The 55781-nt window shown below is 59.9% G+C and carries 56 protein-coding genes and 1 pseudogene (2 of these 57 cut by a window edge); 21 read left to right on the top strand and 36 right to left on the bottom strand.

Annotation, left to right across the window (positions count from 1 at the left end):
* A protein-coding gene (gene pta, locus QMK54_RS04360) for a phosphate acetyltransferase (RefSeq protein WP_090453103.1) crosses the window boundary here: on the top strand, nucleotides 1–1332 show its 3' portion. 768 nt of this gene lie to the left of the window's left edge; the window shows 1332 of its 2100 coding nt (coding positions 769–2100); its start codon lies beyond the left edge, outside the window; it ends in the stop codon at nucleotides 1330–1332.
* Nucleotides 1333–2235, top strand: coding sequence for an acyltransferase (locus QMK54_RS04355; RefSeq protein ID WP_320402123.1), 903 nt, complete (start codon nucleotides 1333–1335; stop codon nucleotides 2233–2235). It abuts the gene before it with no gap.
* A 408-nt stretch (nucleotides 2236–2643) separates the two neighbouring features.
* On the opposite strand, the gene QMK54_RS04350 is transcribed toward QMK54_RS04355, so the two are convergent.
* Genes QMK54_RS04350 through QMK54_RS04340 form a run of 3 tightly spaced genes read right to left on the bottom strand, consistent with a single transcriptional unit; the run spans nucleotide 2644 to nucleotide 4558 of the window.
* The gene (locus QMK54_RS04350) at nucleotides 2644–3435 is read right to left on the bottom strand and encodes a hypothetical protein (RefSeq protein ID WP_320402122.1); all 792 of its coding nucleotides are present in this window, start codon (nucleotides 3433–3435) and stop codon (nucleotides 2644–2646) included.
* Between the two features lie 3 nt (nucleotides 3436–3438).
* Nucleotides 3439–4023 (bottom strand): 2OG-Fe(II) oxygenase, encoded by a 585-nt coding sequence (locus tag QMK54_RS04345; protein ID WP_320402121.1) that lies wholly within the window; start codon nucleotides 4021–4023, stop codon nucleotides 3439–3441.
* Nucleotides 4010–4558 carry a hypothetical protein gene (locus QMK54_RS04340; protein ID WP_320402120.1) on the bottom strand — a complete coding sequence of 183 codons (549 nt, stop codon included), beginning with the start codon at nucleotides 4556–4558 and terminating at the stop codon, nucleotides 4010–4012. The genes QMK54_RS04345 and QMK54_RS04340 overlap by 14 nt, the downstream gene beginning before the upstream one ends.
* A 221-nt stretch (nucleotides 4559–4779) precedes the next feature.
* On the opposite strand from QMK54_RS04340, the pseudogene QMK54_RS04335 reads away from it, so the two are divergent.
* Nucleotides 4780–4980, top strand: a pseudogene (locus tag QMK54_RS04335) (acyltransferase); the annotation flags it as partial.
* A 179-nt stretch (nucleotides 4981–5159) separates the two neighbouring features.
* Here QMK54_RS04335 and cysN read toward each other — a convergent pair.
* The 3 genes from cysN to QMK54_RS04315 form a co-directional block, all read right to left on the bottom strand.
* The gene (gene cysN / locus QMK54_RS04330; RefSeq protein WP_110660538.1) at nucleotides 5160–7058 is read right to left on the bottom strand and encodes a sulfate adenylyltransferase subunit CysN; all 1899 of its coding nucleotides are present in this window, start codon (nucleotides 7056–7058) and stop codon (nucleotides 5160–5162) included.
* 9 nt (nucleotides 7059–7067) lie between these two features.
* Entirely contained in the window at nucleotides 7068–7985 is a 918-nt protein-coding gene (gene cysD / locus QMK54_RS04325; protein WP_007970286.1) for a sulfate adenylyltransferase subunit CysD, read from the bottom strand.
* A 258-nt stretch (nucleotides 7986–8243) separates the two neighbouring features.
* A complete protein-coding gene (locus QMK54_RS04315) occupies nucleotides 8244–9002 on the bottom strand; it encodes a Nif3-like dinuclear metal center hexameric protein (RefSeq protein ID WP_150718670.1) in 759 nt (252 codons plus the stop codon).
* 103 nt (nucleotides 9003–9105) lie between these two features.
* Between QMK54_RS04315 and algW the strand changes: the two genes are divergently transcribed.
* Nucleotides 9106–10266, top strand: a complete 1161-nt coding sequence (gene algW / locus QMK54_RS04310) for a Do family serine endopeptidase AlgW (protein ID WP_110660541.1) — start codon at nucleotides 9106–9108, stop codon at nucleotides 10264–10266.
* A 123-nt stretch (nucleotides 10267–10389) separates the two neighbouring features.
* Here algW and hisC read toward each other — a convergent pair whose 3' ends face one another.
* The 10 genes from hisC to QMK54_RS04260 form a co-directional block, all read right to left on the bottom strand.
* Nucleotides 10390–11442, bottom strand: a complete 1053-nt coding sequence (gene hisC / locus QMK54_RS04305; RefSeq protein WP_320402119.1) for a histidinol-phosphate transaminase — start codon at nucleotides 11440–11442, stop codon at nucleotides 10390–10392.
* A gap of 2 nt (nucleotides 11443–11444) precedes the next feature.
* Nucleotides 11445–12770, bottom strand: a complete 1326-nt coding sequence (gene hisD, locus QMK54_RS04300; protein ID WP_223589166.1) for a histidinol dehydrogenase — start codon at nucleotides 12768–12770, stop codon at nucleotides 11445–11447.
* A gap of 125 nt (nucleotides 12771–12895) precedes the next feature.
* Nucleotides 12896–13531: an ATP phosphoribosyltransferase gene (gene hisG / locus QMK54_RS04295; RefSeq protein WP_007970278.1), complete on the bottom strand. Its 636-nt coding sequence runs from the start codon at nucleotides 13529–13531 to the stop codon at nucleotides 12896–12898.
* A 127-nt stretch (nucleotides 13532–13658) separates the two neighbouring features.
* Nucleotides 13659–14924, bottom strand: coding sequence for a UDP-N-acetylglucosamine 1-carboxyvinyltransferase (gene murA, locus QMK54_RS04290; protein WP_110659054.1), 1266 nt, complete (start codon nucleotides 14922–14924; stop codon nucleotides 13659–13661).
* A gap of 22 nt (nucleotides 14925–14946) precedes the next feature.
* Nucleotides 14947–15186: a BolA family protein gene (locus QMK54_RS04285; protein WP_007912386.1), complete on the bottom strand. Its 240-nt coding sequence runs from the start codon at nucleotides 15184–15186 to the stop codon at nucleotides 14947–14949.
* 114 nt (nucleotides 15187–15300) lie between these two features.
* On the bottom strand, nucleotides 15301–15606 hold the full coding sequence (locus tag QMK54_RS04280; RefSeq protein ID WP_110659052.1) for a lipid asymmetry maintenance protein MlaB: 306 nt from the start codon (nucleotides 15604–15606) through the stop codon (nucleotides 15301–15303).
* On the bottom strand, nucleotides 15603–16256 hold the full coding sequence (locus tag QMK54_RS04275) for a phospholipid-binding protein MlaC (RefSeq protein WP_110659050.1): 654 nt from the start codon (nucleotides 16254–16256) through the stop codon (nucleotides 15603–15605). Before QMK54_RS04275 ends, QMK54_RS04280 begins: the two co-directional genes overlap by 4 nt.
* 11 nt (nucleotides 16257–16267) lie before the next feature.
* Nucleotides 16268–16735: an outer membrane lipid asymmetry maintenance protein MlaD gene (gene mlaD / locus QMK54_RS04270; RefSeq protein WP_110659048.1), complete on the bottom strand. Its 468-nt coding sequence runs from the start codon at nucleotides 16733–16735 to the stop codon at nucleotides 16268–16270.
* A complete protein-coding gene (gene mlaE, locus QMK54_RS04265) occupies nucleotides 16735–17532 on the bottom strand; it encodes a lipid asymmetry maintenance ABC transporter permease subunit MlaE (protein WP_110659046.1) in 798 nt (265 codons plus the stop codon). The genes mlaD and mlaE overlap by 1 nt, the downstream gene beginning before the upstream one ends.
* Nucleotides 17532–18341, bottom strand: coding sequence for an ATP-binding cassette domain-containing protein (locus QMK54_RS04260; RefSeq protein ID WP_110659044.1), 810 nt, complete (start codon nucleotides 18339–18341; stop codon nucleotides 17532–17534). Before QMK54_RS04260 ends, mlaE begins: the two co-directional genes overlap by 1 nt.
* A gap of 276 nt (nucleotides 18342–18617) precedes the next feature.
* On the opposite strand from QMK54_RS04260, the gene QMK54_RS04255 reads away from it, so the two are divergent.
* The 10 genes from QMK54_RS04255 to QMK54_RS04210 all read left to right on the top strand — a co-directional run bounded on the left by QMK54_RS04255 (nucleotide 18618) and on the right by QMK54_RS04210 (nucleotide 25703).
* Entirely contained in the window at nucleotides 18618–19592 is a 975-nt protein-coding gene (locus QMK54_RS04255) for a KpsF/GutQ family sugar-phosphate isomerase (RefSeq protein WP_110659042.1), read from the top strand.
* On the top strand, nucleotides 19592–20116 hold the full coding sequence (locus tag QMK54_RS04250; protein WP_008018712.1) for a KdsC family phosphatase: 525 nt from the start codon (nucleotides 19592–19594) through the stop codon (nucleotides 20114–20116). The genes QMK54_RS04255 and QMK54_RS04250 overlap by 1 nt, the downstream gene beginning before the upstream one ends.
* A gap of 7 nt (nucleotides 20117–20123) precedes the next feature.
* Nucleotides 20124–20696: an LPS export ABC transporter periplasmic protein LptC gene (gene lptC / locus QMK54_RS04245; protein ID WP_320402118.1), complete on the top strand. Its 573-nt coding sequence runs from the start codon at nucleotides 20124–20126 to the stop codon at nucleotides 20694–20696.
* On the top strand, nucleotides 20683–21231 hold the full coding sequence (gene lptA, locus QMK54_RS04240) for a lipopolysaccharide transport periplasmic protein LptA (protein ID WP_110659036.1): 549 nt from the start codon (nucleotides 20683–20685) through the stop codon (nucleotides 21229–21231). Before lptC ends, lptA begins: the two co-directional genes overlap by 14 nt.
* The gene (gene lptB / locus QMK54_RS04235) at nucleotides 21231–21956 is read left to right on the top strand and encodes an LPS export ABC transporter ATP-binding protein (RefSeq protein WP_103394162.1); all 726 of its coding nucleotides are present in this window, start codon (nucleotides 21231–21233) and stop codon (nucleotides 21954–21956) included. Before lptA ends, lptB begins: the two co-directional genes overlap by 1 nt.
* Before the next feature lie 245 nt (nucleotides 21957–22201).
* Complete coding sequence (locus QMK54_RS04230; RefSeq protein ID WP_110659034.1) at nucleotides 22202–23695, top strand: RNA polymerase factor sigma-54; 1494 nt, start codon at nucleotides 22202–22204, stop codon at nucleotides 23693–23695.
* 74 nt (nucleotides 23696–23769) lie between these two features.
* Nucleotides 23770–24078 carry a ribosome hibernation-promoting factor, HPF/YfiA family gene (gene hpf, locus QMK54_RS04225; RefSeq protein ID WP_007941242.1) on the top strand — a complete coding sequence of 103 codons (309 nt, stop codon included), beginning with the start codon at nucleotides 23770–23772 and terminating at the stop codon, nucleotides 24076–24078.
* Between the two features lie 12 nt (nucleotides 24079–24090).
* Entirely contained in the window at nucleotides 24091–24555 is a 465-nt protein-coding gene (gene ptsN, locus QMK54_RS04220; RefSeq protein WP_110659033.1) for a PTS IIA-like nitrogen regulatory protein PtsN, read from the top strand.
* A gap of 2 nt (nucleotides 24556–24557) precedes the next feature.
* Nucleotides 24558–25415, top strand: coding sequence for an RNase adapter RapZ (rapZ, locus tag QMK54_RS04215; protein WP_110659031.1), 858 nt, complete (start codon nucleotides 24558–24560; stop codon nucleotides 25413–25415).
* 15 nt (nucleotides 25416–25430) lie between these two features.
* Nucleotides 25431–25703 carry an HPr family phosphocarrier protein gene (locus QMK54_RS04210; protein WP_046040042.1) on the top strand — a complete coding sequence of 91 codons (273 nt, stop codon included), beginning with the start codon at nucleotides 25431–25433 and terminating at the stop codon, nucleotides 25701–25703.
* 198 nt (nucleotides 25704–25901) lie between these two features.
* Here the strand turns inward: QMK54_RS04210 and QMK54_RS04205 are convergent, their stop codons facing one another.
* The 6 genes from QMK54_RS04205 to pmbA all read right to left on the bottom strand — a co-directional run bounded on the left by QMK54_RS04205 (nucleotide 25902) and on the right by pmbA (nucleotide 31255).
* Nucleotides 25902–26795, bottom strand: coding sequence for a ZIP family metal transporter (locus QMK54_RS04205; protein WP_110659029.1), 894 nt, complete (start codon nucleotides 26793–26795; stop codon nucleotides 25902–25904).
* A 31-nt stretch (nucleotides 26796–26826) separates the two neighbouring features.
* The gene (locus tag QMK54_RS04200; RefSeq protein WP_110659027.1) at nucleotides 26827–27438 is read right to left on the bottom strand and encodes a superoxide dismutase; all 612 of its coding nucleotides are present in this window, start codon (nucleotides 27436–27438) and stop codon (nucleotides 26827–26829) included.
* Between the two features lie 2 nt (nucleotides 27439–27440).
* Nucleotides 27441–27869 carry a hypothetical protein gene (locus QMK54_RS04195; RefSeq protein WP_110659025.1) on the bottom strand — a complete coding sequence of 143 codons (429 nt, stop codon included), beginning with the start codon at nucleotides 27867–27869 and terminating at the stop codon, nucleotides 27441–27443.
* Nucleotides 27870–27896: 27 nt separating this feature from the next.
* Nucleotides 27897–29273, bottom strand: coding sequence for a class II fumarate hydratase (locus QMK54_RS04190; protein WP_223589153.1), 1377 nt, complete (start codon nucleotides 29271–29273; stop codon nucleotides 27897–27899).
* The gene (locus tag QMK54_RS04185; protein WP_110659022.1) at nucleotides 29266–29661 is read right to left on the bottom strand and encodes a FagA protein; all 396 of its coding nucleotides are present in this window, start codon (nucleotides 29659–29661) and stop codon (nucleotides 29266–29268) included. The genes QMK54_RS04190 and QMK54_RS04185 overlap by 8 nt, the downstream gene beginning before the upstream one ends.
* 247 nt (nucleotides 29662–29908) lie before the next feature.
* Nucleotides 29909–31255, bottom strand: coding sequence for a metalloprotease PmbA (gene pmbA, locus QMK54_RS04180; RefSeq protein WP_223589151.1), 1347 nt, complete (start codon nucleotides 31253–31255; stop codon nucleotides 29909–29911).
* A gap of 108 nt (nucleotides 31256–31363) precedes the next feature.
* Between pmbA and yjgA the strand changes: the two genes are divergently transcribed.
* Nucleotides 31364–31888, top strand: a complete 525-nt coding sequence (gene yjgA, locus QMK54_RS04175; RefSeq protein ID WP_008046139.1) for a ribosome biogenesis factor YjgA — start codon at nucleotides 31364–31366, stop codon at nucleotides 31886–31888.
* 48 nt (nucleotides 31889–31936) lie between these two features.
* On the opposite strand, the gene tldD is transcribed toward yjgA, so the two are convergent.
* From tldD to mreB, 8 genes are all read right to left on the bottom strand, one after another.
* Nucleotides 31937–33379 carry a metalloprotease TldD gene (gene tldD / locus QMK54_RS04170; RefSeq protein WP_046040036.1) on the bottom strand — a complete coding sequence of 481 codons (1443 nt, stop codon included), beginning with the start codon at nucleotides 33377–33379 and terminating at the stop codon, nucleotides 31937–31939.
* Between the two features lie 12 nt (nucleotides 33380–33391).
* Nucleotides 33392–34246, bottom strand: coding sequence for a carbon-nitrogen hydrolase family protein (locus tag QMK54_RS04165; protein ID WP_110659497.1), 855 nt, complete (start codon nucleotides 34244–34246; stop codon nucleotides 33392–33394).
* Between the two features lie 69 nt (nucleotides 34247–34315).
* Nucleotides 34316–38119, bottom strand: a complete 3804-nt coding sequence (locus QMK54_RS04160; protein WP_320402117.1) for a YhdP family protein — start codon at nucleotides 38117–38119, stop codon at nucleotides 34316–34318.
* Between the two features lie 75 nt (nucleotides 38120–38194).
* A complete protein-coding gene (rng, locus tag QMK54_RS04155) occupies nucleotides 38195–39652 on the bottom strand; it encodes a ribonuclease G (protein WP_110659499.1) in 1458 nt (485 codons plus the stop codon).
* Between the two features lie 57 nt (nucleotides 39653–39709).
* Entirely contained in the window at nucleotides 39710–40306 is a 597-nt protein-coding gene (locus tag QMK54_RS04150; protein WP_320402116.1) for a Maf family protein, read from the bottom strand.
* 32 nt (nucleotides 40307–40338) lie between these two features.
* Entirely contained in the window at nucleotides 40339–40830 is a 492-nt protein-coding gene (mreD, locus tag QMK54_RS04145; protein ID WP_103394147.1) for a rod shape-determining protein MreD, read from the bottom strand.
* Nucleotides 40830–41903 carry a rod shape-determining protein MreC gene (gene mreC, locus QMK54_RS04140; RefSeq protein ID WP_411740832.1) on the bottom strand — a complete coding sequence of 358 codons (1074 nt, stop codon included), beginning with the start codon at nucleotides 41901–41903 and terminating at the stop codon, nucleotides 40830–40832. Before mreC ends, mreD begins: the two co-directional genes overlap by 1 nt.
* A gap of 191 nt (nucleotides 41904–42094) precedes the next feature.
* The gene (mreB, locus tag QMK54_RS04135) at nucleotides 42095–43132 is read right to left on the bottom strand and encodes a rod shape-determining protein MreB (RefSeq protein ID WP_002555108.1); all 1038 of its coding nucleotides are present in this window, start codon (nucleotides 43130–43132) and stop codon (nucleotides 42095–42097) included.
* 211 nt (nucleotides 43133–43343) lie between these two features.
* Here mreB and gatC point away from each other — a divergent pair, with 211 nt between their 5' ends.
* From gatC to QMK54_RS04105, 6 genes are all read left to right on the top strand, one after another.
* Nucleotides 43344–43631, top strand: coding sequence for an Asp-tRNA(Asn)/Glu-tRNA(Gln) amidotransferase subunit GatC (gatC, locus tag QMK54_RS04130; protein ID WP_007901429.1), 288 nt, complete (start codon nucleotides 43344–43346; stop codon nucleotides 43629–43631).
* A gap of 17 nt (nucleotides 43632–43648) precedes the next feature.
* Nucleotides 43649–45100 (top strand): Asp-tRNA(Asn)/Glu-tRNA(Gln) amidotransferase subunit GatA, encoded by a 1452-nt coding sequence (gene gatA, locus QMK54_RS04125; RefSeq protein ID WP_320402115.1) that lies wholly within the window; start codon nucleotides 43649–43651, stop codon nucleotides 45098–45100.
* A gap of 10 nt (nucleotides 45101–45110) precedes the next feature.
* Entirely contained in the window at nucleotides 45111–46556 is a 1446-nt protein-coding gene (gene gatB / locus QMK54_RS04120; RefSeq protein ID WP_110662669.1) for an Asp-tRNA(Asn)/Glu-tRNA(Gln) amidotransferase subunit GatB, read from the top strand.
* A 224-nt stretch (nucleotides 46557–46780) separates the two neighbouring features.
* Entirely contained in the window at nucleotides 46781–47155 is a 375-nt protein-coding gene (locus QMK54_RS04115; RefSeq protein WP_110663336.1) for a septal ring lytic transglycosylase RlpA family protein, read from the top strand.
* 50 nt (nucleotides 47156–47205) lie between these two features.
* Nucleotides 47206–48267: a calcium/sodium antiporter gene (locus QMK54_RS04110; RefSeq protein WP_320402887.1), complete on the top strand. Its 1062-nt coding sequence runs from the start codon at nucleotides 47206–47208 to the stop codon at nucleotides 48265–48267.
* Nucleotides 48264–48644 (top strand): carboxymuconolactone decarboxylase family protein, encoded by a 381-nt coding sequence (locus QMK54_RS04105; protein ID WP_007976475.1) that lies wholly within the window; start codon nucleotides 48264–48266, stop codon nucleotides 48642–48644. The genes QMK54_RS04110 and QMK54_RS04105 overlap by 4 nt, the downstream gene beginning before the upstream one ends.
* Before the next feature lie 109 nt (nucleotides 48645–48753).
* Here the strand turns inward: QMK54_RS04105 and QMK54_RS04100 are convergent, their stop codons facing one another.
* From QMK54_RS04100 to QMK54_RS04075, 6 genes are all read right to left on the bottom strand, one after another.
* Entirely contained in the window at nucleotides 48754–49695 is a 942-nt protein-coding gene (locus QMK54_RS04100) for an AEC family transporter (protein WP_008000933.1), read from the bottom strand.
* A 185-nt stretch (nucleotides 49696–49880) separates the two neighbouring features.
* Nucleotides 49881–51434: a galactarate dehydratase gene (garD, locus tag QMK54_RS04095; protein ID WP_320402114.1), complete on the bottom strand. Its 1554-nt coding sequence runs from the start codon at nucleotides 51432–51434 to the stop codon at nucleotides 49881–49883.
* Between the two features lie 11 nt (nucleotides 51435–51445).
* Nucleotides 51446–52813, bottom strand: a complete 1368-nt coding sequence (locus tag QMK54_RS04090) for an MFS transporter (RefSeq protein WP_057398865.1) — start codon at nucleotides 52811–52813, stop codon at nucleotides 51446–51448.
* Nucleotides 52814–52973: 160 nt separating this feature from the next.
* Complete coding sequence (locus tag QMK54_RS04085) at nucleotides 52974–54419, bottom strand: aldehyde dehydrogenase family protein (RefSeq protein WP_110661189.1); 1446 nt, start codon at nucleotides 54417–54419, stop codon at nucleotides 52974–52976.
* 60 nt (nucleotides 54420–54479) lie between these two features.
* Nucleotides 54480–55391: a 5-dehydro-4-deoxyglucarate dehydratase gene (kdgD, locus tag QMK54_RS04080; protein ID WP_007915340.1), complete on the bottom strand. Its 912-nt coding sequence runs from the start codon at nucleotides 55389–55391 to the stop codon at nucleotides 54480–54482.
* A 385-nt stretch (nucleotides 55392–55776) separates the two neighbouring features.
* Nucleotides 55777–55781: the end of a FadR/GntR family transcriptional regulator gene (locus tag QMK54_RS04075; RefSeq protein WP_178081855.1), read on the bottom strand. Its footprint extends 745 nt past the window's final position; only the last 5 of its 750 coding nucleotides appear in the window; the start codon falls outside the window, past its right edge; it ends in the stop codon at nucleotides 55777–55779.

The following is a 55781-nucleotide window of genomic DNA, read 5'->3' as shown; positions in this document are numbered from 1 at the left end:
GGCGTGCTGGTGGTGACCCCCGGCGACCGCGACGACATCATCCTCGCCGTCAGCCTCGCGGCCCTGAACGGCGTGCCGCTGGCCGGCCTGCTGCTGACCAGCGACACCCTGCCCGACCCGCGCATCATGGACCTGTGCCGCGGCGCCCTGCAGGCCGGGTTGCCGGTGCTGTCGGTGAGTACCGGCTCCTACGACACCGCCAACCTGCTCAATGGCCTGAACAAGGAAATCCCCATCGATGACCGCGAGCGCGCCGAGATCATCACCGATTTCATCGCCGGCCACCTCGATGCCAACTGGCTGCATCAGCGCTGCGGTACACCGCGCGAGATGCGTTTGTCGCCAGCGGTGTTCCGCTATCAATTGATCCAGCGCGCCCAGGCGGCCAACAAGCGCATCGTGTTGCCCGAAGGCAGCGAACCGCTGACCGTGCAGGCCGCCGCGATCTGCCAGGCCCGCGGCATCGCTCGCTGTGTGTTGCTGGCCAAGCCCGAGGACGTGCAGGCCGTCGCCCGCGCACAGGGCATCGAGCTGCCGCCAGGCCTGGAAATCATCGATCCGGACTCGATCCGCGAGCGCTATGTCGAGCCCATGGTCGCGCTGCGCAAAAGCAAAAGCCTCAACGCGCCGATGGCCGAGCAACAACTGGAAGACACCGTGGTGATCGGTACCATGATGCTGGCCCTGGATGAAGTCGACGGCCTCGTCTCGGGCGTGATCAACACCACCGCCAACACCATCCGCCCCGCCCTGCAACTGATCAAGACCGCGCCTGGCTGCACCCTGGTGTCGTCGGTGTTCTTCATGCTGTTTCCGGAAGAGGTGCTGGTCTACGGCGATTGCGTGATGAACCCGCACCCAAGCGCCAGCGAACTGGCCGAGATCGCCCTGCAAAGCGCCGACTCGGCGGCGGCATTCGGCATCACCCCACGGGTGGCGATGATCAGCTACTCCAGCGGCGAATCGGCCAGCGGTGAAGAGGTCGAGAAAGTCCGCGAAGCCACCCTGCTCGCCCACGAACAACAGCACTCGCTGCTGATCGACGGCCCGTTGCAGTACGACGCCGCCGCCAACGAAAGCGTGGCCCGGCAATTGGCGCCGAACAGCCAGGTGGCCGGTCGTGCCACGGTGTACGTGTTCCCCGACCTCAACACCGGCAACACCACCCACAAGGCTGTGCAGCGCAGCGCCGACTGCGTCAGCCTCGGGCCGATGCTGCAAGGCCTGCGCAAACCGGTGAACGATTTGCCGCGCGGCGCGCAAGTCGATGACATCGTCTACACCATCGCCCTGACCGCGATTCAAGCCGCCAACCGACCTATGGATGTGTAAATGCTGGATTTTCTACCCGCCCCGTTGCGCGGCGTGATCGCCGCGCTGCTGTTGGCACTCAACACGATTTTGCTCTGCTCGTTCCTGTTCTGCGTGGCGCTCGTCAAGGTCTTGCCGTTCGCCCTCACCCAACGCCTCGCCGGCTGGCTGATGAGCCATACCCATGAAGCCTGGATCAGCCTCAACAAAGGCTGGATGAACCTGGTCCGTCGCACCCGCTGGCACATCAGCGGCCTGCAAGGCCTGGACTATCAGCACTCGTACCTGATCACCAGCAACCACCAGAGCTGGGTCGACATCCTGGTGCTGCAATACGTACTCAACCGGCGCATCCAACCGTTGAAGTTCTTTCTCAAGCAGGAGCTGATCTGGGTTCCGGTGATCGGCCTGGCCTGGTGGGCACTGGGCTTCCCGTTCATGAAGCGCTACTCCAAGGCATACCTGGAGAAGCACCCGGAAAAGAAAGGCAAGGACCTGGAAACCACCCGCAAGACCTGTGCGAAATTTCGCGACAATCCGGTGGGCATTTTCAACTTCGTCGAAGGCACGCGCTTCACCGAGGGCAAGCATGCCCAGCAGCAGTCACCGTTCAAGTATTTGCTCAAGGCAAAGGCCGGTGGCATTGCCTTCGTGCTGGATGCCATGGGCGAACAACTGGAGTCGATCGTCAACGTGACCATCCACTATCCGGCAGGTCGTCCTGGCTTCTGGGATTTACTGTGCGGCAACGTCGCGGACGTGGTGGTGCACTTTGAAGAGCTGAAGATTCCGCCGCAGTTCATTGGCAAGAACTACGACCAGGACGGCGAGTACCGATTGCAGTTTCAGGGCTGGATCAATCAGTTGTGGCAGGACAAGGATGCGTTGCTGGAACAGATGCATCGCGAGTATCCAGCGAAGTAATCAGGTGTCTGTTATGGCCTCATCGCTGGCAAGCCAGCTCCCACAGGGACCGTGCTGTTCACAAATTTTGCGAACACCCTCAAAACTGTGGGAGCGGGCTTGCCAGCGAAGACGTTTTCAACAACACAAAAAACCCGCCGATGATCGCTCATTGGCGGGTTTTTCATTTCCGGCTAAGACTTAGATCGCCCCACGCTCACGCAGCAGACTCAGCACTTGCTTGACGCCTTCTTCCAGCGACACGGAGCTCAGTTCCAAGCGATGAAGCTGACGATTACCCACACACCAACGCACTCTTAAGTTCAGCCTGACTCGGGCTTGTCGCTTAAGACTGTCGAATATCCAGTTGGTTTTTACTGAAAATCTGAAGACAAAAATCAGGAACAGACAACTTATATATGGATTTCGCTACACATAACCATCACTTCCACCAGTACAGCATCCATACTCATCACCGCTGTCATCAGAGCCATCATTAATCTCAAGCGGCCCGATAGTTACAACTGGGATAACATCAGGAGGAGCCGGTAAAACAGGAGATATTGGTATATATAGTCCTCCACCGCCTATATTTTCATCGAAAACAGGTACCGCTGAGGGCTGTAGCTCTCCGGTTTCAGATATCCAATTACAGGAAAGCATCTGATTGCCGTAGACATCCCTCAAAGTGTTTTTGTGGACAATTTGCATATCCGGCGCACATACATAGTCAAGGTAGTTTTCCAACCCTTTATCGTTGAAGAAATTTTTGGCATTTGTCGCAATAGCACCAAGCACTTCTGAATTATAAATCGAATATATACCGGTGCCGATAGCTACAACACTTAAGGTAGCAACAACCGAAAATGGCGCCGCTAGCAAAACTGCCATGGTTGCAATCACCCCTGCAACATTACCAACCAGACTGACAACGTCACCCGTCTTGATTTCGCGCCCATCTCTGAAGTCGACCCCTATTTTCAGAAAAGTTATCGTACCGGCGACTATATTGGCCGGCATATTTACAATCGGTACATAAGGACCTGCTAATTTTGTCACCGAGGTAACACTCGCTATCACAGCACCGGTCTGCACCGACTGACTCAGCAATACCATTCCAGTTCCGTTGGCTAAAAACTGATCTGATACTGCAGTCGCCCCCGAGCCAATAGTCACACCATCATTGACGACAGCTACAAATATTTCGGCTTTCCCGGCCATATACTACTCCTTAATCACAGTTTTGAACGCAAGCGTCATCCTTACCTGATCACACTTTACTGAAGGCGATCTCGCCGCATGTGGAACTCGCCCGTCAAAAATCACCACACGCCGCGATTTTGGAAGTACTGATTTAATAATATTTTCTTTTTTGTCATCGTAGAATACGAGCTCACCTCCCCAGGATGTTGGCCAGTGCTCATTACAAAACACGATCACTGTCATCCCTGGGTGCGTCTTGTTATCCCGATGTATAATCGTGTCTTGCCCAAATGTTTGCCCATTTGCATAAACACCTAATAACGTGATTTTGAAATCATGTAATATTGATAACCTTTCCCAGAAGCCGACAAGAAAACGCCAAGATTCACTTCTGTCTAATTCGTCTAAACATGACTTCCGATCCGGCCGACCTTTACCCGCAATAAAAACATGCCAACAAGGCCTAACAAATGGAAGCTCCTCATAATTTGGCCAGCTGTATCTCCAAACGGCGCCCTTGAGTTGAACATTTATGCACTCCTCTTCCCCTTGAGTTAAAAAATCGTCAATTACAAATATCTCATCATCAATCTTATTTATTTTCACAAGCCATCCTTTTCGCTGCACACCTATTCCAAACACCAGTCAAAAAAACAATATAAAGGAAATACAACGATGAAATAAATAACAAAGAAAGCACAAAGTAATTATCGATATTAACTGAGCTAGCCCAGCGCAATATATCTTGACGACTTATCAACAACCCATAATCTTCATCATATACTCCCCAAACAAATTTTTTACTTTCGTCAGTATCTACTGCCACCCACAACCTTCTTGGCTTATCAAAGTCCGTGTACATAACATCACGATTCGAAGCCTCAATGATATATTTGTAAGCAGCGTCATCAACTCCAACCCTCAGATACAAAAAAGATGTTGTCTTTGAAGCTTGTGAATGCCCCCTATATACAAAAGCATCTTTCATAACTAACTTATCAGGAACCGGAGGAACTTCTATCAACCTACTATAAATACAAAGAGAAAAAACAAGATACAACAACAGAACAATTACACAGAAAATGATCTCAAAAGCACTAGAAACATAACCAACCGGAACGGGAAAAATTTTATTTCGCACACCTTGATCCTCAAGCGCAAGCTTACTTTTTAAGCAATCACCGACTTCCTTGCAATTGCTCGACTTGATACAATCTGCGCAAAAACACATCTACCCTGTTGCAAACACTATTCTCACTTACAAAACAATAAAACTTCATAACTTCCGACTTTCTTGTAGTCCATTTCCGGTCAAGGATTCTGACTATTCCTTCTGACTTTAGATTTTCAGAGGCTTCCTGGTTCTGGGATCTGCTATGTGGATACGTGAAAGACGTGGTGGTGCATTTTCAGCAACTGAACATTCCGCTGCAGTTCATCGGCAAGAATTACGATCAGGACGGCGAGTACCGATTGCAGTTCCAGGGTTGGATCAATCAGTTGTGGCAGGACAAGGATGCGTTGCTGGAACAGATGCATCGCGAGTATCCAGCGAAGTATTGAGGTGCCTGTACCGGCCCTATCGCTGGCAAGCCAGCTCCCACAGTGAGCTGCAGTGAATACAAATACTGTGTACGACCGAGAAACCTGTGGGAGCTGGCTTGCCAGCGATAGCAATCTAGAGGCAACAAAAAACCCGCAGACAATCACTTGTCTGCGGGTTTTTCATTTCCGGCTAGCGCTTAGATCGCACCACGCTTGCGCAGCAGCTCTAGCACCTGCTTCACGCCTTCTTCCAGCGACACGGACTGGGTGTCGATGACCAGATCGGCATCCAGCGGCACGTCGTACGGGAAGGACTCGCCCGGGATGTTATCCCCAGCCGCCGCGTACAGGCCTTGCGGATCACGCTCGGCGCAGACCGTTGGCGAAGCCTGGACGTAGACCGTCAGCAGACGCTCCTTGCCGATCAGTTCACGAGCCTGTTCACGACCCTCGGCACTCGGCGCAACGAACGCCGCCAGGGTCAGCAGACCCGCTTCGTTGAACTGACGTGCAACGTGCGCGGCACGACGCCAGTTCTCGGTACGTCCGGCGCGATCCTGTGGCAGACCTTTGTTGAGGTCGTGACGCAGGTTCTGGCCATCGAGTACGAACACCGCACGACCCAGGTCGAACAACTTGCGTTCAACCGCATACGCCAGGGTGCTTTTGCCCGCGCCCGACAAGCCGCTGAACAACACGGTGGCCGGTTGCTGGCCGAAGCGCTGTGCGCGTTCTTCGGTGGCGACGTGGGCCAGTTTGCCGTGGTGCGTGCTGGTGCCATGGGCCAAAGGCTGGGCGACGATCATGCCGGCGCCAACGGTGCCATTGGTCAGGCGGTCGATGATGATGAAGGCGCCGGTGGTGCGGTTGCTGTCGTAACCGTCGAGGGCAATCGGCGCATCGAGCGCGATCTTGACCTTGCCGATTTCGTTCAGCTGCAACGAGCTGGCCGGGCCTTCTTCGAGGGTGTTGACGTCGACCTTGTTGACGATGCTGGCAATGGAGCCAGGCACGTAACTGGTGGCGCGCTTGATGTCGTATTTCTTGCCCGGCAGCATCGGCTCTTCAGCCATCCACACCAGCATGGCCTCGAAGCTGTCGGTCACCGGCGGCACGTTGTCGGCGTGAACCAACAGGTCGCCACGGGAGATGTCGATTTCGTCTTCCATGGTCAGCGTCACAGCCTGACCAGGACCTGCGTGCTCCAACTCACCTTCGAAGGTGACGATGGATTTCACGCGGCTGCTCTTGCCCGACGGCAACACCACGACTTCGTCGCCTTTCTTGACGATGCCGCTGGCCAGCGTACCGGCGAAGCCACGGAAGTTCAGGTTCGGACGGTTGACATACTGCACCGGGAAACGCAGGTCGGTGAAGTTGCGATCGCCCGCCACTTCCACGGTCTCGAGGATTTCCATCAGCGACTGGCCGGTGTACCACGGCGAACGCTCGGACTTGTTCACCACGTTGTCGCCCTTCAGAGCGGACATCGGCACAAAGTGCATGCTGGTGGGCTTCAACTTCAAGCCTTCGGCGAACTGCAGGTAGTCGGCCTTGATCGACTCGAACACGCCCTGGTCGAAGTCCTTGAGGTCCATCTTGTTGATGGCGACGACTATGTGCTTGATGCCCAGCAGGGATGCGATGAAGCTGTGGCGACGGGTCTGGGTCTGCACGCCGTAGCGGGCGTCGACCAGGATGATCGCCAGGTCACAGGTGGAAGCACCGGTGGCCATGTTACGGGTGTACTGCTCATGGCCGGGGGTGTCGGCAATAATGAATTTGCGCTTGGCGGTGGAGAAGTAGCGGTACGCGACATCAATGGTGATGCCCTGCTCGCGCTCCGCCTGCAAGCCGTCGACCAGCAACGCCAGGTCGATGTCTTCACCGGTGGTGCCGACTTTTTTCGAGTCGCGGGTGATCGCTTCCAGGTGATCTTCGTAGATCATCTTGGAGTCGTGCAGCAGGCGCCCGATCAGGGTGCTCTTGCCGTCGTCGACGTTACCGCAGGTCAGAAAGCGCAGCAGCTCTTTACGTTCGTGCTGGCCCAGGTAGGCGAGGATGTCCTCGCTGATCAAATCAGATACGTGCGACATGACAACCCCTTAGAAATAACCCTGACGTTTTTTGTCTTCCATCGAGCCTGCGCCATCGTGGTCGATGACACGGCCCTGGCGCTCGGAAGTTCGCGTCAGGAGCATTTCCTGAATGATGTCCGTGAGGCTTTCGGCCTCGGACTCCACCGCGCCCGTCAACGGGTAGCAACCAAGGGTACGGAAACGCACTTTCTTTTTGACGATGCGCGCTTTGTCTTCATCGCTCAGGTGCTCGAGGATGCGCTCGTCGTCGATCATGATCAGCGTGCCGTTCTTCTCGATGACTTCACGCTCGGCGGCGAAGTACAACGGGACGATCGGGATGCCTTCCAGGTAGATGTACTGCCAGATGTCCAGCTCGGTCCAGTTCGACAACGGGAATACACGAATGGATTCGCCCTTGTTGACCTTGCCGTTGTAGACGTTCCACAGCTCTGGACGCTGGTTCTTCGGGTCCCAGCGGTGCTTGCTGTCGCGGAACGAGTACACGCGCTCTTTGGCACGGGACTTCTCTTCATCGCGACGGGCGCCGCCGAAAGCTGCGTCGAAACCATGCTTGTCGAGTGCCTGCTTGAGGCCCTCGGTCTTCATGATGTCGGTGTGCTTGGCGCTGCCGTGGGTGAACGGGTTGATGTTCTGCGCCACGCCGTCCGGGTTGACGTGGGTGATCAGGTCCAGGCCCAGCTCGGCGACCATCTTGTCACGGAAGGCGTACATCTCCTGGAATTTCCAGCGAGTGTCGACATGCATCACCGGAAACGGCAGCTTGCCCGGGAAGAACGCCTTGCGTGCCAGATGCAGCATCACGGCGGAGTCTTTACCGATGGAGTACAGCATCACCGGGTTGTCGAACTCGGCGGCCACCTCGCGGATGATGTGGATGCTTTCCGCCTCCAGCTGTTTCAGATGCGTCAGTTTGTCGACCATGGCTACTCACGAAAGCTTTCTTATGAACGGCCAGCGGGCCGTGTTCGAGCGGGGATCCTAGCACAGCGACCTCTTCTAATCAGGACGCCAACTAGATCGAAAGAGCATATGAATATGCCCCCGCGTTTGGGCGAAACGCGTTCCCCCCCGTAGGAGCGAGCCTGCTCGCGATGAGCCTGAGAACACCGCGGGGTGTCAGGCTCCCAGCGTTATCGTTGACGACCATCGCGAGCAGGCTCGCTCCTACAGGGATGCGTTTCAGATCGGATTCGGGCAATCGATGAAGATGTGCTCCAGCGCAAAGCGTCGCGCCAGGTAATCCCCCAGTGCCTGAACGCCGTAGCGCTCGGTGGCATGGTGACCGGCGGCGATGAAACTGATGTCGTTTTCCCGGGCACTGTGGAAGGTTTGCTCGGAAGCCTCGCCGCTGAGGTAGAGGTCAACGCCGGCCGAAATGGCCTGATCGATGTAACCCTGGCCGCCACCGGTGCACCAGCCGACGCGGCGGATCATGGCACTGCCTTCGATCAGCAACGGCTCACGCCCCATGACTTCCTGGACGCGACGGGCGAAATCCCGGGGCATCATCGGTTCATTCAGCGAGCCGACCAGGCCGACAATCTTCAGGTTGTCCGGGTCCAGCGGGCCTTCGACGGTGATGTCGAGCTGCCGTGCGAGCTGCACGTTATTGCCGACATCCGGGTGCAGATCCAGCGGCAGGTGATAGGACAACAGGCTGATATCGTGCTTGAGCAGGGTCTTCAAGCGGCGCTGCTTCATGCCGGTGATGCACGGGTTCTCGCCCTTCCAGAAGTAGCCATGATGCACCAGCACCAGGTCGGCATTGGCCTCCACGGCGGCGTCGAGCAAAGCCTGGCTGGCGGTGACGCCACTGACAATGCGCATCACTTGCGGACGGCCCTCGACCTGCAGGCCGTTGGGGCAGTAATCGGCGATTTTGGCGCTGTTGAGGTAACGGTCGGCTTCTTCGACGAGGGTGCTCAGGGCGACGGCCATAAAAGACTCCTAAATATCCCGTTCAGAGGCGCGTGCGGCCTCGTATAATGCGCGTCATTATGAGCGGTCTCATACCGCCTGCAACTCTCTCAGGACGTGCTTAATGCTCAAGGCGCTGCGTTTTTCCGGCTGGCCGCTGTTGGCCGGCGTGCTTGTCGCTCTTTTGATAATCCAGCGTTACCCCGAATGGGTCGGGCTCCCGAGCCTCGACGTCAACCTGCAGCAGGCGCCGCAAACCACCAGCATGCAGCAGGGTCCGGTGTCCTATGCCGACGCCGTGACCACCGCCGCGCCGTCGGTGGTGAACCTCTACACCACCAAAGTCATCAACAAACCCAACCATCCGTTGTTCGAAGATCCGCAGTTCCGGCGCTTCTTCGGCGATAACTCGCCCAAGCAGAAACGCATGGAATCGAGTCTCGGCTCCGGCGTGATCATGAGCCCGGAAGGCTACATCCTGACCAACAACCACGTGACCAGCGGCGCCGACCAGATCGTGGTGGCGCTCAAGGACGGCCGGGAAACCCTGGCGCGGGTGATCGGCAGCGACCCGGAGACTGACCTCGCGGTTCTGAAAATCGACCTGAAAAACCTGCCGTCAATCACCGTGGGGCGCTCCGACAACATCCGCATCGGCGACGTCGCGCTGGCCATCGGCAACCCGTTCGGCGTCGGCCAGACCGTGACCATGGGCATCATCAGCGCCACCGGTCGCAACCAGCTGGGCCTGAACAACTACGAAGACTTCATCCAGACCGACGCCGCCATCAACCCCGGCAACTCCGGCGGTGCGCTGGTGGATGCCATTGGCAACCTGACCGGCATCAACACGGCGATCTTCTCCAAGTCCGGCGGCTCCCAGGGTATCGGTTTCGCGATTCCGGTGAAGCTGGCGATGGAAGTGATGAAGTCGATCATCGAGCACGGCCAGGTGATTCGTGGCTGGCTGGGTATCGAAGTGCAGCCGCTGACCCAGGAATTGGCCGAATCGTTCGGTTTGTCCGGGCGCCCGGGCATTGTCGTGGCGGGGATTTTCCGCGATGGCCCGGCACAGAAGGCCGGCCTGCAACTGGGTGATGTGATTCTTGCCATCGATGGCGAACCGGCCGGAGATGGCCGACGCTCGATGAATCAGGTGGCGCGGATCAAACCGACCGACAAGGTCACGATCCAGGTGATGCGCAACGGCAAGGAGCTCAAGCTGACCGCGGAAATTGGCTTGCGTCCGCCACCGGCACCGGTCAAAGAGAAAGAAGAAGAGTAAGCAGGCGAAACAAACCCCTGTGGGAGCGGGCTTGCTCGCGAAGAACGTTAACGCGGTACATCAGCTACACCGCATTATCGTTCTTCGCGAGCCAGCCTGTTCCCACAAGGGGATAGAGGTGGTTTAGAGGTCGCCCAGGCCGTCGATCAACGCCTGGTTCTGCTCTGGCGTACCGATGGAAATCCGCAGGAACTGGGCAATCCGCTCCTGCTTGAAGTGCCGGACGATCACACCTTGCTCACGCAACTTCGCTGCAAGCGCCGCCGCATCGTGCAGGGGGTGACGGGCGAAAATGAAGTTCGCCGCCGATGGCAGTACTTCAAAACCCTTCTCCTCAAGCTGCGCAACGACCTTCTCGCGATTCTCGATCACCAACCGACAGGTCTTGTCGAAATATTCGCGATCCTCGAACGCGGCAGCGGCGCCGACATTCGCCATGCGGTCCAGCGGATAGGAGTTGAAGCTGTTCTTGATCCGCTCCAGCGCCTCGATCAGGTCCGGATGCCCTACCGCCAGGCCAACCCGCAAGCCGGCCAGTGAACGGGACTTGGACAGGGTCTGGGTCACCAGCAGGTTCGGGTAACGATCGACCAGGGTGATCGCCGTCTCGCCGCCGAAATCGATGTAGGCCTCGTCCACCACGACCACCGAATCCGGGCTGGCCTTGAGGATCTGCTCCACCGCTTCCAGCGCCAGCAGGCAGCCGGTCGGGGCGTTCGGGTTGGGGAAAATGATCCCGCCGTTCGGCCTGGCGTAGTCCGCCGGGTTGATCTGGAACTGCTCATCCAGTGGCACCGCGTCGAACTTGATACCGTATAACCCGCAGTAGACCGGGTAGAAGCTGTAGCTGATGTCCGGGAACAACAGCGGCTGATCGTGCTGCAGCAAACCGTGGAAGATGTGCGCCAGTACTTCATCGGAACCGTTGCCAAGGAAAACCTGGTTACCCTGCACGCCGTAGTATTTGGCGACCGCGTTCTTCAGCAGATCGCTGTTCGGGTCCGGGTACAGGCGCAGGTTGTCATTGAGTTCGGTTTGCATCGCGGCCAAGGCTTTCGGCGATGGACCGTACGGGTTTTCGTTGGTGTTGAGCTTTACCAGTTTTGCCAGCTTCGGCTGCTCACCCGGGACGTAAGGCACCAGATTCTTGACGAACGGGCTCCAGAATTTACTCATGTTCAGTTCCCCTGCTTGTCGTCAACGATGCGATATTCGGCACTACGGGCGTGGGCGGTCAGCGACTCGCCACGGGCCAGCACGGAAGCGGTCTTGCCCAACTCGGAAGCGCCCTGCTCGGAACAGAAGATGATCGACGAGCGCTTCTGGAAGTCGTACACACCCAGCGGCGAAGAGAAGCGCGCAGTGCCAGAGGTCGGCAACACGTGGTTCGGGCCTGCGCAGTAATCACCCAGGGCTTCGGACGTGTGGCGACCCATGAAGATCGCGCCGGCGTGGCGGATCTGCGGCAGCCAGGCTTGCGGATCGGCAACCGACAACTCGAGGTGCTCCGGCGCGATGCGGTTGGCGACTTCGATGGCCTGCGCCATGTCGCGCACCTTGATCAACGCACCTCGGCCATTGATCGAGGTTTCGATGATCGCGGCACGCTCCATGGTCGGCATCAGCTTGGTGATGCTGGCGGCGACCTTGTCGAGGAACTCGGCGTCGGGGCTGACCAGAATGGCCTGGGCGTCTTCGTCGTGTTCGGCCTGGGAGAACAGGTCCATGGCGATCCAGTCCGGATCGGTCTGGCCGTCGCACACCACGAGGATCTCGGAAGGACCGGCGATCATGTCGATGCCGACCTGGCCAAATACGTGGCGCTTGGCAGTGGCGACATAGATGTTGCCCGGACCGACGACCTTGTCGACCTTCGGCACGCTCTCGGTGCCGTAAGCCAATGCGGCAACGGCTTGAGCGCCACCGATGGTGAATACGCGGTCGACGCCGGCGATGCAGGCAGCGGCCAACACCAGCTCGTTGATTTCACCGCGCGGGGTCGGAACGACCATGACCACTTCGGTGACGCCGGCGACCTTGGCCGGAATCGCGTTCATCAACACCGACGAAGGGTACGACGCCTTGCCGCCCGGTACGTATAGACCGGCGCGGTCCAGCGGCGTGACTTTCTGACCCAGCACCGTGCCGTCGGCCTCGGTGTAGCTCCAGGAGTCCTGCTTCTGTTTTTCGTGGTAGCTGCGCACACGAGCGGCGGCAACCTCCAGGGCTTCGCGCTGAGGCACGGAGATGCGGGTGAGCGCCAGTTCCAGACGCTCGCGCGGCAGGATCAGGTCGGCCATGGACTTCACGTCCAGCCCATCGAACTGGCGGGTGAAGTCCACCAGTGCCGCGTCGCCACGCTCACGCACGGCCTTGATGATGTCCAGCACCCGCTGATTGACCGAGTCGTCAGACACACTTTCCCAGCTCAACAGATGATCCAGATGATGCGCGAAATCCGGGTCAGCAGCGTTGAGTCGGCGAATTGCAGTCGGTGCGGTCATAGCGAGAGCCTCATAGGAATGGCAAAAACTCAGGCGCCCGAAGCTAGCACTCCATCCGCTTGGGCACCTGAGAATTCTGGCTATGAGGCGGATAGACGGGCGCGACTTAGCGTCGCGCAGGTGAATCAGCCGCGGTGTCGAGACTCCACTGCCTTGCGCAGGGTGTCGATCAACGCCTGGATACGGGCGTGCTGCATTTTCATCGAAGCCTTGTTGACGATCAGACGGGAGCTGATGGCCGCGATGAAATCCTGTGGCTCCAGGCCGTTGGCCCGCAGCGTGTTACCGGTGTCGACCACGTCGATGATCTTGTCCGCCAGGCCGATCAGCGGCGCCAGCTCCATCGAACCGTAGAGCTTGATGATGTCAACCTGACGGCCCTGCTCGGCGTAGTAGCGCTTGGCAACATTGACGAACTTGGTAGCGATGCGCAGACGGCCCTTGGGCTCGACGGCGCCGACTTTACCGGCGGTCATCAGCTTGCACTGGGCAATTTGCAGGTCCAGCGGCTCGTACAGGCCCTGGCCGCCGTATTCCATCAGCACATCCTTGCCGGCGACGCCGAGGTCGGCAGCACCATGTTCGACATAGGTCGGTACATCGGTGGCACGCACGATCAGCAGACGGACATCGTCCTGAGTCGTGGGAATGATCAGCTTGCGGCTCTTGTCCGGATTCTCGGTCGGCACGATGCCCGCTTCAGCCAGAAGCGGCAAGGTGTCGTCAAGGATGCGGCCCTTGGACAGTGCGATAGTCAGCATGGGAAACGTCAGCCCTTAATCAGGAATCTTATGCCCGGTCGCAATCGGCGCCAGACACGCGTCGAGCCGAAAACCGGCTCGACTTACAACAATTCAACGGGCACTTCCCTGTGCCCATGCAGCGGTACTAGCCCGGAACGCGACGGATCTTGGCGCCCAGCATCTGCAGTTTTTCTTCGATGCACTCGTAGCCACGATCTATGTGGTAGATGCGATCGATCAGCGTGTCGCCTTCGGCGATCAGGGCCGAGATCACCAGGCTGGCCGAAGCACGCAGGTCGGTTGCCATCACTGGCGCGCCCTTGAGCTTTTCGGTACCGGTGACGATCGCGGTGTTGCCTTCGACCTGGATCTTGGCGCCCATGCGGTGCAGCTCGTAGACGTGCATGAAGCGGTTTTCGAAGATCGTCTCGATCACAGCGCCCGTGCCTTCGGCAATGGCGTTGAGGGAGATGAACTGCGCTTGCATGTCGGTCGGGAACGCCGGGTACGGAGCGGTCCGCACGTTAACGGCTTTCGGCCGCTTGCCATGCATGTTGAGCTCGATCCAGTCTTCGCCGGTGGTGATTTCGGCACCGGACTCGCGGAGCTTTTCCAGGACGGCTTCGAGGATGGTCGGATCGGTGTCCTTGACCTTCACACGGCCACCGGTCACCGCCGCCGCCACCAGGTAGGTGCCGGTTTCAATGCGGTCGGGCATCACTTTGTAAGTGGTGGTGTGCAGACGCTCGACGCCATCGATGGTGATGGTATCGGTACCGGCACCGGAGACCTTGGCGCCCATGGCGTTCAGGAAGTTCGCCAGATCGACGACTTCAGGTTCGCGAGCGGCGTTGGCCAGGACGCTGCGGCCCTTGGCCAATGCTGCGGCCATCATGATGTTTTCGGTACCGGTCACGCTGACGGTATCGAAGAAGAAGTGCGCACCGCGCAGGCCGCCTTCAGGCGCCTTGGCCTTGATGTAGCCGCCTTCGACGTCGATGACCGCGCCCATGGCTTCCAGGCCGCGGATGTGCAGGTCAACCGGACGCGAGCCGATGGCGCAACCGCCAGGCAGTGCGACTTCGGCTTCACCGAAACGGGCAACCATCGGGCCCAGTACCAGGATCGATGCACGCATGGTTTTAACCAGTTCGTACGGAGCGATCAGGGTCTTGATGGTGCGCGGATCGATTTCGACGGCCAGTTTCTCGTCGATCACCGGCTCGATACCCATACGACCGAACAGTTCGATCATGGTGGTGATGTCGTGCAGGTGCGGCAGGTTGGCAACGGTCACGGGACCATCGCACAGCAGCGTGGCCGCCAGGATCGGCAGGGCAGAGTTCTTTGCCCCGGAGATGCGGATTTCGCCGTCAAGACGAGCACCGCCAGTAATAATCAATTTATCCATAAGAATCTCGACGCCCTTGGGCTCAGGTGCGCTCGGCCCAGGCCGCGCTGCTGAAAAATTTCATAGTGACCGCATGGATGCTGCCATCGGTGATCCATGGGTTCAAATGGGCATAGATCTGCTGCTGACGCTTCACCGGGCTCAACGCCGCCAGTTCATCGCTAATCACGTTCAGCTGGAAATTGCAGCCTTCGCCCTCGACTTCTACCAACGTTCCGGGCAGCTTTCCTTCTAGGAAGCTCTTCACTTCTACGGCCTGCATGCTCAACCTCAATCGGCGCCCTGTGCGCGCGGGTCGGACATCATACAAAAAAGCCCCGCGCCTGCGAACCCCGCCAAGCAGGACTCAGACGGGGGGCTTCTTTATAGATGCGGGTTAGGGATGCGCCAACAGCTCGGTCATCTCGCTGACCTGAGCGATTTCACGCATGTCTTCCGGCATTCCACGGATACTCAGCGCCTTGCCGGCCGCCTGAGCATCGCGGATGAAACACAGCAGTAACGACAAACCGACACTGCTGGACTTGGTCACCGCCGAGCAATCGACCACCAGCGCCGCGGCCTTGCTGGCCTTGATCAGCGCCTTGCCCTGCTCGCGCAGGCCAGGGCCGGTACGGTAATCCAGCACGCCGCTGAGTCGCAGCTCGCCCGCTTCGTCCATCCGGACTGCCGACTCACTCATTGGGCTGACTGCCCTGGTTTCTGGTCAGTGGCTTCCTTGGCCTTGGCGACTTCCCCGGCCCAACCATTGATGGTCTTGTCCAGGTCGTTGCCATTGCGCTGCATGGCGTCAGCGAACTGATCGCGGAACAGCTTGCCAATGTTGATGCCATTGATGATGACGTTACGCAGCTTCCACTCGCCATTGATCTTTTCAAGCGTGTACGACACTGGATAGATCGCGCCGCTGCTACCCTTGACGACCATGCCAACGCTGGTACGGTCGCCCGACTCGTCTTTGGCCGGCTCAACCGTGATGCCCTGGTTGTTGTACTCCAGCAAGGCATTGCCATAGAACTGGAACAGACCCTTCTTGAAGTTTTCCTCAAAGGTCTTCATTTGCGCAGGCGTGGCTTTGCGCGAGTACTTGACGGTCATGATGCTCTTGGAAATACCTTCGGCGTCCACGACAGGACCGACGATGGTGTTCAGTGCCGTATAGAAGTCCTGCGGGTCCTGCTTGTACTTCTCTTTGTTTGCAGCCAGGTCCGCGAGCATACGATTGGTTGTGTCCTGCACCAGATCGTGCGCCGAGGGCGCCGCTACGGCATGGGACACCAGCGGCAGTGCCGCGAGCAGTACCAACAGGCCACGTCGCAAGGTAGAGATCATTTATACGCTCCTCATTTGGCGTCTTTGCTAACGGTATTGAGCAGGAATTTACCGATCAGGTCCTCGAGCACCAGCGATGACTGCGTGTCATGGATGGTTCCACCATCCTTGAGCAGGGCGTCTTCCCCGCCCACACTGATACCGATGTACTTCTCGCCCAACAGGCCAGCGGTCAGGATAGATGCAGTTGAGTCCGCCGGCAGATTATCGATGCGTTTTTCCAGCTGCATGGTCACCCGACCGGTAAAACTGTCGCGATCCAGATCGATAGCCGTGACCTTGCCGATGGTCACACCGGCCATGGTCACCTTTGCTCTGACAGTCAAACCGGCGATATTGTCAAAGTAGGCGTAAAGTTTATAGGTGTCGGTGCTCGGGCTCGGGGACAGGCCACTGACCCGCAACGCCAACAAGAGCAAAGCCAGGATGCCAGCCAGCAAGAAAAGGCCGACACCGATTTCCAGGGTGCGGTTTTGCATCAGAAATCTCCAAACATCAAGGCGGTCAGAATAAAGTCCAGGCCGAGTACTGCCAACGAGGCATATACAACGGTCTTGGTGGTGGCACGACTGATCCCCTCGGAAGTGGGTTCGCAGTCATAGCCCTGGAATACGGCGATCCAGGTCACGACAAAGGCAAATACGATACTTTTGATGATCCCGTTGAGCACATCCTCGGAGAACGTCACGCTGTTCTGCATGTTCGACCAGTAGGAACCTTCATAGACCCCCAGCCAGTCGACAGCTACCCACGAGCCGCCCCAGATACCCACCACGCTGAAAATCATCGCCAGCACCGGCAAGGAAATGAAACCGGCCCACAAGCGTGGCGCGATGATGTACTTGAGCGGGTCGACCCCGATCATCTCCAGGCTGGACAACTGCTCGGTGGACTTCATGTTGCCGATTTCGGCGGTCAACGCCGAACCTGCGCGCCCGGCGAACAGCAAGGCGGTCACCACCGGCCCCAGCTCACGCAGCAGTGTCAGCGCAACCATCTGCCCGACAGCCTGCTCCGAACCATAGCTGGAAAGAATGTTGAAGCCCTGCAGCGCCAGCACCATGCCGATGAACACCCCGGAGACCACGATGATCACCAGGGACATCACGCCCACCGAATGCAACTGCTTGACCAGCAGCCCGAAGCCGCCACCGATACCGCCCCGACCGAGCAAGGCATGGAACAGGAACAGGGCCGAACGCCCGAACACCGCCAGCACATCGATGCCGGCCTGGCCGAAGCGGCGCACGCGTTCTATCAATGAAATTCTGCGCATCAGCGCTTCCCCAGAAGATCTGCGCGGTAATCCGTCGCTGGAAAGTGGTACGGAACCGGGCCATCGGGTTCACCCGTCATGAACTGCCGAATGCGCGGTTCATCCGAGTTCATCAGCTCGTCCGGGGTCCCCTGCCCCAACACCTGGCCATCGCCCACCACATAAATGTAATCGGCAATGCTCGCGGTCTCGGCCAGATCGTGGGACACCACGATGCTGGTGATGCCCAGCGCATCGTTGAGCAAACGAATCAGGCGCACCAGGACGCCCATGGCGATGGGGTCCTGGCCGACAAAGGGCTCGTCGTACATGAGGATCTGTGGATCGAGAGCAATCGCCCGGGCCAGCGCAACTCGGCGCTTCATGCCGCCGGAAAGCTCGTCGGGCATCAGATCGATGGCACCGCGCAAACCCACGGCCTGCAGCTTGAGCAGGACGATGTCGCGGATCATTTCTTCCGGCAGTTGCGTGTGAACCCGCAGCGGAAAAGCGACGTTCTCGAAGACATCGAGGTCGGTAAACAGTGCGCCGCTCTGAAACAGCACGCCCATATGCTTGCGCGCATCGAACAGGTCACTGCGCGACAGCTTTGGCAGGTTCTGGCCGTTGACCCAGACTTCGCCCTTGGTGGGGCGCAATTGGGCGCCCATCAAACGCAAAAGCGTGGTCTTGCCGCACCCGGAAGGCCCCATGATGCCGGTGACCTTGCCACGCGGGATACGGATATCGACATTATTGAAAATGCTGCGCGCACCGCGCTTGAAGGACAGTCCCTTCAGCTCGACCGCGTAGGCGTTATCGGCACTCATCTAAACTCCTTGCGATGCAGCCTCTCACTCGGACGCCTGGCTTTCTGACGAAAGCACATACCTCCCGGGCAGGCCGAACTGGCGGCGAACTATATCACTGCAAAGGCTGCGCGCCCAAGGCCAAAGCCGAGTCATGTGCAACTGCATAACCGGTTAAAAGCCCCATTTAGAAGGTTTCGGGTAACAAGGAGTGACAATGCGCGACGAACTTGCGTGAGGGATTCGATCATAACCGCTATAATCGCCGCCTTTTCATCAGGCTATACGATTTCTGACATGAGCCAATCCAGCGACCTGATTCAATCTGCACAACGCACCATCCGCCTCGAGGTAGAAGCCGTACAAGGCCTGCTACCCCAAATCGACGCAGATTTCGTACGCGCTTGCGAGATGATTCTGGCCAGCAAAGGCCGCGTGGTCGTGGTCGGCATGGGCAAGTCGGGGCACATCGGCAACAAGATTGCCGCCACCCTGGCCAGCACCGGCACCACGGCCTTTTTTGTGCACCCGGCTGAAGCCAGCCACGGTGACATGGGCATGATTACCCGCGACGACATCATTCTGGCGCTCTCGAACTCCGGTTCCACCAATGAAATCGTGACCCTGCTGCCACTGATCAAGCGCCTGGGCATTCAGCTGATCAGCATGACCGGCAACCCTGGCTCGCCGCTGGCCAAGGCCGCCGAGGTCAACCTCAATGTTCACGTCGAGCACGAAGCCTGCCCGCTGAACCTGGCACCGACCTCGTCGACCACCGCCGCACTGGTCATGGGCGACGCCCTGGCAGTCGCGCTGCTGGAAGCCCGTGGCTTTACCGCCGAAGACTTCGCCTTTTCCCATCCAGGCGGCGCCCTGGGTCGACGCCTGCTACTGAAAGTGGAAAATGTCATGCACGCAGGCCAGGAACTGCCGCAGGTCCAGCGCGGCACCCTGCTCAAGGATGCCCTGATGGAAATGACCCGCAAGGGCCTGGGCATGACCGTCATTCTGGAAGCCGACGGCAAACTGGCCGGAATCTTCACTGACGGTGATTTGCGCCGCACACTGGACCGCAGCATCGATATCCACAGCGCCATCATCGACCAGGTCATGACGGCCCATGGCAAGACCGCACGCGCCGAGATGCTCGCCGCCGAAGCGCTGAAAATCATGGAAGACCATAAAATCAGCGCATTGGTCGTGGTCGACAGCGAAGACCGCCCGGTCGGCGCCCTGAACATGCACGACTTGCTGCGTGCAGGAGTAATGTAATGAGTGCGGACCTGCTGCAACGCGGCAAACAGATCAAGCTGGCGGTGTTCGATGTCGATGGCGTGTTGACCGATGGCCGCCTGTACTTCCTCGAAGACGGCAGCGAATTCAAGACGTTCAACACCCTCGATGGCCAGGGCATCAAGATGCTGATGGCCGCCGGCGTGCAGACCGCCATCATCAGTGGCCGCAAGACCCCGGTGGTCGAGCGGCGCGCCAAAAACCTCGGCATCCCGCATCTGTATCAGGGGCGCGAAGACAAACTGGTGGTGCTCGACGAGCTGTTGGCGCAACTCAACCTGAGCTACGAACAGGTGGCCTACCTCGGCGACGACCTTCCGGACCTGCCGGTGATTCGCCGCGTCGGCCTGGGCATGGCGGTGGCCAATGCCGCCAGTTTCGTGCGTGAACACGCTCACGGCATCACCCTCGCCCGTGGCGGCGAAGGTGCCGCTCGCGAATTCTGCGAATTGATCCTGCGCGCCCAGGACCGCCTCGACGCGGCCAATGCGGCGTACCTGTGAGCCCACTATGCTGAGCAAAAAATTTCGCAACACCCTGATGTTCACTTGCATCGCGGCTATATTTGCCGCGGCTGGCTACTGGAACATCAGCCCGGAACGTTTTCTCGACAAGCCGTTAACGCCGGTCGATGAAAGCATGATCGACTATTACGCCATCAACGCCCACAGCGTGCAGTACCTGCCGGACGGCAAGCTGCAATATGACCTGGTGTCCGACAAGGTCGAGCATCTGAAAGCGACCGAGGTGACACTGCTGACCAACCCTGACCTGAACGTGTTCCGCGGCACTGAATTCCCGTGGCACGTCCAGAGCTTGCGCGGTGAGGTCAACCCCGACGGCACCCAGGTCGAACTGATCGATGACGTACGCATCACGCGCTTCGACGAGAAAAACCGCAAGACCCTGATCACCAGCACCCGCATGACCGTGTTCCCGCAGCAGCAATATGCGCAGACAGAGCAAGACGTTAGAATCGACGGCGCTGGCGGTGTATCGACTGGCAAGGGAATGAAAGCGTATTTGAAAGAAAGCAGGATACACCTGCTATCGAACGTAAGAGGACAGTATGAGGCTCGTTAAAACCCTCCCGATTTTGCTCAGTCTGGGCGCAGCACTGGGAAGCGTGAGCGCCTGGGCTCTGCCGGAAGATCAACAGCAGCCTATCCGCATTCAGGCCGACGATGCCCAACTGGACGACAAGCAAGGTATTGCAACCTATAAGGGTGACGTGATCATCACCCAAGGCTCAATGAAGGTGACCGGCAACACCGTCACCATCACCCGCACGCCGACCGGTGACATCGATGTAGTGACCTCGGTAGGCAACCTGGCGTACTTCGAGCAACTGCAAACCGCTGGCGATCCCAAACCCGTCCAGGGCTGGGGCGTGACCATCCAGTATCACGCGGCACAAAACCGGGTCGTGCTGATTGACAAGGCAAAAGTTGTCGACAAGGACAACAACGTCACCCAGGGCGAGAAAATCGTCTACGACACAGTCAAGAAGCTGGCCAGCGCCGGGCGTGCCACCGGCAGCAAGGTGACCGAGTCGCGTCCGCGCATCGACATGGTGATCCAGCCGAAGAAGAAAACCGACGAGAAAAAGGCCCAGTAATGGCAACTCTGAAAGCTCAGCATCTGGCCAAGAGCTACAAGAGCCGCCAGGTCGTGCGTGATGTCAGCCTGTCCATCGACAGCGGTCAGATCGTCGGCCTGCTTGGCCCTAACGGCGCCGGCAAGACCACCTGCTTCTACATGATCGTCGGCCTGGTGCAGGCCGATCAGGGCCGCGTCCTGATCGATGACCTGGACGTCAGCCACCAGCCGATGCACGGCCGTGCAAAAGCCGGCATTGGCTACCTGCCGCAAGAAGCATCGATCTTCCGCAAACTGTCGGTGGCCGACAACATCATGGCCATCCTCGAGACCCGCAAGGAACTCGACAAGGCCGGTCGGCGCAAAGAGCTGGAAAGCCTGCTGCAGGAATTCCACATCAGCCACATCCGCGACAACCTCGGCATGAGCCTGTCCGGTGGTGAGCGCCGTCGCGTGGAAATCGCCCGCGCCCTGGCCACCAACCCGAAATTCATCCTCCTCGACGAACCCTTCGCCGGCGTGGACCCGATTTCGGTCGGAGACATCAAGCAGATCATTCACCACCTCAAGGCCAAAGGCATTGGCGTGCTGATCACGGACCACAACGTTCGTGAAACCCTGGATATCTGTGAAACCGCCTATATCGTCAATGACGGTCAACTGATCGCCGAAGGCGATGCCGAGACCATCCTGGCCAACCAACTGGTCAAGGAAGTGTACCTGGGCCATGAGTTCCGCCTGTAAACGCTGAGTCGTGCCCAGGCAGTCGCCTGGGCACGTGATCCGCGATACGCCAGCGTTTCATGCGAACAAGCGTGTTCAGCCCTCAAAAAGGGCAGCGCGGCAACACAATTTAATAGTTTTTTATTGTTACAGCGGTCTAGGCAAACCCTTCAGTTTCGGGCATATAATTTGCTTAAGTTTGGCGCCCCGGCGCCCTGTAGTGGATGGCGCATGTGCGCCGGCGAATAAGGTGTTAAGCCCCTGCCATGAAACCATCGCTAGTCTTGAGAATGGGCCAGCAGCTGACGATGACACCGCAGCTGCAACAGGCCATCCGCCTGCTCCAATTGTCGACCCTGGACCTGCAACAGGAAATCCAGGAGGCCCTGGAGTCCAATCCGATGCTCGAACGCCAGGAAGAAGGCGACGACTTCGACAATTCCGACCCCATGGCCGACAACGCCGAACAAAAACCCAACACCGACATCCAGGAACCCTCCTACCAGGAAACCGCCCCGACGGTTGACAGCCTCGATGAGGGTGACTGGAACGAGCGCATCCCCAACGAACTCCCCGTCGACACCGCGTGGGAAGACGTTTACCAGACCAGCGCCAGCAGCCTGCCCAGCAATGACGATGACGAGTGGGACTTCACCACCCGCACCTCTGCCGGTGAAAGCCTGCAAAGCCACTTGCTGTGGCAACTGAACCTGGCACCGATGTCCGACACCGATCGCCTGATCGCCGTGACCCTGATCGACTGCATCAACAATCAGGGCTACCTGGACGAAACCCTCGAGGAAATCCTCGAAGCCTTCGACCCGGAACTGGACATCGAACTGGACGAAATCGAAGCCGTCCTGCACCGCATCCAGCAATTCGAGCCCGCCGGCATCGGCGCCCGCAACCTGGGCGAATGCCTGCTGCTGCAATTGCGCCAGCTACCCGCCAAGACCCCTTGGCTGGCCGAGGCCAAGCGCCTGGTCACCGATTACATCGACCTGCTTGGCAGCCGCGACTACAGCCAGTTGATGCGCCGCATGAAGCTCAAGGAAGACGAGCTGCGCCAGGTCATCGAGCTGGTCCAGAGCCTCAACCCGCGCCCGGGCTCGCAGATCGAGTCCACCGAAGCCGAGTACGTCGTTCCTGACGTTATCGTGCGCAAGGACAACGAGCGCTGGCTGGTGGAGCTGAATCAGGAGTCGGTGCCACGGCTGCGGGTCAACGCCCAGTATGCCGGTTTCGTGCGCCGCGCCGACACCAGCGCCGACAACACCTTCATGCGCAATCAGTTGCAGGAGGCCCGCTGGTTCATCAAGAGCCTGCAAAGCCGCAATGAAACCCTGATGAAGGTTGCCACCCAGATCGTCGAGCATCAGCGCGGATTCCTCGAATATGGCGACGAAGCCATGAAGCCGCTGGTCCTGCATGACATCGCCGAAGCGGTCGGCATGCATGAGTCGACGATTTCACGGGTGACCACCCAGAAGTTCATGCACACCCCCCGGGGAATATATGAACTGAAATACTTTTTCTCCAGCCATGTCAGCACCTCCGAAGGCGGCGAATGCTCGTCCACGGCGATCCGCGCGATCATCAAAAAACTGGTTGCCGCGGAAAATCAGAAAAAGCCGTTGAGTGACAGCAAGATCGCTGGTTTACTGGAGGCACAAGGCATTCAGGTGGCTCGCCGCACCGTCGCCAAGTACCGCGAATCTTTGGGGATCGCGCCTTCGAGCGAACGTAAGCGGTTGATGTAGGGCCACGCCACAGCGTTCCAGTGGTAGATCATCTGATCTACCGCTTTATGCACTGGCAACGAAGGAGAAGCTGTATGCAAGTCAACATCAGTGGACACCAACTGGAAGTGACCGAACCTCTTCGCACCTACATCGGCGAAAAACTCGAACGATTGGAGCGACATTTCGACAAGATCACTAACGTACAGGTCACGATGACCGTCGAAAAGCTGAAGCAGAAAATCGAAGCCACGCTGCATATTCCCGGGAATGAAGTGGTCGCAAACGCGGAACATACTGATATGTACGCGGCGATCGACGCACTCACCGACAAGCTGGATAAACAACTCAAAAAGCATAAGGAAAAGACCCAGAGCCTCCTTCAGGGCGCAACCGGTCGTTAACACTCCCAACCCATGATCCGACTTGAAAGTATCCTGACCCCCGGCCGTTCCCTGGTGAACGTGCCGGGTGGCAGTAAAAAGAAAGCCCTCGAACAAATTGCCAATCTGATCGCCCGCGAAGTGCCGGCTCTGGAGATGCAAGATGTCTTCGAGGCTCTGATTGCCCGTGAAAAACTCGGTTCCACCGGTTTTGGCAACGGCATCGCTATTCCACATTGCCGTCTCAAGGGTTGTGTTTCGCCCATCAGTGCACTGATGCACCTGGACGCCCCTATCGATTTCGACGCCATCGACGGCGCACCGGTTGACCTGCTGTTCGTACTGCTGGTCCCGGAAGCCGCCACCGATGCGCACCTTGAGCTGCTGCGACAGATCGCCAGCATGCTCGACCGCAAGGAAGTTCGCGAAAAACTGCGTAGTGCTACAAGCAACGAAGCCCTGTATCAGGTTGTCCTGGACGAGCAAAACGGTCAGTAATCATGCGCTTGATCATCGTCAGTGGCCGTTCCGGCTCAGGTAAAAGTACCGCCCTCAACGTTCTTGAGGACAACGGCTACTACTGCATCGACAATCTGCCTGCCGGCCTGCTCCCGGAACTGGCCGAACGAGCGTTGATTCATACCGAGCTATTGCAGCCGTTGGTCGCCGTTTCCATTGACGCCCGCAACCTGCCCAGCCACCTGTCACGCTTCCCCGACCTGCTCGAGGAAGTCCGCAGCCGCCACATCCAGTGCGATGTCCTGTATCTGGACGCCGACGAAGAAACCCTGCTCAAGCGCTTCTCGGAAACCCGCCGACGTCACCCCCTGACCAACGCCAACCGCTCGCTGGCCGAAGCCATCAGCGTCGAGAGCGCCCTGCTCGGGCCGATTGCCGACCTCGCCGATCTCAAGATCAACACCACCAGCCTGAACCTGTACCAACTGCGCGACGCCATCAAGCTGCGCCTGTTGAATCAGCCAGAACCCGGCACTGCGTTCCTGGTGGAGTCCTTCGGGTTCAAGCGTGGGATGCCGGTGGACGCCGACCTGGTGTTCGATGTGCGCTGCCTGCCCAACCCTTACTGGAAGCCGGAATTGCGCGAGCAGTCCGGGCTCGATCTACCGGTTGCCGAGTATCTGGCGGCACAGCCGGATGTCGAAGAGATGTTCCAGGACATTTCCACATACCTGCTAAAGTGGCTGCCTCGTTTTGCCGCCAGCAACCGCGCCTACGTCACCATTGCCATTGGCTGCACTGGCGGACATCACCGCTCCGTCTATCTGACCGAGCGTCTGGGACAGGTGCTGCAAAAATCACTGAAGAACGTCCAGGTTCGCCACCGCGACCTCAGCTAAAGGATTCACACCGCGATGCCTGCTCTGGAAATCGAAATCATCAACAAGCTGGGCCTGCATGCCCGCGCTTCTGCAAAATTCGTTGGGGTAGCGGGTCAGTTCCCATGCCAGATCCGCGCCGGTCGCACGCCGGAATCGATGGTCGATGGCAAAAGCATCATGGCGATGATGATGCTGGCCGCCGGCAAAGGCACCACGATCCACTTGAGCACAGAAGGCGAGCAGGAACAGGAAGCGCTGAATGCGCTGGTGGCGTTGATCAACAACTTCTTTGACGAAGGCGAGTAATCCCGCCGAGGGAGCTTTTGTGGCGAGGGGGCTTGCCCCCGTTGGGTCGCGAAGCGGCCCCAAACCGGGTCATCGCAATGCACCAGATACACCGCGTTTGCTGATTTTTACGACTGCTGCGCAGCCGAACGGGGCGATGCGGCGTTCCGACAAGCCCCCTCGCCACAAGAGCCCCTCCCCACAAAGCAACACCACAAATCACGCCAGCGCCGTATCCATCACCATCATCAAACAAAACCCCATCAGCAACCCAAGGCTGGCAAGCTTGTCGTGACCATTGCGACGCGACTCGGGAATCACTTCGTGAGTCACCACCAGCAACATCGCCCCCGCCGCCAGCGCCAGGCCCAAAGGCAGCAGCAACTCTGCCAGACTCACCAGCCAGGCGCACAATAGCGCGAACACCGGTTCGACCAACCCTGATGCGGCACCGATCAGGAACGCCTTGACCCGGGACATCCCTGCCCCAGCCAGCACCAACGCGATCACCAATCCTTCCGGCACATCCTGCAGGGCAATACCCATCGCCAGGCTGTCGGCATCAGCCATGCCGCCACCGGCGGAAACGCCGACCGCCATGCCTTCGGGGATGTTGTGGGCAATGATCGCAAACACAAACAGCCAGATGCGCGGAGGAATGACCGGCCGCTCCAGGGTACCGACCAGCATTTCCGGGCTGGCACCGGAGACCTTCCGGTCCACAAGGAACAACCCGAACGCGCCGAGCATGATGCCGAAGCTGATCAGCCCGCTGGACGCCCAGGGTGACAAGCCAAGCCCTTCGGCGGCAGCAATGCCCGGAACGATCAACGAAAATGCCGTTGCCGCAAGCATCACGCCAGCGCCAAAACCCAGCAAAGTGTCGCTGAGCATCTGCGGCATGCGCCGAATCACCAATACCGGTACCGCACCGAGCGCGGTACCCAGGGCGCAGATCGCACCGCCCTGCAATGCACGCAGCAACTTCGGCTCAAGGTCGAGCCATGCCAGACCATGGGCAACCAATAGGCTCATTCCCGCCAGCAGTAACAGCGATCCAAACGCGTAACGAAACATCCGCCCACTTCCGATCGCCAGTGTTTCAGTGCCCATAGCCCAGCCTTGGATTGTTTTTACAGATGACTTAAACCAGTGTGGCCTGATAGCGCGCAGCGACTTCCGGCCAATTGATCACGTTGTAGAACGCGCTGATGTATTCCGGACGACGGTTCTGATAGCGCAGGTAATAGGCGTGCTCCCAGACGTCGAGGCCCAGAATCGGTGTATTGCCGTTCATTAACGGGCTGTCCTGGTTTCCGCTGCTTTCCACCAGCAGGGTCTTTTGCGGGGTCACGCTCAGCCAGGCCCAGCCACTGCCAAAGCGGGTCAGTGCAGCCTTGGTGAACGCTTCCTTGAAGCTGTCGAGACCACCCAATTGCTCATCGATAGCCTTGGCCAGCGCCCCTTCGGGTTTGCCACCGCCGCCGGGCGCCATGACTTCCCAGAACAACGAATGGTTGGCGTGGCCGCCCCCTTGGTTGATCACCGCCGCGCGCAGCTTTTCCGGCAGTTGCTGAACGGCGGACACCAGTTTCTCCACCGGCCACTCGGCATACTCGGTGCCCTCGACGGCCGCGTTGAGGTTGTTGATGTAGGTCTGGTGGTGCTTGGTGTAGTGGATTTCCATGGTCTGCGCATCGATGTGCGGTTCCAGGGCGTCGTAGGCGTACGGCAAGGCAGGCAAGGTAAAAGCCATGTTCAATGGACTCCATGATGATGAGGCGCAGGCGAAGCGACATCGATGTGCAACAGTCGATGGGTGCGCGGATATTCGCCGTGTTCACTGATGAAATTCAGCAGCTCGACGTAGGTCTTGCTGCTCTGGCGCAACGCGGCTTCACGCAAGGCCTGCGGCAGTCGTGGGTCCTGCATGGTCTGCAACAGCCGTTGATGGACGGCGCACAGGTATTCGGCGCTCTCCTCCGGCTGGTTCAGACGCAAGTGCAGGTCCGCCAGGTTGTGATGGGAAATCACGCAGGCCGCCACCGCTTCGTCGGCATCCGCCCAGCGCTCGAACAACACCTGGGCCAGGGCCAATGCCTGCAGGTACGCCTCGCGGGCATCGACCAGTTCGCCCAGCATGAAAAAGCGATTGGCTCTTTCGATCGTGCGTTTCCAGTGCTCCATGGTGCACCTCCAAAGCGGTAGCGGGGCTTACACGCCGCCCGCGGTGAGTTTTTCCGGGTTGAGCAATTCTTCCAGTTGGCCGCGTGACAGATCGGTGTGTTCCAGCGCAACGTCGATCACCGGCCGGCCCTGCTGATAAGCCTTCTTGGCAATCTCGGCAGCTTTCTGGTAACCGATGATCGGGTTGAGCGCGGTGACCAGAATCGGGTTGCGAGACAACGCTTCCTTGATCCGGCCTTCGTTGACCTTGAAGCTGGCGATGGCCTTGTCCGCCAGCAGGCGGCTGGAGTTGGCCAGCAACTCGATACTGCTCAGCAGGTTCTGGGCGATGATCGGCAGCATCACGTTCAGTTCAAAGTTGCCCGACTGCCCAGCGATGGTGATCACGCTGTCGTTGCCGATGACCTGAGCCGCGACCATCGCGGTGGCCTCGGGAATCACCGGGTTGACCTTGCCGGGCATGATCGAGGAACCCGGTTGCAGCGCTTCCAGTTCGATCTCGCCAAGGCCGGCCAGGGGGCCGGAGTTCATCCAGCGCAGGTCATTGGCGATTTTCATCAGCGACACGGCAGTAGCCTTCAGTTGCCCGGAGACCGCGACGGCGGTGTCCTGGGAACCGATCAGCGCGAACAGGTCCTTGCCTGGCTGGAACTCAACCTGGGTCAATTTGCTCAGCTGCTGGCTGAAACGCGCCGCGAACTCGGGGTGGGCGTTGACACCCGTGCCCACCGCCGTGCCGCCCTGGGCCAGGGCTTGCAGGCTTGGCTGCAAGTCTTGCAGATGGCCGATATTGGCCTTGAGCTGCTGCGCCCAACCGTTGAGCACCTGGCTCATGCGCACCGGCATGGCGTCCATCAGGTGCGTACGCCCGGTCTTGACGTGGTGATGAACCTGCCCGGCCTTGCGCTCGATGACCTGCACCAGATGCGTCAACGCCGGCAGCAATTGCTCATGCAACGCCAGCGCGGCACTGACGTGGATGGTGGTCGGGATGATGTCGTTGCTGCTTTGCCCGCAGTTGACGTGATCGTTGGGGTTCACCGCCTCGCCGAGCAAGCGGCTGGCCAGCGTGGCGATCACTTCGTTGGCATTCATGTTGGAGCTGGTACCGGAACCGGTCTGGAAGACATCCACCGGGAAATGCTGCATGAAATCGCCTTCGAGCAGACCCTGGGCCGCATCGACAATGGCTTTGCCCTGGGCTTCGCCGATCTGCTTGAGCTCGACATTGGTGCGTGCCGCTGCCGCCTTCGCCAGGATCAGCGCGCGGATGAACTGCACCGGCATCGGTTTGCCGCTGATCGGGAAGTTATCCACCGCACGTTGCGTCTGCGCGCCGTACAGGGCGTCTTCCGGGACGTTCAATTCGCCCATGCTGTCGCGTTCGATACGGGTATTACTCATCGGGAGATCCTTGCATCAGTTCTATGAGAGGAATCGAGGGCTGCAACTCACAGGTAGCGAGTTGCCAGGTGTAGCTCTGCCAGCGCTTGAGGCGGCATTTGCACAACGAGAGGCGTTCCAGTTCGCGCAGTGGGCGCCAGGCCTGGTCAAGGCAGTAAGTGCGCCAGTGCCACGGCAGCGCGACATCGGCGGCGGTATCGAGCAACAAACGGAAGGAAGTTTCGGCGACGGTCCAGGGTGAGGTTGCCGTGCAAGCTGCCAGATACCGGCCTTCGGCCAGGTAGTGATCGATCAGGCGAGGCTCGTCGGGGTTCATCGCGCAACGGATCTGGCGACTCATCCAGCGCCAGCTTTCGAGGTAAGGATGCTCGTGCAAGGCAGAACTCATGATCCGGGGCTCATTCGGTAATGAGATTTATTATTAAATGATAATGAGAAACAAAACAAGACTGACAGGGTAAGTGACCTCCTGTGGGAGCGGGCTTGCTCGCGAATAGGGAGTGTCAGGCAACATCACTGCAACTGACACACCGCCTTCGCGAGCAAGCCCGCTCCCACAGGGGACCTGTGTTGTTGCCAGTAAAAAAGGCGCGCCACCCAATGGGTGGCGCGCCTTTTGGTGAAGCGGCCGAGGCTTAGCTGCCCGCCACCGTCATCCGTTCGATCAGCACCGAACCGGTGCGAATGTTGCTGCGCAACTCCAGATCGTTACCCACGGCGACGATCTGCTTGAACATGTCGCGCATGTTGCCGGCGATGGTCACTTCCTGGACCGCGAACTGGATTTCGCCGTTCTCGACCCAGTAACCCGCCGCGCCCCGGGAGTAATCGCCAGTGACCATGTTCAGCCCCTGCCCCATCAACTCGGTGACCAACAGCCCGCGTCCCATGCGCCGCAGCAAGGCCGCCTGGTCTTCATCGCCATGGGTGACGAACAGGTTGTGCACGCCACCGGCGTTGGCGGTGCTCGGCATGCCGAGCTTGCGGCCGGAGTAGGTGCCGAGGATGTACGACACCAGCTCGCCTTTTTCGACGAACGGTTTGGCGTAGGTTGCCAGACCATCACCGTCGAACGCTGCGCTGCCCATGGCCTGCATCAGATGCGGACGCTCGTCGATGGTCAGCCATTCCGGAAACAGCTTCTGACCGAGAGTGCCCTCAAGGAACGAAGACTTGCGATACAGGCTGCCGCCGGAAATCGCCGACAGGAAACTGCCGAACAGCCCCCCGGCCAACTCTGCAGAAAACAGCACCGGCACCTCGCAAGTCGGTACCGGACGCGCGCCCAGACGGCTCGCCGCCCGCTGCGCGGCACGCTGGCCGATGCTGACCGGATCGGCCAGAAGATTGCCCTGCCGATTCACGTCGTACCAGTAATCGCGCTGCATCTGGCCGTCCGCTTCGGCGATCATCACGCAGCTCAAGCTGTGACGAGTAGATGCGTAACCGCCGATGAACCCGTGGCTGTTGCCATAAACCCGGCAGCCCTGGTGGGTGCTGAGGGTCGTGCCGTCGGCGTTCTTGATCCGCGCGTCGGCATCGAAGGCCGCCGCTTCACAGATCAAGGCTTTTTCGATGGCCTGCTCCGGGGTGATGTCCCATTCGTGGAAAAGATCGAAATCCTGCAGGTCCCTGGCCATCAGCGCGGCATCCGCCAGGCCCGAGGCTTCATCTTCGGAAGTGTGCTTGGCGATGGCCAGTGCAGCGGCGACCGTTTCGCGAATCGCCTCCGGACCACTGGCCGAGGTGCTGGCCGAGCCTTTGCGCTGGCCGACGTACAGAGTGATGCCAAAACCCTGATCGCGGTTGAATTCAACGGTTTCGACCTCACGCTGACGCACCGAAGTCGACAAGCCCTGCTCCAGGGACACCGCCACCTCACAGGCACTGGCGCCCTGACGCTTGGCTTCAGCGATGATCTGCTCGACTTGCTCCTGCAGTGCCGGCAATGCTTGTGGGCCGACGCTTTCAACTGCACTCATGCTGTTCTCCACTCAAATTCTGCTTTCGGTAACGGTCATCGAGCGACCGGGCCGGACAAGCGGCCCCCGACTGGTTATCATGGCGGCGTTTCTTTGCGGACGGCCACCATGGTTGATTCTTACGACGACTCCCTCGATACGGGAGAAAAAAGCAAATCCCAGGTCAAACGCGAGCTGCATGCTCTGGTTGACCTTGGCGAGCGCCTTACAACACTCAAGCCTGACTTGCTGGCAAAACTGCCCTTGACCGACGGAATGCGTCGGGCTCTGGCCGATGCGCCCAAGCACACCGCGAACATCGCGCGTAAACGGCACCTTCAGTTCATCGGCAAATTGATGCGCGATCAGGACACTGCCGCCATTCTGGTTCTGCTCGATCAACTCGATGCCTCCACCCGTCAATACAACGAACGCTTCCATAACCTGGAGCGCTGGCGCGATCGTCTGATTGCCGGCGACGATGCCGTTCTGGAAAAATTCGTCGTCGACTACCCGGACGCGGACCGCCAGCAATTGCGTTCCCTGATCCGTCAGGCCCAGCATGAGCTTGCGCAAAACAAGCCTCCTGCTTCCAGCCGTAAAATCTTCAAGTACATCCGTGAGCTGGACGAGACTCAACGCGGTCTGCGTTAATTCTCGAATCGGGTGAGCTGCCTCGCAGCTCACCCGCAGCCTCACTTCTTACGACCCCGTGCCACCCACGGTGATCGCATCAATCTTCAGCGTTGGCTGGCCGACACCCACCGGCACCGACTGCCCATCCTTGCCACACGTGCCCACGCCGCTGTCCAGCGACAGGTCGTTACCGACCATCGACACTTTGCTCATGGCTTCCGGCCCGTTGCCGATCAGCGTTGCGCCTTTGACCGGGGCAGTGATCTTGCCGTCCTCGATCAGGTAGGCCTCGCTGGTGGAGAACACGAACTTGCCACTGGTGATGTCCACCTGACCGCCACCGAGGTTGGCGCAGTAGATGCCTCGTTTCACCGAGGCGATGATTTCCGCCGGATCGCTTTCGCCGGCGAGCATGTAGGTGTTGGTCATGCGCGGCATCGGCAGGTGCGCGTAGGATTCGCGACGGCCGTTACCGGTACGCGCCACACCCATCAGGCGGGCGTTGAGCTTGTCCTGCATATAGCCCTTGAGCACGCCGTTTTCGATCAGCGTGGTGCACTCGGTCGGCGTGCCTTCGTCATCGACGCTCAATGAGCCACGGCGACCGGCCAGGGTGCCGTCATCGACGATAGTGCACAGCTTCGACGCAACCATCTCGCCCATGCGACCGCTGTAGGCCGAACTGCCTTTGCGGTTGAAGTCGCCTTCCAGACCATGACCGACCGCTTCGTGCAGCAGCACACCCGACCAACCGGAACCGAGTACCACCGGGAGGGTACCGGCCGGTGCCGGAATGGCTTCGAGGTTCACCAGCGCCTGGCGCAACGCTTCACGGGCATAGCCCATGGCGCGGTCTTCGCCGAGGAAATAACGGTAATCGGTCCGCCCGCCACCGCCATGACCGCCGCGCTCGCGGCGACCGTTCTGTTCGACGATCACGCTGACGTTGAACCGCACCAGCGGGCGCACATCCGCCGCCAGACCGCCGTCGGTGGAAGCCACCAGAATCCGCTCCCAGACACCGGCCATGCTCACGGTGACTTGCTGGATGCGTGGGTCGAGGGCGCGAGTCGCGGCGTCGACGCGCTTGAGCAAATCGACTTTCTCGGCACGGGTCAGTACTTCCAGGGGATTGTCCGGCGCATACAACTGCGCGACATCCTGGCTGGTAAAGGCTTGTACCGTGCCGTGTTGGCCGGCCCGGGAAATCGAACGGGCGGCACGCGCCGCCGCGCCCAGGGCTTCAAGGGTGATGGCATTGCTGTAGGCAAAACCGGTTTTTTCACCCGATTGCGCGCGCACGCCCACACCTTGGTCAAGGTTGAAGCTGCCTTCCTTGACGATGCCGTCTTCCAGCGCCCAGGACTCGGAGATCTGCCCCTGGAAATACAGGTCGGCCGCATCGATGCCCGGCCCGGCCAGATCGCCGAGCACGCCTTGCAGGCTCTCGATCGTGACGCCACCGGGCGCCAGCAGGTGTTCACTGACTGAGGACAACAACTCGCTCATATGCTTTACGCCTTAAATTCGTCGTTCTGATGCAGGTCGCTGGGCGCCCTGCGAGAAAAAGCGCCGGTGACTGGACACCGGCATCCGCGCCCGGATGGACGCCTGTTCGCTGCTGTCGCGTTCGGCCAGCAGCACGGCCTCGCCTTGATCCTTTTGCGCCAGCACGCGCCCCCAGGGGTCGACGATGGCGGCATGGCCAAAGGTTTCCCGCGGCCCCGGATGCGTCCCGCCCTGGGCAGCCGCGAGCACGTAACACTGGGTCTCGATGGCCCGCGCACGAATCAGCACATCCCAGTGCGCCGCGCCGGTCACCGCCGTGAAGGCCGAAGGGGCGGTAATCAGTTCCGCGCCGGCCGCGCGCAATTCGCTGTACAACTCGGGAAAGCGCAGGTCATAGCAGACCGTCAGGCCGACCCGGCCGACGGGCGTGTCCGCCACGACCACTCCGTTGCCATAAGCATAGTCATCGGATTCACGATAACGGCCACGATTGTCCGCCACGTCGACGTCGAACAGGTGCAGTTTGTCGTAGCGCGCCACCGTTTCGCCTTGGTCATCGACCAGCAACGAGCAGGCATGCGCCTTGGCCGTCGGCTGATCCACCGGCGGCAACGGCAATGTACCGGCCACAATCCATAACCTGAGGTCGCGTGCGGTCTGTTTCAACCAGGGCAGGATCGGGCCTTCGCCCAGCGCTTCAGCGCGGCCGATGTCGGCCACGTCGCGCCGGCCCATGGCGGCGAAGTTTTCCGGCAAAACCGCCAGTTTCGCGCCACCGGCGGCCGCCTGTTCGAGCAGCCGACGAGCCTGGGCCAGATTGACCAGCACATCGCTCTGGCTGACCATTTGAATCACCGCTACAGACATGGCGCACTCCTGGAATCGTATGCGGCCATGCTACTCCATAGGCTTGCCGAGTGCCTTTTCAATAGGACCTCAAAAAGCCTTGTCGAAGGTGATTTTCGGCTCTTTCCATGGTCCCTTGACGGTGTACTTCACACTGGCGAAACGGGCGACCCGGTCACCGATCAGCTTGTCGATCAGGAACAGCGCCCCGCCGACCGCCGGTGCACCGACGATCAACGCGGCAATCGGCAAGTTGTTGGTCACCGGCAAGGTCACCATCAGTTTCGCATCGATCTGATCGGCCACCATGTTCAGGGTGCCGTCGAGTTCGATAGTGCTCGACGGCCCCGTCAGCCGGATCGGCTCTCGGGTGACATACACGCCGTTCGTCCCGACGAGCAGCCCCTTGACCCGGTCATAACTCAGGCCTTTGCCGAACAGGTCGGAGAAGTCCAGGCGCAGGCGCCGGCCGATGGAGTTGAAGTTGAGCAAACCAAATACCCGCAACGCCTGGGCACTGCCTTCGACCTCGACGAACTGACCCTGATTGAGCGTCGCATCGAGCGTGCCGGAGAAGCGTTTGGTCGCCACCCAGGCCGGCGAGCCTGGCCAGCGACCATCGACATCCATATAAAAGTCCTGGCTGGTGACGCTCGGCGCAAACCCCCAGCCCTTGAGCACATCGGCGAGGTTCTTGCCGCTGATGCGCCCCTTGTACCAGCTGTTGCTGGCACCCGGCGCACCTTCCCAGCCACCGCTGCCCACCAAGAGCATGCCCTTGAGGCCCAGATCCAGCGAGTTGAACACGATGCCCTTGTCCGTCGGACGAATCTTCAGCGACCAGCCCCCCACCAGATCCTGGCCCTGGAACAACTGATTGATGGTGATATCCATCGCGGGAATCTTCGTCGGGTCCACCGACGCCAGCGGATCCGGCGAGTTTTCATCGGCCTGCACGGCCGGGTCCGGCGCGGGCAGGCGCACGGTTTGCAGATTGATCGTGATGGGCGTGGCCTTCGAATCAGGAAGGTTTGCGCTGCCTTTGATCTGCTGGCTGTTGAGTTGCAGCGCCCAGGCGGAAGGCTTGCGTGTCACCTGGATCGAAGCCTGATCGAGCGTGGTGCCGATACCGCTGAGCTTGCCCACCTTGAAATCCGCGCCGCTGAGCAATTGCTTGGCACTGCCGCCGGGGTCCTGTCCGGCGTATTTATCCACCAGATCCTTCCACGGGCCCACGTCCAGCTCCGATAGCACACCGCGTATCCGCAGGCCTTTGGTGCCAGGCAACACGGCCTCGCCGCCACCGAGGAACAAATCTCCGCGACCGTCGGCGAAATTGCCGGCCGGGGCGGCGAACGTGAAACTCGCCAGATCCCCGTAGTTGACCCAATAGCGCCGCTCGTCGCCCTGCAAGGTCATGCGGAACGTCGTGTCGCGCCCGGTATCGGTGGTCATGCCGAATGGTGCGGGCAAATCGACGGCCACGCCCTTGAGGCTGGAATTGACCAGCAATTGGCTATCTGGGCCATTCAGGGTCAATTGCAGCTGATAAGGAATCACGCCGGTCACCGGCAGAGGCTGGGTCACCTGCAGCCAGTCGGTCAGCTTCTTGACCTCGACCTGGCCCGACGCGGTCACCCGGGTATTGAGTTTACCCGGGCTGCCATCGGCAAAAATCTGCGCGGTGACCGGTTTGTCGAACGCCCGTGCGCTGATGTTCTGCCCGCTCAGGCCTTTGCCACTGTCAAAACGGAAGTCACCATTGAGCTGAGTCAGTTCCAGCACGGGTTCGGCCAGCTTCAAGCGTGCCTTGGCGGTCTTGAAATCGACGAGGATCTTCGGCTCTTCGCCTTTTGCCAGGGGAATATCCAGCTTCAACTTGCCTTGCAGGTCCCCTTCGCCTTCCCAGCCGGCGAAGGTTGCTCCGGTGCCGATCGGCGCTTGCTGGAGGATTTTCAGGCCATCGCCCAAACCGCCGGCAAATCCGCCATCGAGGAACAAATGAACGTTCTGCCCGGCCGGCACGTGAGGAATGTTGACGTAAACATCGTTGACCTGGGTGTCGAGCAACTGGCCCTTGCTGGCCAGAACCCGTACGCCGCTGTCTTCGACAAACACATCGCCGCTGACCTTGCTGACATGGGGCCAGCCCGGCTGGAAGGCCAGTTCGGCATCGTGAACCTTGAAGTACAGGCTGATGCTGCGATCCACGTCTGCGGCACCGTGGTTGAGCGACCCTTGATACTGGAAGAAGCCTTGATCCACCGCGCCCTTGAGAATCGCGGTGCGCAGCCATTCGTCCAGTGCCGGGCTGAGGACCTCCGGCAAGTACTTGGCGGTGTAGCGACCGTCACCGTCGACCAGGCCGACCCGCAGGTCCATGTAGTCTTCCTGGGTGTGATCGAAATGCAGGCGAATCAGGAAGTCGCCGGCAATCTTGCCTTCCTCGCCCAGCACTTTCAGGTATGGCGCGATCAGGGTGAAACTCTCTTTATCGAGCTTCCAGGTCAGCCGCGCATTGGCCTGGATGTACTGCCATGGCTTGGCGAAGATCGGGTCCAGGTGCAGCATGAAATCCTTGCTGTCCATGCGCAGTTCGCCCTGTCCCAGGTCACCGCTGATGCTGCCGCTGACATTTCGCGCCGCCGGCGCACCGTGATAGGCATCGAAGCCTACCTGGTCGAGGTTGGCGGCAAAGCCGAACTTGCTGTCGTCGGTGGCATTGGGACGGAAGTCAACCAGCACGTTACGCAGGCCACCCGTGACCTTGAGCCGCTCGACGACCGTGGCAAAACCTTCTGGCAATGGCGCCAGCGCGTTGAGCAGCGGGGTCAGCGGAGTGAGATCTACCCGGTCGGCTTGCAGGTGCCAGAGCTCTTTGGTTTTATCGGTGGCCGCGCTTTGCGTGAGCTGCAGATGCGTTTCCCAGCGGGTCTCGCCGAGGTTCATCGCCAGGGAGTCCAGAGTCACCTGCACGCCTTCGGCATTGCGCTGGAAATAACCGTTGAGCGCCAGGTTGTTGATCTGGATCGGCTTGCGCTCGGCAAACGCGCCCTTGAGTTGTGGCGCGTTCAGGCGCACTGCCGCGCTTTGCAAGGCGCCTTTGCCCCAGGTCGCCCACAGTTCGCCGCCAGCCTTGATCTCGGAGAAATTCCATAGCTGGCTTACGCGCTCGGGCAACCACTTCGACCAGTCGCTTTGCGGCAGGCTCAGGTAGACCTCGGCCTCACCGTCCTGCCATTGGCTGGCACGAATGCGGGTACGCAGACTCATGGCCACCGGTTGGCCGTCCGGCAGGGTCAGGCGGGCGTCGAGTCGCTGCCGCGACGCACCGGTTTTCAGATTGAGACCGACGTAGGTCAGGGTCATCGGCGAATGTGCGAATGGCTGCAAAGTCACCTGACTGTCGAGCACCGACAGCTGCTGGATCATCTGCATGCGATTGAGCAACTGTTCCGGATCGGTGGGTTGATCCTGTTGCACCGGCAAACCTTCCAGAGCCCATTGACCGTCGTCGCTTTCCTTGACGCTGATCCTCAGGCCGCTGAGTTGCAGATGAGCGATGCGTACCTGACGGGCCAGCAGACTGGCCCAAAGGTCCGGCACCGCGCGCACCTGATCCAGGTGCAGGGCATTGGCGCCCTCGCCGACCGTCACGTCGCGAGCCATCAATATGGGGGCGAATCCACTCCAGTTGCCTTCGAGCTCGCCGATCTGCAACCGCATGCCCAAGGCATCGCTGGCTTTGGTTTCGATGTCGGCACGGTACTCGGCGACCAGCGGCGTCAGCTCCCGGCCAAGGCTGACGTAAAGCGCCATCAACACCAAAACCAACGCGCACAGGCCCAGACCCCAGCGGGTCAGTGCGGCCAAAATGCGTGTCAGACGGTCCATGTCAGGTGGCTCCCATGGCAAAAGTTTTGCAAAAAGCTGAGGCCAGCCATTCTCGAACAATCAAAGCGAAACGCTTCAGAGCAGCACCACGTCGTATTGTTCCTGGGAATACATGGTTTCGACCTGGAAACGAATGGTGCGCCCGATAAACCCTTCCAGCTCGGCGACGTTGCCCGATTCTTCGTCGAGCAGGCGGTCGACAACTTTCTGGTTTGCCAATACACGATAGCCTTCCGCCTGATAGGCGCGAGCCTCACGCAGGATTTCGCGGAAGATTTCGTAGCAGACAGTTTCAGGGGTCTTGAGCTTGCCGCGTCCCTGACAGGCATTGCACGGCTCGCACAACACTTGCTCAAGGCTTTCGCGGGTGCGCTTGCGGGTCATCTGCACCAGGCCCAGTTCGGTAATACCGATGATGTTGGTCTTGGCGTGATCGCGCTCGAGCTGTTTCTCCAGCGTGCGCAATACCTGGCGCTGGTGTTCTTCATCTTCCATGTCGATGAAGTCGATGATGATGATCCCGCCGAGATTGCGCAGGCGCAATTGCCGGGCAATGGCCGTCGCGGCTTCGAGGTTGGTCTTGAAGATGGTTTCTTCGAGGTTGCGATGGCCGACGAACGCCCCGGTGTTGACGTCGATGGTGCTCATGGCTTCCGCCGGGTCGACCACCAGATAACCGCCGGACTTCAGCGGGACCTTGCGTTCGAGTGCTTTCTGGATTTCGTCTTCGACGCCATACAGGTCGAAAATGGGTCGCTCACCCGGGTAATGTTCCAGACGATCGGCAATCTCGGGCATCAATTCGGCGACGAATTGCGTGGTTTTCTGGAAGGTTTCCCGGGAGTCGATGCGGATCTTCTCGATTTTCGGGCTCACCAGGTCACGCAGGGTGCGCAGCGCCAGACCGAGGTCTTCGTAGATCACGCTGGGCGCGCTGATGGTTATGATCTGGGCGCTGATCTGATCCCAGAGCCTTCGCAGGTAGCGGATGTCCATGAGGATTTCATCGGCGCCGGCACCTTCGGCTGCCGTGCGCAGAATGAAACCGCCGGCTTCCTTGATCCCTTCCTTGGCCACGCAATCGGTGACCACTTGCTTGAGGCGTTCGCGCTCGGCTTCGTCTTCGATCTTCAGGGAGATACCGACATGGGCCGTGCGAGGCATGTACACCAGGTAACGCGAAGGGATCGACAACTGAGTGGTCAGGCGCGCGCCTTTTGAACCGATCGGGTCCTTGGTGACTTGCACCACCAGGCTCTGGCCTTCGTGCACCAGTGCACTGATGCTCTCGACCGCCGGGCCTTCGCGCAGGGAAATTTCCGACGCATGAATGAATGCGGCCCGGTCCAGGCCGATATCGACGAATGCCGCCTGCATCCCCGGCAAGACCCGCACGACTTTGCCTTTATAGATATTGCCGACGATCCCGCGCTTTTGCGTACGCTCGACGTGGACCTCTTGCAGGACACCGTTTTCGACCACCGCCACGCGCGACTCCATCGGCGTGATGTTGATCAGAATCTCTTCACTCATGGCAGGGTCTCGTTCAGGCATGTTCACGATAATGGCCGCATCTGTTCAGGACGACGCTTAAAGCGCGTTCAGGGGTTGCCAACAGGGTATGCCGAAATGGCCGAGCAGTTCCGCGGTTTCGCACAGCGGTAGTCCGACCACCGCTGAATAACTTCCATTGAGCCCGGCGACAAACACCGCACCCAGTCCTTGAATGCCATAACCGCCCGCCTTGTCCCTTGGTTCACCGCTGGCCCAGTAGGCTGCGGCTTCGTCACGACTGATATCACGAAAACGCACGCGACTGGTGACCACCCGGGACTCGCACCGTTCGCCATCGAGCACGGCGATCGCGGTCAGGACTTCATGCTCACACCCTGACAACATCATCAGCATGGCGCAGGCATCCGCCTGATCAACCGGTTTGCCGAGTATTTTTCCATCGAGCACCACGGCGGTATCGGCGCCGAGCACGCAGAACGGTGCGCCGGACACGACAACGCCGCGCCCGGCCTCGGCCTTGCCGCGCGCCAGACGCTCGACATAGGCCGTTGGGGATTCCTGGAATACAGGGGTTTCATCAAATTCCGCACTGACGGGGCAGAACGCAACGCCGATCTGCGTGAGCAGTTCACGCCGACGTGGCGAGCCAGAGGCGAGGTACAACCGTTTCATCAAGACCTCTCCCTGTCTAATGCCTGAGCGAATTAATTGATTTTGTAGCGTCGACGCAGTCCGCGCAAACCGAAACTGATCCAGGGCCAGAGCAATGCGCTGACCAGCGCCGGCAATACCAGCGCCAGCGTTGGCTGGCGATTGCCGGTCAAGGCGCTGAGCCACAGCTGTACAAGCTGGGCGAGGCCGAAGATCACCAGGATCACCAGGCTCTGCTGCCACATCGGGAACATCCGCAGACGTTGTTGCAGCGCCAGTACCAGGTACGTGATGAGGGTCAGGATCAAGGCGTTCTGCCCCAGGAGCGTGCCGTAGAGCACGTCCTCGGCCAGGCCCAGGCAAAACGCCGTCACCATCCCGACGGTCTGCGGCAGGTTCAACGCCCAGAATGCCAGCAACAAGGCCAGCCACAGTGGGCGCAGGATTTCCATGAATTGCGGCAGAGGCGAAACGCTCAAGAGCAGACCGACGGCGAACGTCAGCCAGACAATCCAGCCGTTTCGGGATGCTTTTACACCGGCCATTATTCTCTTCCCACAGGAGTGGCCGGCGCAGAGGCCGGCGGCTTGGCGGCAGGCTTCGCAGCAACGGGCTTGGTGGCCGGCGGTTTAGCGGCCGCCGGTTTGGCTGGCGCGGTGGCCGGTTTTACCGGCGCAGCGGTTACCGGGGTCGCCGTGGCAGGTGCAGCAGGCGCCGCGGGTGCAGCGGCCGGCACAGCCGGGGTGACCAGTTTCGGCACCGTCGCCGGAATGATTGGCCCGCCGCCCTGTGCATCCAGGCTTTCCTGGGCCTGGGCCGCATCGTTGGCGCGTTCTTCCGGAGTACGGGTGTCGCTGAAGACCAGCAACAGGTAGCGGCTGCGGTTCAATGCGGCGGTCGGTACCGCGCGGACGATGGCGAACGGCTGGCCGGAATCGTGGATCACTTCCTTGACCGTCGCTACCGGGTAACCCGCCGGAAAGCGCTGACCGAGACCGGAGCTGACGAGCAAATCACCTTCCTTGATGTCGGCGGTGTCAGCCACGTGACGCAACTCCAGGCGCTCCGGGTTGCCGGTACCGCTGGCAATCGCCCGCAGACCGTTACGGTTTACCTGAACGGGAATGCTATGAGTGGAGTCGGTCAGCAGCAGAACGCGGGAGGTATAAGGCATCAACTCCACCACCTGCCCCATCAGACCACGGGCATCGAGCACCGGCTGGCCGAGGACCACGCCGTCGCGCTCACCTTTATTGATGATGATGCGATGGGTGAAGGGATTGGGGTCCATGCCGATCAACTCGGCCACTTCGACCTTTTCATTGACCAGGGCCGAAGAGTTGAGCAACTCACGCAGCCGAACGTTCTGCTCGGTCAGGGAGGCAAGCTTCTGCATGCGCCCCTGCAACAGCAGGTTTTCGCTTTTGAGTTTTTCGTTTTCGGCGACGAGTTCGGTCCGGCTGCCAAACTGACTGGCAACGCCTTCCCACAGTCGTCCGGGCAGGTCGGTGATCCAGTAGGCGTCCATCAGCACCAGCGACATCTGGCTGCGTGCGGGCTTGAGCAGACTGAAACGGGCATCGACCACCATCAGCGCGACCGATAGCACGACCAGCACCAACAGGCGCACGCCCAGTGAAGGGCCCTTGGTGAAAAGCGGTTTAATAAGCCGCTCCTCCCAGGCAAATGTTCTGTTTATTCATACGGCAGCAATCCGGCCTGGATGCAGACTGACAGAAGATAAACGCGAACAGGCAGCACTGCAAAGTGCCGCCTGCGCGCTCAACAGCATAGAGGCAATCCGGCGACTTACTCGCTGGAAAGCAGGTCCATGGTGTGTTTATCCATCATTTCCAATGCACGGCCACCGCCGCGAGCAACGCAGGTCAGCGGGTCTTCGGCAACGATCACCGGCAGACCGGTTTCCTGGGCCAGCAATTTGTCCAGGTCACGCAGCAGGGCGCCACCACCGGTCAGCACCAGGCCACGCTCGGCGATGTCGGAAGCCAATTCCGGCGGCGATTGCTCCAGGGCGCTTTTCACGGCCTGAACGATGGTTGCCAAGGACTCTTGCAGAGCTTCCAGCACTTCGTTGGAGTTCAGGGTGAATGCGCGTGGAACGCCTTCGGCCAGGTTACGGCCACGAACGTCGACTTCGCGAACTTCGCCGCCCGGGTAGGCGGTACCGATTTCCTGCTTGATGCGCTCGGCGGTGGATTCGCCGATCAGGCTGCCGTAGTTGCGACGCACGTAGGTGATGATCGCTTCGTCGAAGCGGTCGCCGCCAACGCGGACGGATTCGGCGTAAACCACACCGTTCAGGGAGATCAGCGCGATTTCGGTGGTACCACCACCGATATCCACGACCATCGAACCGCGAGCTTCTTCAACCGGCAGGCCGGCACCGATCGCAGCGGCCATTGGCTCTTCGATCAGGAATACTTCACGGGCACCGGCACCGAGGGCCGATTCGCGGATGGCGCGACGCTCAACCTGGGTGGATTTGCATGGAACGCAGATCAACACGCGAGGGCTCGGCTGCAGGAAGCTGTTTTCGTGAACCTTGTTGATGAAGTACTGCAGCATTTTTTCGCAAACGCTGAAGTCGGCGATCACGCCGTCCTTCATCGGACGAATGGCAGCAATGTTGCCCGGTGTACGGCCGAGCATGCGCTTGGCTTCGGTGCCGACAGCAACGACACTTTTCTGGTTACCGTGTGTCCGAATGGCCACAACGGAGGGCTCATTCAGGACGATACCGCGCTCGCGCACGTAAATAAGGGTGTTGGCAGTGCCCAGGTCAATGGAAAGATCGCTGGAAAACATGCCACGCAGTTTCTTGAACATGGGAAAGGGACCCTAGGCAACGCGTGGGTAAAAAAGTGCGGCAAACTCTAACAACGACAGGGATTTTGGGCAAGGCGCCAATATGTTAAATTGGCCGCTTTTCTGTGCACCAAGCCCCACAATCGCGGCCTTATGACCGTAGAAGTGCGGTAGTGTTCCGACAATCTAACACACGGACGCCGTCCGTTTTGTTTTCCACTGGAGAATCCCAATGGCGCTTGAACGCTCCGACGTGGAAAAAATCGCTCATCTGGCCTGCCTTGGCCTCAATGATGCCGATCTTCCACACATCACTTCGGCCCTCAACAGCATTCTCGGGCTGGTCGACGAAATGCAGGCGGTCAATACCGACGGTATCGAACCGCTGGCCCACCCACTGGAAGCCAGCCAGCGCCTGCGCGCAGACGTCGTGACCGAGACCAATCACCGCGAGGCCTACCAGTCCATCGCACCAGCGGTCGAAAACGGCCTGTACCTGGTTCCGAAAGTCATCGACTAATAGGGAAAGAGCCTGCAATGCATCAATTGACTCTGGCCGAGATCGCCCGCGGACTCGCCGATAGAAAGTTTTCCTCCGAAGAGCTGACCAAAGTCCTGCTGGCGCGCATCGCCCAGCTCGATCCGCAGCTCAACAGTTTCATCAGCCTCACCGAGGACCTGGCGCTGACGCAGGCGAAAGCCGCCGACGCCCGCCGGGCCAATGGTGAGAGCGGCGCCCTGCTCGGCGCGCCGATCGCCCACAAAGACCTGTTCTGCACCCAGGGCATTCGCACCAGCTGCGGCTCGAAGATGCTCGACAACTTCAAGGCACCGTACGACGCCACGGTCGTCGCCAAGCTGGCCGCTGCCGGGGCCGTGACCCTGGGCAAGACCAACATGGACGAATTCGCCATGGGTTCGGCCAACGAGTCGAGCTACTACGGCGCGGTGAAGAACCCGTGGAACCTCGAACACGTACCGGGCGGTTCGTCCGGCGGCTCCGCTGCGGCAGTTGCCGCTCGTCTGTTGCCAGCCGCTACCGGCACCGACACCGGCGGTTCAATCCGTCAGCCGGCGGCCCTGACCAACCTCACCGGCCTGAAACCGACGTACGGTCGCGTTTCGCGCTGGGGCATGATTGCCTACGCCTCCAGTCTCGATCAGGGCGGCCCGATGGCGCGCACCGCCGAAGACTGCGCAATATTGTTGCAAGGTATGGCCGGCTTCGATCCGAACGACTCCACCAGCATCGATGAACCCGTGCCGGACTACAGCGCCAGCCTTACCGGCTCGCTGCAAGGCCTGCGCATCGGCGTGCCGAAAGAGTATTTCAGTGCCGGTCTCGACCCGCGCATCGCCGAGCTGATCCACAACAGCGTCAAGGAGCTGGAAAAGCTCGGCGCCGTGATCAAGGAAATCAGCCTGCCGAACATGCAGCACGCGATTCCTGCGTACTACGTGATCGCCCCGGCGGAAGCGTCCTCCAACCTGTCGCGTTTCGACGGCGTGCGCTTCGGCTACCGCTGCGAAAACCCGGTCAACCTGATCGACCTGTACAAGCGTTCCCGTGGCGAAGGCTTCGGGCCGGAAGTGCAGCGCCGGATCATGGTCGGTGCCTATGCACTGTCCGCCGGTTACTACGACGCCTACTACCTCAAGGCGCAGAAGATCCGTCGCTTGATCAAGAACGACTTCATGGCAGCCTTCAATGAGGTCGACATCATCCTCGGCCCAACCACGCCGAACCCGGCCTGGAAGCTTGGCGCCAAGAACAGCGACCCGGTTGCCGCGTACCTGGAAGACGTCTACACCATCACCGCCAACCTCGCAGGTCTGCCGGGCTTGTCCATGCCTGCAGGTTTTGTCGACGGCCTGCCGGTCGGCGTGCAACTGCTCGCCCCGTATTTCCAGGAAGGTCGCCTGTTGAACGTTGCCCACCAGTATCAGTTACACACTGACTGGCACACCCGCACCCCAACCGGCTTCTGAGGAGACACACATGCAATGGGAAGTCGTGATCGGGCTGGAGATTCACACCCAGCTCACCACCCGGTCGAAAATCTTTTCCGGTAGTTCCACCACCTTCGGTTCCGAGCCGAACACCCAGGCCAGCCTGATCGACCTGGGCATGCCTGGCGTGCTGCCGGTGCTGAACCAGGAAGCGGTGCGCATGGCGGTGATGTTCGGTCTGGCGATTGACGCCGAGATCGGCCAGCACAACGTGTTCGCCCGTAAAAACTATTTCTACCCGGACCTGCCCAAGGGCTACCAGATCAGCCAGATGGAATTGCCGATCGTCGGCAAGGGCCACCTGGACATCGCCCTGGAAGACGGCACGGTCAAACGTGTCGGCATCACCCGCGCGCACCTGGAAGAAGACGCCGGCAAGAGCCTGCACGAAGAATTCAGCGGCGCCAGCGGCATCGACCTGAACCGTGCCGGCACGCCGTTGCTGGAAATCGTTTCCGAGCCGGACATGCGCAGCGCCAAGGAAGCCGTGGCTTACGTCAAGGCAATCCACGCGCTGGTGCGTTACTTGGGGATTTGCGACGGCAACATGGCCGAAGGCTCGCTGCGTTGCGACTGCAACGTGTCGATCCGTCCGAAAGGCCAGGTCGAGTTCGGCACCCGCTGCGAGATCAAGAACGTCAACTCGTTCCGTTTTATCGAGAAGGCGATCAACTCCGAGATCCAGCGTCAGATCGAGCTGATCGAAGACGGCGGCAAAGTCATCCAGCAGACCCGCCTGTACGATCCAAACAAGGACGAAACCCGTCCGATGCGCAGCAAGGAGGAAGCCAACGACTACCGTTACTTCCCCGATCCGGATCTGCTGCCAGTCGTGATCGAGAGCTCGTTCCTCGATGACGTGCGCGCCACACTGCCAGAATTGCCGCCGCAGAAACGCGAGCGTTTCCAGGAACAGTTCGGTCTGTCGGTCTACGACGCCAGCGTCCTGGCCACCAGCCGCGAGCAGGCCGATTACTTCGAGAAAGTCGCGAGCATCGGCGGCGACGCCAAACTGGCGGCGAACTGGGTGATGGTCGAACTGGGCAGCCTGCTCAACAAGCAAGGCCTGGACATCGAAGAGTCGCCGGTTTCCGCCGAGCTTCTGGGCGGCATGCTGCTGCGCATCAAGGACAACACCATCTCCGGCAAGATCGCCAAGGTAGTGTTTGAAGCGATGGCCAACGGCGAAGGCAGCGCGGACGAGATCATCGACAAGCGCGGCCTCAAGCAAGTGACCGACACCGGCGCCATCTCGGCGGTGCTGGACGAAATGCTCGCGGCCAACGCCGAGCAGGTCGAGCAATACCGCGCCGCAGACGAAGCCAAGCGCGGCAAGATGTTCGGCTTCTTTGTCGGCCAGGCCATGAAAGCCTCCAAAGGCAAGGCCAACCCGCAACAGGTCAACGAACTGCTCAAAAGCAAGCTCGAAGGCTGATGAGAATGGAGCCAGTTCTAAAATCTGGCTCCATTCCCTGTGGGAGCGGGCTTTTGTGGCGAGGGGGCTTGCCCCCGCTGGGTCGCGAAGCGGCCCCAATTTCCGGATTCGGTTTGCATCTAACAAATCGTGTTTCGAAATTTTGGGACTGCTACGCAGTCCAACGGGGGCAAGCCCCCTCGCCACATTGGCTCTATCCCACATTTGTTTCGGGAAACCTTCGAATGAAACGTCTGCTCGGCGCCTGCGCCCTCCTCTCGCTGCTCGCCGGTTGCGCCAGCACCGACACCGTCGACCCGCACGGCTACGACAAAACCGGCGTGGCTTCGTACTACGGTGCCAAACACCAAGGCAAACGCACCGCCAGTGGCGAGCGTTTCGACAAGAATTCCATGACCGCCGCCCATCGCCAGCTACCCTTCGGTACGCGGGTGAAGGTGACCAACCTGAATAACGACAAATCCTGCGTGGTACGCATCAATGATCGTGGGCCGCACACCCGTGGCCGTCTGATCGATCTGTCCCACGAAGCCGCCGAACGCCTGGGCATGCTGCGCAGCGGCACCGCACGGGTTCGCGTGCAAGCCCTCGACGACTGACCGATGGAGCCCCGACCATTTTCGGACTAGCCGATTTGCCCCTGATCAGCGTGATCGAATTGCTCAGCGGATTGCTCCTGCTGATTGTCGGCGCCGAATTGATGGTCCGCGCCGCCGTCCGCATTGCCGCGCGGCTGCACATACGTCCGCTGATCATCGGCCTGACCATCGTCGCCCTCGGCAGCAGCGCACCGCAGATGGCGGTCAGCCTGCAAGCGACCCTGGCGCACAACGCCGACATCGCCGTCGGCAGTGTGATCGGCAGCAGCATTTTCAACATCCTCGTCACACTTGGGTTATCCGCGCTGATCATTCCTCTGCGAGTTTCCCGGCAACTGGTGCGCCTGGATATTCCGCTGATGATCGGCGCCAGCCTGTTAGTCTTCGTACTCGCCTGGAATGAAGAGCTGACCCGTGCCGACGGCGTGATGTTGCTGGCGGCACTGGCGATTTACCTGGGCCTGTTGCTGCGCCAGTCACGACATTCGGCGCGGCCGGTATCGAGCCACGACCACCACGCGCAAGCACCCTGGCTGAGCAGCCTGCTGATGATCGTCGCCGGGCTGGCGATGCTGGTATACGCCGGACACTTGCTGCTGGGGGCCGCCGTTGCGGTCGCCACCGATCTTGGGTTGTCGGAACGGATCATCGGCCTGACCATCGTCGCCGTCAGCACCTCACTGCCTGAACTTGCCACTTCGTTGATCGCCGCAATGCGCGGCGAGCGCGAAATTGCCGTGGGCAACGTGATTGGCAGCAACCTGTTCAACCTTTTGGGCGTGCTCGGCTTTACCGCGCTGGTGGCGCCGTCGCCGCTGTCGGTGTCGCCCAACGCCTTGGATTTCGACCTGCCGGTGATGCTCGGCGTCGCGGCGCTGTGCCTGCCGGTGTTCTATTCCGGCTACCGGGTGACCCGCGCCGAAGGCCTGCTGTTTCTGGGTTTGTACCTGGCGTATGGGCTGCACGTGGTGTCGTTCACCACCGGCATGCCACTGGCCGGCAAGCTCGAACACTTGATGCTGTTTTTCGTCCTGCCGGCGCTGGTGGCATTTTTGCTGTTCACGTCGCTACGCGCCTGGCGTCGCCAACACCATAAAAAGGAAGCCCCATGACCGAGAATAAAAAAACCGGCGTTGAAGTTCGTCGCCAAGTGATGGGCGACGCCTTCGTCGACCGCGCACTGGGCAACGCCACCGAGTTCACCCAGCCGCTGCAGGACTTCGTCAATGAACATGCCTGGGGCGGCGTGTGGAATCGCGAAGGCCTGCCGCTGAAGACCCGCAGCCTGATCACCCTCGCTGCCCTGACCGCACTCAAGTGCCCGCAGGAATTGAAAGGTCACGTGCGTGGCGCGCTGAACAACGGTTGCACCGTGGAGGAAATTCGCGAGGCGCTGCTGCATTGTGCGGTGTATGCCGGTGTGCCGGCGGCGATCGATGCGTTTCGGGCGGCGCAGGAAGTGATCGACAGCTATCAAAAACCTGAGTGACTGATCTGGCGCTTTCGCGAGCAAGCCCGCTCCCACAGGGTGAATGCTTTCCAATGTGGGAGCAGGCTTGCTCGCGAAGAGGCCCTGAAGAGCACTGCGAATCCTGAAACTAGATCCACCCGCCCCACTGCAAAAAGAAAATCCCGATGTTGGTGGTGACCGCCGCCATCAACGTGGTGATCACGATAATCGCCGCCGCCAGCTCATGATTGCCATCGGCCGCCCGGGCCATGACGAAACTGGCGGCGGCGGTCGGGCTGCCGAAATACAGAAACAGAATCCCCAGTTCCGCTCCGCGAAAGCCCCACAGCCATGCACCCAGTGTCGCCAGCACGGGCAGGCCGATCATCTTCACCAGGCTTGAACTCAGGGCCATGTTGCCGCTTTTGCGCAATGCCGCCAGGGACAGCGTGCCGCCGATGCAGATCAGCGCCAGTGGCAAGGTGGTTTGCGCCAGGTACTGGCCGGAGGTCTCCAGCCACCCCGGCAAGCCGATCTTGAAATAGGCGAACGGTGCAGCCGCAATCACGCTGATGATCAGCGGGTTGCTGAACACGCTTTTGCAGATGCTCCACGGATCGGACTTGATCACCGGGCTGTACACCGCCAGCACGATGGTCGAGAGGGTGTTGTAGAACAAGATCACCAGCGCCGCGAGAATCGCCCCGAGGGAAATCCCGTAGTCGCCGTACATGCTGGCCGCCAGCGCCAGGCCGATGACACCGTTGTTGCCGCGAAAAGCGCCCTGGGTGTAGATCCCGCGATCTTCGCGCGGGCACTTCCAGATCGCCCAGCCCCAGGCGATGGCAAAACACACCAGGGTCGCCACGGAAAAGTAGATCAGCAGCGCCGGCTGCAACGCGGCATGCAGGTCGGCATGCAGGATGCCCAGAAACAGCAACGCCGGCATGGTGACGTTGAATACCAGTGCCGACGCGGTATGGATGAAGTTGTCGTTGATCCAGTCGATGCGTTTGAGCAGCACCCCCAGAAACAGCATGGCAAACACCGGCGCGGTGATGTTCAGGGTTTCGAGGAAAATTGCCAGCATGCCGGGGTAACCTTGGTGGGCGTCGTTAGGTGCCTAATGATAAGCCACTGAAGACTTCGGCGCCTGTTAGATCGCCTTCGCGAGCAAGCCCGCTCCCACATTTGATCTGCTGTGAACACAGAATTTGTGCCCACCCAAGATCCCCTGTGGAAGCGGGCTTGCTCGCGAAGAACGATAACGCGGTCCTACGTGATCGGCGCCGGGTTGAACAAGGTGATGTCGTTATGCAGTTTGTGCTGCTCGGCCCACGTCTGTTTCTTGCCGCTGGCCACGTCCAGGTAGAAGTGGAACAGCTCCCAGCCCAGCTCCTCGATCGATGCACGCCCGGTGGCAATGCGCCCGGCGTCGATGTCGATCAGGTCCGGCCAGCGTTGCGCCAGTTCAGTCCGGGTCGAGACCTTGACCACCGGTGCCATGGCCAGCCCGTAAGGCGTGCCGCGACCGGTGGTGAACACGTGCAGGTTCATCCCCGCCGCCAGCTGCAGCGTCCCGCAGACAAAGTCACTGGCCGGGGTCGCGCAGAAAATCAGGCCTTTACGCTTGAAACGCTCACCTGGGCCAAGCACGCCATTGATCGCGCTGCTGCCGGACTTGACGATCGAGCCCAGGGACTTCTCGACAATGTTCGACAACCCGCCCTTCTTGTTGCCAGGCGTGGTGTTGGCACTGCGATCCGCCTCGCCCTTGGCCAGGTAGCGGTCGTACCAGTCCATTTCCCGCACCAGCTCCTGGGCGACTTCCTGGTTTTCCGCGCGGGAGGTCAGCAGATAGATGGCATCGCGCACTTCGGTGACTTCGGAAAACATCACCGTCGCACCCGCCCGCAACAGCAGGTCCGAGGCATAACCGAGCGCCGGGTTGGCGGTGATACCGGAGAACGCATCACTGCCGCCGCATTGCATGCCGAGGATCAGCTCGGACGCCGGCACGGTTTCCCGCCGACGTTGATCAAGCTTTTTCAAACGGGTTTCGGCCAGTCCCATGATCTGCTCGATCATCTCGGTGAAGCCGTGGCTGGAGTCCTGCAAGCGATACAACCACGGCTCGCTGAGATCCACCGAACTGTCGTTGTCGTGCATCACCTGCCCGGCCTGCAACTTTTCGCAGCCCAGGCTGATGACCAGCGCTTCACCACCCAGGTTCGGGTTGCGCGCCAGGTTGCGCACGGTGCGGATCGGAATGTACGCGTCGGTGGCGGTGATGGCCACGCCGCAGCCGTAGCTGTGGGTCAGCGCCACCACGTCATCGACGTGCGGGTACTTGGGCAGCAACTCATCCTTGATGCGTTTGACCGCATGATCGAGTACGCCGGTCACGCATTGAACAGTGGTGGTGATGCCAAGAATGTTGCGCGTACCGACGGTGCCGTCAGCGTTGCGATAACCCTCGAAGGTGAAGCCTTCCAGCGGTGCTTGCGCGGCCGGCACGTCGGTGGACAGCGGCAGGCTGTCCAGCGGTGGCGCGGTCGGCATGCGCAGTTGATCTTCCTTGACCCAACTGCCGCGCGGAATCGGCTGCAAGGCGTAGCCAATGACCTGGCCGTAGCGAATTACCTGGCCACCTTCGGGAATGTCTTCCAGGGTGACCTTGTGGCTCTGTGGCACGAAGTCCACGGTCACCAGGCCGTCCGCAAACTCGGTACCGGCTGGTACGCCCTGATCGTTGACCACAATCACTACGTTATCCCGCTCGTGCAAGCGGATGTAGCGCGGCGAGTCGGAATGTTCAATCAACTGCATGACGCCGCTCCTCAGGAATGCGCTTGAGATAATTTGCCAGGGGCTTCAGAACCGTTCGCTGGTGGCTCTTTGAGCACCACGCGTTTGATCGGGCCGACGATGACCAGATAGCTGAACACCGCGACCAAAGCGTTGCAACCGACGAACACCAACGCCCACTTGAATGAACCGGTGGAGCTGATGATGTAGCCGATCACGATCGGGGTGGTGATGGACGCGAGGTTACCGAAGGTGTTGAACAAGCCACCGCTCAGGCCGGCGATCTGCTTCGGCGAAGTATCGGATACCACGGCCCAGCCCAACGCGCCCACGCCTTTGCCGAAGAATGCCAGGGCCATGAAGCCGACGACCATCCATTCAACGTCCACGTAGTTACAGGCCACGATGCTGCTGGAAACCAGCAGGCCGGCAATGATCGGCGCCTTGCGGGCGAAGGTCAGGGAATGGCCTTTGCGCAGCAGGTAATCGGAAATCACTCCGCCGAGCACACCACCGATAAAACCGCAGATCGCCGGCAACGAAGCGATGAAACCGGCCTTGAGGATGGTCATGCCGCGCTCTTGCACCAGGTACACCGGGAACCAGGTCAGGAAGAAGTAGGTGATGCCATTGATGCAGTACTGGCCCAGGTACACGCCGAGCATCATGCGGTTGGTCAGCAGTTGGCGGATGTAGTCCCACTTCGGACCGTCGACTTTCTTGCCTTTGCCTTTGTCCTGGTCCATGTCGACCATGCCGCCATTGTCGGCGATGTGCTTGAACTCGGCGTCATTGATCATCGGGTGCTGGCGCGGACTGTGGATCACTTTCAGCCAGATGCCCGAGAAGATGATGCCGATCACGCCCATGACGATGAACACGTGCTGCCAGCCGAAGCTGTAGACGATCCAGCCCATCAACGGTGCGAACAACACAGTGGCGAAGTATTGCGCCGAGTTGAAGATCGCCGAGGCGGTGCCGCGTTCAGCGGTCGGGAACCAGGCCGCGACGATGCGCGCGTTGCCGGGGAAGGACGGCGCTTCGGCCAGGCCCACGAGGAAGCGCAGCATGAACAGCGCAACCACCGCCGTGGACATGCCGAACTCACCGACATAACCCTGCAGGACGGTGAACAGCGACCAGGTGAAGATGCTCAATGCGTAGATTTTTTTCGAACCAAAACGGTCAAGCAGCCAGCCACCGGGGATTTGCCCGGCCACATAGGCCCAACCGAATGCGGAGAAGATGTAGCCGAGGGTAACGGCATCAATGCCCAGGTCTTTCTGCAGGCTGGAGCCGGCGATTGCGATGGTAGCGCGGTCGGCGTAGTTGATCGTGGTCACCAGAAACAGCATGAGCAGGATCAAATAGCGGACGTGAGTCGGCTTGGTCGATTGCATGTAGATGTACTCCCACTAATTATTTTTTTTGCGGGTAATCGTTTTTCTGTAGGAGCGAGCTTGCTCGCGATGGTGGTCAACGATGACGCGGGGCATCAGGTTGAACGCCGCGCCTTCAAGACCATCGCGAGCAAGCTCGCTCCTACACGGGGTGCTGCGCTTACGAACCGATGTAGCTGGTCTTCACGACCGTGTAGAACTCCTGCGCATAGCGACCTTGCTCACGTGATCCATAGGATGAACCTTTACGCCCACCGAACGGAACGTGGTAATCCACACCGGCGGTCGGCAGGTTGACCATCACCATCCCGGCCTGGGAGTGGCGCTTGAAGTGGTTGGCGTACTTCAGCGAGGTCGTGGCAATGCCCGCCGACAGACCGAACTCGGTGTCGTTGGCCATGGCCAGCGCAGCTTCGTAATCGGCGACGCGGACGATGTTGGCCACCGGGCCGAAGATTTCTTCCTGGCTGATGCGCATCGACGCTTCGCTGTCGGCAAACAGGGTTGGCGCGAGGAAGTACCCCTCGGTGTCGCACGTCACCAGACCACCGCCGCTGACCAGGCGCGCACCTTCGGACTGGCCGATGTCGATGTACTTCATGTCTTGTTCAAGTTGCGCTTGCGAGACCACCGGACCGATATCGGTGCCAGCCTTCAACGCATGGCCGACCTTGATCGACTTCATGCGCTCGGCCATGGCTTCGACGAACTGGTCGTGGATGCCAGCGGTGACGATGAAGCGGCTCGATGCGGTGCAACGCTGGCCGGTGGAGTAGAACGCGCTCTGTACCGACAGTTCGACCGCTTGCTTGAGATCGGCATCGTCGAGAATGACCTGCGGGTTCTTGCCGCCCATTTCCAACTGGACCTTGGCCTGACGCGACACACAGCTCACGGCGATCTGACGACCGACACCCACTGAACCGGTGAAGCTGATGCCGTCGACTTTCGGGCTGTGGACCAGCGCATCGCCAACTACGCGACCGCTGCCCATCACCAGGTTGAACACGCCGGCCGGGAAGCCCGCGCGGGAGATGATTTCGGCCAGGGCCCATGCGCAACCCGGAACCAGGTCCGCGGGTTTCAGCACGACGCAGTTGCCGTAGGCCAGGGCCGGGGCGATTTTCCACGCCGGAATGGCAATCGGGAAGTTCCACGGGGTGATCAGACCGACCACGCCCAAGGCTTCGCGAGTGACTTCAACATTGACGCCCGGACGCACCGACGGCAGATAGTCGCCGGACAGTCGCAGGCATTCACCAGCGAAGAACTTGAAGATGTTACCGGCGCGGGTCACTTCGCCGATGGCTTCAGGCAGGGTCTTGCCCTCTTCCCGGGCCAGCAGGGTGCCGAGCTCTTCGCGACGGGCGAGGATCTCAGTACCGACTTTGTCCAGGGAATCGTGACGCGCCTGAATGCCGGAAGTGGACCAGGCCGGAAACGCGGCACGGGCGGCGTCGATGGCGGCGTGAACCTGAGCCAGGTCAGCCTTGGCGTAATCGCCGATGGCATCGGTCAGTTCGGACGGGTTGATGTTGGTCGAATAGTCGCCACCAGCAACCCATTCGCCGTTGATGTAGTTATCAAAACGCTTTGAATCAGCCACTTGCTCATCTCCTCACGCAAAAAGCCGCTGATTGCTCAGCGGCCCTGGTTTTATCGGGTATTACTGCGCGCCCTGCTTGTCGATCAGCGCGGCGAGCATTTCGTACTCTTCGCCGGTCAGATCGGTCAGTGGCGCACGCACAGGACCTGCGTCGTAGCCGGCAATTTTTGCCCCGGCCTTGACAATGCTCACGGCGTAACCGGCCTTGCGGTTACGGATGTCCAGGTACGGCAGGAAGAAGTCGTCGATGATCTTGCCGACAGTGGCGTGATCTTCACGAGCGATCGCGTGGTAGAAGTCCATCGCGGTTTTCGGAATGAAGTTGAACACCGCCGAGGAGTAGACCGGCACGCCCAGCGCCTTGTAGGCCGCGGCGTAGACTTCAGCGGTCGGCAAGCCACCCAGGTAGCTGAAGCGATCACCGAGGCGGCGACGGATCGACACCATCAACTCGATGTCACCCAGACCGTCCTTGTAGCCGATCAGGTTCGGGCAGCGCTCGGCCAGACGCTCCAGCAGCGGCGCGTTCAAGCGGCAGACGTTACGGTTGTAGACCACCACGCCGATGTTGACCGATTTACACACGGCTTCAACGTGGGCGGCAACGCCGTCCTGGCTGGCTTCGGTCAGGTAATGCGGCAGCAGCAACAGACCCTTGGCGCCCAGACGCTCGGCTTCCTGTGCGTATTCGATGGCCTGGCGGGTCGAACCGCCCACACCGGCCAGGATTGGCACGCTGGTGGCGCAAGTGTCGACCGCAGTCTTGATGATTTCCGAATATTCGCTGGCCGCCAGAGAGAAGAACTCACCGGTGCCGCCCGCGGCGAACAGAGCCGAGGCGCCGTATGGGGCCAGCCATTCGAGACGCTTGATATAACCCGCGCGATTGAAGTCGCCCTGAGCATTGAAATCGGTGACCGGGAAAGACAGCAGACCGGCAGAGAGGATGGACTTCAGTTCTTGTGGATTCATTATTCGAACACCCTGGATAGCGACGTTGTGTGAGAAAACCGTTCAGCCTGCGCTGAAGTTGTAGGTCATCGTACAACTTAAAATACAACCGTCAACTGCATTTCATCGCCGCAGAGGAAAATTGTTCGACAGGAATGCGTTGAGCCTTGTATTAGAGGGTTTGTACGTGGTGGGACGGGATGCTCACGACAGGACAATCGGTGTTCTAGAGATACGTTGTCGGAAGATAGAGGAACCTGGTTGAAGGTTTTGCGGCGCGGCTGAAGGCCACTTCGCGAGCAAGCCCGCTCCCACAGGGGATGTGCATCGTGCACAAATCAAGTGTGGGAGCGGGCTTGCTCGCGAAGGCAATCTGTCAGTCAATACAGGACTGGAAGCAGAACACTCAGC

It is taken from the genome of Pseudomonas sp. P5_109 (genome assembly GCF_034009455.1).
Lineage (GTDB): Bacteria > Pseudomonadota > Gammaproteobacteria > Pseudomonadales > Pseudomonadaceae > Aquipseudomonas.
The sequence above is the reverse complement of the archived record's forward strand: the minus strand, read 5'-3'. Positions and strand labels throughout refer to the sequence as shown.

What these genes read in the sequence shown, in the direction of transcription:
- murA (WP_110659054.1), bottom strand. Translation starts at nt 14,924, where the DNA reads ATGGATAAATTGATTATTACTGGCGGTGCTCGTCTTGACGGCGAAATC.
- QMK54_RS04150 (WP_320402116.1), bottom strand. Translation starts at nt 40,306, where the DNA reads ATGAAACGGTTGTACCTCGCCTCTGGCTCGCCACGTCGGCGTGAACTG.
- tldD (WP_046040036.1), bottom strand. Translation starts at nt 33,379, where the DNA reads ATGAGCGAGTTGTTGTCCTCAGTCAGTGAACACCTGCTGGCGCCCGGT.
- QMK54_RS04250 (WP_008018712.1), top strand. Translation starts at nt 19,592, where the DNA reads ATGAGTGCGGACCTGCTGCAACGCGGCAAACAGATCAAGCTGGCGGTG.
- QMK54_RS04115 (WP_110663336.1), top strand. Translation starts at nt 46,781, where the DNA reads ATGAAACGTCTGCTCGGCGCCTGCGCCCTCCTCTCGCTGCTCGCCGGT.
- lptA (WP_110659036.1), top strand. Translation starts at nt 20,683, where the DNA reads ATGAGGCTCGTTAAAACCCTCCCGATTTTGCTCAGTCTGGGCGCAGCA.
- lptB (WP_103394162.1), top strand. Translation starts at nt 21,231, where the DNA reads ATGGCAACTCTGAAAGCTCAGCATCTGGCCAAGAGCTACAAGAGCCGC.
- QMK54_RS04205 (WP_110659029.1), bottom strand. Translation starts at nt 26,795, where the DNA reads ATGGGCACTGAAACACTGGCGATCGGAAGTGGGCGGATGTTTCGTTAC.
- mreB (WP_002555108.1), bottom strand. Translation starts at nt 43,132, where the DNA reads ATGTTCAAGAAACTGCGTGGCATGTTTTCCAGCGATCTTTCCATTGAC.
- QMK54_RS04210 (WP_046040042.1), top strand. Translation starts at nt 25,431, where the DNA reads ATGCCTGCTCTGGAAATCGAAATCATCAACAAGCTGGGCCTGCATGCC.
- hisC (WP_320402119.1), bottom strand. Translation starts at nt 11,442, where the DNA reads ATGAGTAAATTCTGGAGCCCGTTCGTCAAGAATCTGGTGCCTTACGTC.
- hpf (WP_007941242.1), top strand. Translation starts at nt 23,770, where the DNA reads ATGCAAGTCAACATCAGTGGACACCAACTGGAAGTGACCGAACCTCTT.
- QMK54_RS04260 (WP_110659044.1), bottom strand. Translation starts at nt 18,341, where the DNA reads ATGAGTGCCGATAACGCCTACGCGGTCGAGCTGAAGGGACTGTCCTTC.
- gatB (WP_110662669.1), top strand. Translation starts at nt 45,111, where the DNA reads ATGCAATGGGAAGTCGTGATCGGGCTGGAGATTCACACCCAGCTCACC.
- rng (WP_110659499.1), bottom strand. Translation starts at nt 39,652, where the DNA reads ATGAGTGAAGAGATTCTGATCAACATCACGCCGATGGAGTCGCGCGTG.
- algW (WP_110660541.1), top strand. Translation starts at nt 9,106, where the DNA reads ATGCTCAAGGCGCTGCGTTTTTCCGGCTGGCCGCTGTTGGCCGGCGTG.
- QMK54_RS04285 (WP_007912386.1), bottom strand. Translation starts at nt 15,186, where the DNA reads ATGCAGGCCGTAGAAGTGAAGAGCTTCCTAGAAGGAAAGCTGCCCGGA.
- mlaE (WP_110659046.1), bottom strand. Translation starts at nt 17,532, where the DNA reads ATGCGCAGAATTTCATTGATAGAACGCGTGCGCCGCTTCGGCCAGGCC.
- hisG (WP_007970278.1), bottom strand. Translation starts at nt 13,531, where the DNA reads ATGCTGACTATCGCACTGTCCAAGGGCCGCATCCTTGACGACACCTTG.
- gatA (WP_320402115.1), top strand. Translation starts at nt 43,649, where the DNA reads ATGCATCAATTGACTCTGGCCGAGATCGCCCGCGGACTCGCCGATAGA.
- QMK54_RS04255 (WP_110659042.1), top strand. Translation starts at nt 18,618, where the DNA reads ATGAGCCAATCCAGCGACCTGATTCAATCTGCACAACGCACCATCCGC.
- gatC (WP_007901429.1), top strand. Translation starts at nt 43,344, where the DNA reads ATGGCGCTTGAACGCTCCGACGTGGAAAAAATCGCTCATCTGGCCTGC.
- QMK54_RS04350 (WP_320402122.1), bottom strand. Translation starts at nt 3,435, where the DNA reads ATGGCCGGGAAAGCCGAAATATTTGTAGCTGTCGTCAATGATGGTGTG.
- lptC (WP_320402118.1), top strand. Translation starts at nt 20,124, where the DNA reads ATGCTGAGCAAAAAATTTCGCAACACCCTGATGTTCACTTGCATCGCG.
- pmbA (WP_223589151.1), bottom strand. Translation starts at nt 31,255, where the DNA reads ATGAGTGCAGTTGAAAGCGTCGGCCCACAAGCATTGCCGGCACTGCAG.
- QMK54_RS04275 (WP_110659050.1), bottom strand. Translation starts at nt 16,256, where the DNA reads ATGATCTCTACCTTGCGACGTGGCCTGTTGGTACTGCTCGCGGCACTG.
- QMK54_RS04105 (WP_007976475.1), top strand. Translation starts at nt 48,264, where the DNA reads ATGACCGAGAATAAAAAAACCGGCGTTGAAGTTCGTCGCCAAGTGATG.
- ptsN (WP_110659033.1), top strand. Translation starts at nt 24,091, where the DNA reads ATGATCCGACTTGAAAGTATCCTGACCCCCGGCCGTTCCCTGGTGAAC.
- mreD (WP_103394147.1), bottom strand. Translation starts at nt 40,830, where the DNA reads ATGGCCGGTGTAAAAGCATCCCGAAACGGCTGGATTGTCTGGCTGACG.
- QMK54_RS04160 (WP_320402117.1), bottom strand. Translation starts at nt 38,119, where the DNA reads ATGGACCGTCTGACACGCATTTTGGCCGCACTGACCCGCTGGGGTCTG.
- rapZ (WP_110659031.1), top strand. Translation starts at nt 24,558, where the DNA reads ATGCGCTTGATCATCGTCAGTGGCCGTTCCGGCTCAGGTAAAAGTACC.
- QMK54_RS04165 (WP_110659497.1), bottom strand. Translation starts at nt 34,246, where the DNA reads ATGTCTGTAGCGGTGATTCAAATGGTCAGCCAGAGCGATGTGCTGGTC.
- QMK54_RS04090 (WP_057398865.1), bottom strand. Translation starts at nt 52,813, where the DNA reads ATGCAATCGACCAAGCCGACTCACGTCCGCTATTTGATCCTGCTCATG.
- garD (WP_320402114.1), bottom strand. Translation starts at nt 51,434, where the DNA reads ATGCAGTTGATTGAACATTCCGACTCGCCGCGCTACATCCGCTTGCAC.
- QMK54_RS04280 (WP_110659052.1), bottom strand. Translation starts at nt 15,606, where the DNA reads ATGAGTGAGTCGGCAGTCCGGATGGACGAAGCGGGCGAGCTGCGACTC.
- QMK54_RS04195 (WP_110659025.1), bottom strand. Translation starts at nt 27,869, where the DNA reads ATGGAGCACTGGAAACGCACGATCGAAAGAGCCAATCGCTTTTTCATG.
- hisD (WP_223589166.1), bottom strand. Translation starts at nt 12,770, where the DNA reads ATGACCGCACCGACTGCAATTCGCCGACTCAACGCTGCTGACCCGGAT.
- cysN (WP_110660538.1), bottom strand. Translation starts at nt 7,058, where the DNA reads ATGTCGCACGTATCTGATTTGATCAGCGAGGACATCCTCGCCTACCTG.
- yjgA (WP_008046139.1), top strand. Translation starts at nt 31,364, where the DNA reads ATGGTTGATTCTTACGACGACTCCCTCGATACGGGAGAAAAAAGCAAA.
- QMK54_RS04100 (WP_008000933.1), bottom strand. Translation starts at nt 49,695, where the DNA reads ATGCTGGCAATTTTCCTCGAAACCCTGAACATCACCGCGCCGGTGTTT.
- kdgD (WP_007915340.1), bottom strand. Translation starts at nt 55,391, where the DNA reads ATGAATCCACAAGAACTGAAGTCCATCCTCTCTGCCGGTCTGCTGTCT.
- QMK54_RS04230 (WP_110659034.1), top strand. Translation starts at nt 22,202, where the DNA reads ATGAAACCATCGCTAGTCTTGAGAATGGGCCAGCAGCTGACGATGACA.
- mlaD (WP_110659048.1), bottom strand. Translation starts at nt 16,735, where the DNA reads ATGCAAAACCGCACCCTGGAAATCGGTGTCGGCCTTTTCTTGCTGGCT.
- QMK54_RS04315 (WP_150718670.1), bottom strand. Translation starts at nt 9,002, where the DNA reads ATGGCCGTCGCCCTGAGCACCCTCGTCGAAGAAGCCGACCGTTACCTC.
- QMK54_RS04185 (WP_110659022.1), bottom strand. Translation starts at nt 29,661, where the DNA reads ATGAGTTCTGCCTTGCACGAGCATCCTTACCTCGAAAGCTGGCGCTGG.
- QMK54_RS04200 (WP_110659027.1), bottom strand. Translation starts at nt 27,438, where the DNA reads ATGGCTTTTACCTTGCCTGCCTTGCCGTACGCCTACGACGCCCTGGAA.
- QMK54_RS04355 (WP_320402123.1), top strand. Translation starts at nt 1,333, where the DNA reads ATGCTGGATTTTCTACCCGCCCCGTTGCGCGGCGTGATCGCCGCGCTG.
- QMK54_RS04190 (WP_223589153.1), bottom strand. Translation starts at nt 29,273, where the DNA reads ATGAGTAATACCCGTATCGAACGCGACAGCATGGGCGAATTGAACGTC.
- cysD (WP_007970286.1), bottom strand. Translation starts at nt 7,985, where the DNA reads ATGGTCGACAAACTGACGCATCTGAAACAGCTGGAGGCGGAAAGCATC.